At 26.8% G+C, this 57,671-nt stretch carries 58 protein-coding genes, 1 tRNA gene and 1 other RNA gene (1 of these 60 running past the window's edge); 30 read left to right on the forward strand and 30 right to left on the reverse strand.

The features are described 5' to 3' along the window. Positions 1 to 212 precede the first annotated feature (212 nt). The 4 genes from R5Z65_RS02320 (at position 213) to R5Z65_RS02335 (ending at position 3,550) form a co-directional block, all read left to right on the forward strand. Positions 213 to 983, forward strand: coding sequence for an AAA family ATPase (locus tag R5Z65_RS02320; RefSeq protein WP_317366840.1), 771 nt, complete (start codon positions 213 to 215; stop codon positions 981 to 983). A 1-nt stretch (position 984) separates the two neighbouring features. Further along, positions 985 to 1,869: a ParB/RepB/Spo0J family partition protein gene (locus R5Z65_RS02325; RefSeq protein WP_317366841.1), complete on the forward strand. Its 885-nt coding sequence runs from the start codon at positions 985 to 987 to the stop codon at positions 1,867 to 1,869. Between the two features lie 15 nt (positions 1,870 to 1,884). After that, positions 1,885 to 2,457: a DUF4446 family protein gene (locus R5Z65_RS02330; RefSeq protein ID WP_317366842.1), complete on the forward strand. Its 573-nt coding sequence runs from the start codon at positions 1,885 to 1,887 to the stop codon at positions 2,455 to 2,457. A 586-nt stretch (positions 2,458 to 3,043) separates the two neighbouring features. Further along, the gene (locus R5Z65_RS02335; RefSeq protein WP_317366843.1) at positions 3,044 to 3,550 is read left to right on the forward strand and encodes a biotin transporter BioY; all 507 of its coding nucleotides are present in this window, start codon (positions 3,044 to 3,046) and stop codon (positions 3,548 to 3,550) included. 51 nt (positions 3,551 to 3,601) lie between these two features. Here R5Z65_RS02335 and R5Z65_RS02340 read toward each other — a convergent pair whose 3' ends face one another. The 9 genes from R5Z65_RS02340 to dnaA all read right to left on the reverse strand — a co-directional run bounded on the left by R5Z65_RS02340 (position 3,602) and on the right by dnaA (position 15,612). Continuing rightward, positions 3,602 to 4,558 carry a ribose-phosphate diphosphokinase gene (locus R5Z65_RS02340; RefSeq protein ID WP_317366844.1) on the reverse strand — a complete coding sequence of 319 codons (957 nt, stop codon included), beginning with the start codon at positions 4,556 to 4,558 and terminating at the stop codon, positions 3,602 to 3,604. A 492-nt stretch (positions 4,559 to 5,050) separates the two neighbouring features. Further along, complete coding sequence (locus R5Z65_RS02345) at positions 5,051 to 5,521, reverse strand: flagellar protein FliS (protein WP_317366845.1); 471 nt, start codon at positions 5,519 to 5,521, stop codon at positions 5,051 to 5,053. 7 nt (positions 5,522 to 5,528) lie between these two features. Further along, positions 5,529 to 6,398, reverse strand: a complete 870-nt coding sequence (locus R5Z65_RS02350) for a flagellin (RefSeq protein ID WP_317366846.1) — start codon at positions 6,396 to 6,398, stop codon at positions 5,529 to 5,531. Between the two features lie 413 nt (positions 6,399 to 6,811). After that, positions 6,812 to 9,313 (reverse strand): DNA gyrase subunit A, encoded by a 2,502-nt coding sequence (gene gyrA, locus R5Z65_RS02355; RefSeq protein ID WP_317366847.1) that lies wholly within the window; start codon positions 9,311 to 9,313, stop codon positions 6,812 to 6,814. Between the two features lie 26 nt (positions 9,314 to 9,339). After that, entirely contained in the window at positions 9,340 to 11,247 is a 1,908-nt protein-coding gene (gene gyrB / locus R5Z65_RS02360) for a DNA topoisomerase (ATP-hydrolyzing) subunit B (RefSeq protein ID WP_317366848.1), read from the reverse strand. A gap of 215 nt (positions 11,248 to 11,462) precedes the next feature. Further along, positions 11,463 to 12,551, reverse strand: coding sequence for a DNA replication/repair protein RecF (gene recF, locus R5Z65_RS02365; protein ID WP_317366849.1), 1,089 nt, complete (start codon positions 12,549 to 12,551; stop codon positions 11,463 to 11,465). A 1-nt stretch (position 12,552) separates the two neighbouring features. Then, the gene (locus R5Z65_RS02370; RefSeq protein WP_317366850.1) at positions 12,553 to 12,768 is read right to left on the reverse strand and encodes an RNA-binding S4 domain-containing protein; all 216 of its coding nucleotides are present in this window, start codon (positions 12,766 to 12,768) and stop codon (positions 12,553 to 12,555) included. A 152-nt stretch (positions 12,769 to 12,920) separates the two neighbouring features. Beyond that, a complete protein-coding gene (dnaN, locus tag R5Z65_RS02375) occupies positions 12,921 to 14,033 on the reverse strand; it encodes a DNA polymerase III subunit beta (protein WP_317366851.1) in 1,113 nt (370 codons plus the stop codon). Between the two features lie 271 nt (positions 14,034 to 14,304). Next, the gene (dnaA, locus tag R5Z65_RS02380) at positions 14,305 to 15,612 is read right to left on the reverse strand and encodes a chromosomal replication initiator protein DnaA (protein WP_317366852.1); all 1,308 of its coding nucleotides are present in this window, start codon (positions 15,610 to 15,612) and stop codon (positions 14,305 to 14,307) included. A gap of 397 nt (positions 15,613 to 16,009) precedes the next feature. Between dnaA and R5Z65_RS02385 the strand changes: the two genes are divergently transcribed. The 9 genes from R5Z65_RS02385 (at position 16,010) to zupT (ending at position 22,414) form a co-directional block, all read left to right on the forward strand. Beyond that, complete coding sequence (locus tag R5Z65_RS02385) at positions 16,010 to 17,047, forward strand: C39 family peptidase (RefSeq protein WP_317366853.1); 1,038 nt, start codon at positions 16,010 to 16,012, stop codon at positions 17,045 to 17,047. Positions 17,048 to 17,068: 21 nt separating this feature from the next. Continuing rightward, the gene (gene glmU / locus R5Z65_RS02390) at positions 17,069 to 18,427 is read left to right on the forward strand and encodes a bifunctional UDP-N-acetylglucosamine diphosphorylase/glucosamine-1-phosphate N-acetyltransferase GlmU (RefSeq protein WP_317366854.1); all 1,359 of its coding nucleotides are present in this window, start codon (positions 17,069 to 17,071) and stop codon (positions 18,425 to 18,427) included. 194 nt (positions 18,428 to 18,621) lie between these two features. Then, a complete protein-coding gene (gene rpsF, locus R5Z65_RS02395) occupies positions 18,622 to 18,909 on the forward strand; it encodes a 30S ribosomal protein S6 (RefSeq protein ID WP_317366855.1) in 288 nt (95 codons plus the stop codon). 16 nt (positions 18,910 to 18,925) lie between these two features. Beyond that, on the forward strand, positions 18,926 to 19,399 hold the full coding sequence (locus R5Z65_RS02400) for a single-stranded DNA-binding protein (protein ID WP_317366856.1): 474 nt from the start codon (positions 18,926 to 18,928) through the stop codon (positions 19,397 to 19,399). A gap of 36 nt (positions 19,400 to 19,435) precedes the next feature. Beyond that, positions 19,436 to 19,666 (forward strand): 30S ribosomal protein S18, encoded by a 231-nt coding sequence (gene rpsR / locus R5Z65_RS02405; RefSeq protein ID WP_317366857.1) that lies wholly within the window; start codon positions 19,436 to 19,438, stop codon positions 19,664 to 19,666. Positions 19,667 to 19,958: 292 nt separating this feature from the next. Beyond that, positions 19,959 to 20,246, forward strand: a complete 288-nt coding sequence (locus R5Z65_RS02410; RefSeq protein WP_317366858.1) for a late competence development ComFB family protein — start codon at positions 19,959 to 19,961, stop codon at positions 20,244 to 20,246. Beyond that, positions 20,239 to 20,757 carry a shikimate kinase gene (locus tag R5Z65_RS02415; RefSeq protein WP_317366859.1) on the forward strand — a complete coding sequence of 173 codons (519 nt, stop codon included), beginning with the start codon at positions 20,239 to 20,241 and terminating at the stop codon, positions 20,755 to 20,757. Before R5Z65_RS02410 ends, R5Z65_RS02415 begins: the two co-directional genes overlap by 8 nt. Before the next feature lie 49 nt (positions 20,758 to 20,806). Then, entirely contained in the window at positions 20,807 to 21,367 is a 561-nt protein-coding gene (gene efp, locus R5Z65_RS02420) for an elongation factor P (RefSeq protein ID WP_317366860.1), read from the forward strand. A 261-nt stretch (positions 21,368 to 21,628) separates the two neighbouring features. Next, positions 21,629 to 22,414 carry a zinc transporter ZupT gene (gene zupT / locus R5Z65_RS02425; protein ID WP_317366861.1) on the forward strand — a complete coding sequence of 262 codons (786 nt, stop codon included), beginning with the start codon at positions 21,629 to 21,631 and terminating at the stop codon, positions 22,412 to 22,414. 108 nt (positions 22,415 to 22,522) lie between these two features. Here the strand turns inward: zupT and serS are convergent, their stop codons facing one another. Together serS and R5Z65_RS02435 are read right to left on the reverse strand one after the other, a co-directional pair. Continuing rightward, the gene (gene serS / locus R5Z65_RS02430) at positions 22,523 to 23,794 is read right to left on the reverse strand and encodes a serine--tRNA ligase (RefSeq protein WP_317366862.1); all 1,272 of its coding nucleotides are present in this window, start codon (positions 23,792 to 23,794) and stop codon (positions 22,523 to 22,525) included. 607 nt (positions 23,795 to 24,401) lie between these two features. Beyond that, positions 24,402 to 25,970: a hypothetical protein gene (locus R5Z65_RS02435; protein WP_317366864.1), complete on the reverse strand. Its 1,569-nt coding sequence runs from the start codon at positions 25,968 to 25,970 to the stop codon at positions 24,402 to 24,404. A 349-nt stretch (positions 25,971 to 26,319) separates the two neighbouring features. On the opposite strand from R5Z65_RS02435, the gene R5Z65_RS02440 reads away from it, so the two are divergent. The 4 genes from R5Z65_RS02440 (at position 26,320) to R5Z65_RS02455 (ending at position 29,719) form a co-directional block, all read left to right on the forward strand. Beyond that, the gene (locus R5Z65_RS02440) at positions 26,320 to 27,180 is read left to right on the forward strand and encodes a YitT family protein (protein WP_317366865.1); all 861 of its coding nucleotides are present in this window, start codon (positions 26,320 to 26,322) and stop codon (positions 27,178 to 27,180) included. A gap of 119 nt (positions 27,181 to 27,299) precedes the next feature. Next, complete coding sequence (locus R5Z65_RS02445; RefSeq protein WP_317366866.1) at positions 27,300 to 27,929, forward strand: RecX family transcriptional regulator; 630 nt, start codon at positions 27,300 to 27,302, stop codon at positions 27,927 to 27,929. A 1-nt stretch (position 27,930) separates the two neighbouring features. Further along, positions 27,931 to 29,451: a tetratricopeptide repeat protein gene (locus R5Z65_RS02450; RefSeq protein ID WP_317366867.1), complete on the forward strand. Its 1,521-nt coding sequence runs from the start codon at positions 27,931 to 27,933 to the stop codon at positions 29,449 to 29,451. 103 nt (positions 29,452 to 29,554) lie between these two features. Continuing rightward, positions 29,555 to 29,719, forward strand: a complete 165-nt coding sequence (locus R5Z65_RS02455) for a hypothetical protein (RefSeq protein ID WP_317366868.1) — start codon at positions 29,555 to 29,557, stop codon at positions 29,717 to 29,719. A gap of 286 nt (positions 29,720 to 30,005) precedes the next feature. Here R5Z65_RS02455 and R5Z65_RS02460 read toward each other — a convergent pair whose 3' ends face one another. Beyond that, complete coding sequence (locus R5Z65_RS02460) at positions 30,006 to 30,221, reverse strand: hypothetical protein (RefSeq protein WP_317366869.1); 216 nt, start codon at positions 30,219 to 30,221, stop codon at positions 30,006 to 30,008. A gap of 185 nt (positions 30,222 to 30,406) precedes the next feature. On the opposite strand from R5Z65_RS02460, the gene R5Z65_RS02465 reads away from it, so the two are divergent. Both R5Z65_RS02465 and R5Z65_RS02470 read left to right on the forward strand, forming a co-directional pair. Next, a complete protein-coding gene (locus R5Z65_RS02465; RefSeq protein WP_317366870.1) occupies positions 30,407 to 30,967 on the forward strand; it encodes an RNA polymerase sigma factor in 561 nt (186 codons plus the stop codon). A 137-nt stretch (positions 30,968 to 31,104) separates the two neighbouring features. Continuing rightward, positions 31,105 to 31,875 (forward strand): hypothetical protein, encoded by a 771-nt coding sequence (locus R5Z65_RS02470; protein ID WP_317366871.1) that lies wholly within the window; start codon positions 31,105 to 31,107, stop codon positions 31,873 to 31,875. Positions 31,876 to 31,953: 78 nt separating this feature from the next. On the opposite strand, the gene R5Z65_RS02475 is transcribed toward R5Z65_RS02470, so the two are convergent. The 4 genes from R5Z65_RS02475 to R5Z65_RS02490 all read right to left on the reverse strand — a co-directional run bounded on the left by R5Z65_RS02475 (position 31,954) and on the right by R5Z65_RS02490 (position 34,809). Beyond that, on the reverse strand, positions 31,954 to 32,676 hold the full coding sequence (locus R5Z65_RS02475; RefSeq protein ID WP_317366872.1) for an amino acid ABC transporter ATP-binding protein: 723 nt from the start codon (positions 32,674 to 32,676) through the stop codon (positions 31,954 to 31,956). Beyond that, a complete protein-coding gene (locus tag R5Z65_RS02480) occupies positions 32,663 to 33,382 on the reverse strand; it encodes an amino acid ABC transporter permease (RefSeq protein ID WP_317366873.1) in 720 nt (239 codons plus the stop codon). Before R5Z65_RS02480 ends, R5Z65_RS02475 begins: the two co-directional genes overlap by 14 nt. 83 nt (positions 33,383 to 33,465) lie before the next feature. Further along, the gene (locus R5Z65_RS02485; protein ID WP_317366874.1) at positions 33,466 to 34,308 is read right to left on the reverse strand and encodes a transporter substrate-binding domain-containing protein; all 843 of its coding nucleotides are present in this window, start codon (positions 34,306 to 34,308) and stop codon (positions 33,466 to 33,468) included. Positions 34,309 to 34,401: 93 nt separating this feature from the next. Then, on the reverse strand, positions 34,402 to 34,809 hold the full coding sequence (locus R5Z65_RS02490; protein ID WP_317366875.1) for an Rrf2 family transcriptional regulator: 408 nt from the start codon (positions 34,807 to 34,809) through the stop codon (positions 34,402 to 34,404). A gap of 162 nt (positions 34,810 to 34,971) precedes the next feature. Here R5Z65_RS02490 and R5Z65_RS02495 point away from each other — a divergent pair, with 162 nt between their 5' ends. Then, positions 34,972 to 35,409 (forward strand): globin domain-containing protein, encoded by a 438-nt coding sequence (locus tag R5Z65_RS02495; protein WP_317366877.1) that lies wholly within the window; start codon positions 34,972 to 34,974, stop codon positions 35,407 to 35,409. A 46-nt stretch (positions 35,410 to 35,455) separates the two neighbouring features. On the opposite strand, the gene R5Z65_RS02500 is transcribed toward R5Z65_RS02495, so the two are convergent. Continuing rightward, positions 35,456 to 37,102: a helix-hairpin-helix domain-containing protein gene (locus R5Z65_RS02500; protein ID WP_317366879.1), complete on the reverse strand. Its 1,647-nt coding sequence runs from the start codon at positions 37,100 to 37,102 to the stop codon at positions 35,456 to 35,458. A 189-nt stretch (positions 37,103 to 37,291) separates the two neighbouring features. Here R5Z65_RS02500 and R5Z65_RS02505 point away from each other — a divergent pair, with 189 nt between their 5' ends. The 5 genes from R5Z65_RS02505 to R5Z65_RS02525 all read left to right on the forward strand — a co-directional run bounded on the left by R5Z65_RS02505 (position 37,292) and on the right by R5Z65_RS02525 (position 42,818). After that, entirely contained in the window at positions 37,292 to 38,257 is a 966-nt protein-coding gene (locus R5Z65_RS02505) for a peptidyl-prolyl cis-trans isomerase (RefSeq protein ID WP_317366880.1), read from the forward strand. Between the two features lie 87 nt (positions 38,258 to 38,344). Beyond that, positions 38,345 to 39,028: an ABC transporter ATP-binding protein gene (locus tag R5Z65_RS02510; RefSeq protein WP_317366919.1), complete on the forward strand. Its 684-nt coding sequence runs from the start codon at positions 38,345 to 38,347 to the stop codon at positions 39,026 to 39,028. 17 nt (positions 39,029 to 39,045) lie between these two features. Further along, entirely contained in the window at positions 39,046 to 41,133 is a 2,088-nt protein-coding gene (locus R5Z65_RS02515) for an NEW3 domain-containing protein (protein WP_317366881.1), read from the forward strand. Further along, positions 41,126 to 42,514, forward strand: coding sequence for an ABC transporter permease (locus R5Z65_RS02520; RefSeq protein ID WP_317366882.1), 1,389 nt, complete (start codon positions 41,126 to 41,128; stop codon positions 42,512 to 42,514). Before R5Z65_RS02515 ends, R5Z65_RS02520 begins: the two co-directional genes overlap by 8 nt. Positions 42,515 to 42,605: 91 nt before the next feature. Further along, the gene (locus tag R5Z65_RS02525) at positions 42,606 to 42,818 is read left to right on the forward strand and encodes a hypothetical protein (RefSeq protein WP_317366883.1); all 213 of its coding nucleotides are present in this window, start codon (positions 42,606 to 42,608) and stop codon (positions 42,816 to 42,818) included. Positions 42,819 to 43,127: 309 nt separating this feature from the next. Here the strand turns inward: R5Z65_RS02525 and R5Z65_RS02530 are convergent, their stop codons facing one another. The 5 genes from R5Z65_RS02530 to R5Z65_RS02550 form a co-directional block, all read right to left on the reverse strand. Next, on the reverse strand, positions 43,128 to 43,628 hold the full coding sequence (locus tag R5Z65_RS02530; RefSeq protein WP_317366884.1) for a hypothetical protein: 501 nt from the start codon (positions 43,626 to 43,628) through the stop codon (positions 43,128 to 43,130). An 18-nt stretch (positions 43,629 to 43,646) separates the two neighbouring features. Beyond that, positions 43,647 to 43,911, reverse strand: an RNA gene (ffs, locus tag R5Z65_RS02535) — signal recognition particle sRNA large type. Positions 43,912 to 43,998: 87 nt separating this feature from the next. Beyond that, on the reverse strand, positions 43,999 to 44,643 hold the full coding sequence (locus R5Z65_RS02540) for an HAD family phosphatase (protein ID WP_317366885.1): 645 nt from the start codon (positions 44,641 to 44,643) through the stop codon (positions 43,999 to 44,001). 10 nt (positions 44,644 to 44,653) lie between these two features. After that, entirely contained in the window at positions 44,654 to 45,103 is a 450-nt protein-coding gene (gene tadA / locus R5Z65_RS02545) for a tRNA adenosine(34) deaminase TadA (RefSeq protein ID WP_317366886.1), read from the reverse strand. Between the two features lie 48 nt (positions 45,104 to 45,151). Beyond that, a complete protein-coding gene (locus tag R5Z65_RS02550; protein ID WP_317366888.1) occupies positions 45,152 to 46,249 on the reverse strand; it encodes an HD-GYP domain-containing protein in 1,098 nt (365 codons plus the stop codon). Positions 46,250 to 46,408: 159 nt separating this feature from the next. Between R5Z65_RS02550 and R5Z65_RS02555 the strand changes: the two genes are divergently transcribed. Continuing rightward, entirely contained in the window at positions 46,409 to 47,623 is a 1,215-nt protein-coding gene (locus R5Z65_RS02555; protein ID WP_317366889.1) for an AI-2E family transporter, read from the forward strand. Continuing rightward, positions 47,623 to 48,609, forward strand: coding sequence for a type II CAAX endopeptidase family protein (locus R5Z65_RS02560; RefSeq protein ID WP_317366890.1), 987 nt, complete (start codon positions 47,623 to 47,625; stop codon positions 48,607 to 48,609). The genes R5Z65_RS02555 and R5Z65_RS02560 overlap by 1 nt, the downstream gene beginning before the upstream one ends. An 88-nt stretch (positions 48,610 to 48,697) precedes the next feature. Here the strand turns inward: R5Z65_RS02560 and R5Z65_RS02565 are convergent, their stop codons facing one another. After that, a complete protein-coding gene (locus tag R5Z65_RS02565) occupies positions 48,698 to 49,612 on the reverse strand; it encodes a chemotaxis protein (protein ID WP_317366891.1) in 915 nt (304 codons plus the stop codon). 241 nt (positions 49,613 to 49,853) lie between these two features. Here R5Z65_RS02565 and asnB point away from each other — a divergent pair, with 241 nt between their 5' ends. The 3 genes from asnB (at position 49,854) to R5Z65_RS02580 (ending at position 52,246) form a co-directional block, all read left to right on the forward strand. Next, positions 49,854 to 51,680: an asparagine synthase (glutamine-hydrolyzing) gene (gene asnB, locus R5Z65_RS02570; protein ID WP_317366893.1), complete on the forward strand. Its 1,827-nt coding sequence runs from the start codon at positions 49,854 to 49,856 to the stop codon at positions 51,678 to 51,680. Positions 51,681 to 51,682: 2 nt separating this feature from the next. Beyond that, entirely contained in the window at positions 51,683 to 52,090 is a 408-nt protein-coding gene (locus R5Z65_RS02575) for an HIT family protein (RefSeq protein ID WP_317366894.1), read from the forward strand. A 74-nt stretch (positions 52,091 to 52,164) separates the two neighbouring features. After that, a tRNA-Leu gene (locus R5Z65_RS02580) sits at positions 52,165 to 52,246 on the forward strand. An 80-nt stretch (positions 52,247 to 52,326) separates the two neighbouring features. On the opposite strand, the gene R5Z65_RS02585 is transcribed toward R5Z65_RS02580, so the two are convergent. The 7 genes from R5Z65_RS02585 to R5Z65_RS02615 all read right to left on the reverse strand — a co-directional run. Continuing rightward, positions 52,327 to 53,163 (reverse strand): alpha/beta hydrolase, encoded by an 837-nt coding sequence (locus R5Z65_RS02585; protein ID WP_317366895.1) that lies wholly within the window; start codon positions 53,161 to 53,163, stop codon positions 52,327 to 52,329. Between the two features lie 67 nt (positions 53,164 to 53,230). Continuing rightward, positions 53,231 to 53,782 (reverse strand): sugar O-acetyltransferase, encoded by a 552-nt coding sequence (locus R5Z65_RS02590; protein ID WP_317366896.1) that lies wholly within the window; start codon positions 53,780 to 53,782, stop codon positions 53,231 to 53,233. 10 nt (positions 53,783 to 53,792) lie between these two features. Beyond that, a complete protein-coding gene (locus R5Z65_RS02595; RefSeq protein WP_334309013.1) occupies positions 53,793 to 54,656 on the reverse strand; it encodes a methionyl aminopeptidase in 864 nt (287 codons plus the stop codon). Position 54,657: 1 nt separating this feature from the next. Further along, entirely contained in the window at positions 54,658 to 55,362 is a 705-nt protein-coding gene (locus R5Z65_RS02600; protein WP_317366899.1) for a DUF2161 family putative PD-(D/E)XK-type phosphodiesterase, read from the reverse strand. A gap of 3 nt (positions 55,363 to 55,365) precedes the next feature. Then, positions 55,366 to 56,616, reverse strand: a complete 1,251-nt coding sequence (locus R5Z65_RS02605) for an aminopeptidase P family protein (RefSeq protein WP_317366900.1) — start codon at positions 56,614 to 56,616, stop codon at positions 55,366 to 55,368. A gap of 12 nt (positions 56,617 to 56,628) precedes the next feature. Next, on the reverse strand, positions 56,629 to 56,982 hold the full coding sequence (locus R5Z65_RS02610) for an arsenate reductase family protein (protein ID WP_317366901.1): 354 nt from the start codon (positions 56,980 to 56,982) through the stop codon (positions 56,629 to 56,631). Between the two features lie 64 nt (positions 56,983 to 57,046). Continuing rightward, positions 57,047 to 57,671 carry the final stretch of a potassium/proton antiporter gene (locus R5Z65_RS02615; RefSeq protein ID WP_317366902.1) on the reverse strand. The gene runs 971 nt beyond the window's last position, so only the last 625 of its 1,596 coding nucleotides appear in the window; the start codon falls outside the window, past its right edge — the gene reads right to left on this strand; the stop codon is at positions 57,047 to 57,049.

Below are 57,671 nucleotides of genomic sequence, written 5' to 3' on the forward strand. Positions count from 1 at the left end.
ATATCTGTTTTTGAATATCAGTATTCAAAAAATTGATATACTCAATTAAGATATGTATTTTAATTTATTTATGTTTCACGTGAAACAGTATGCAAAAAATGTTGTTTCACAAAAATTTTGTAAAAATATATCCTTAAAAAAATTATAAAAATGTTTCACGTGGAACATTTTTATGTTATAATTAATTATATTTTATTTTAGGTGGTGAAAAAATGGGCAAGATTATTGCTATTGCAAACCAAAAAGGTGGAGTTGGCAAAACAACAACATCTATTAATTTAGCTGCTTCTTTGGCAGAAAAAGGCAAAAGAGTCCTTGTTATAGATTCTGACCCTCAAGGTAATACATCAAGTGGTTTGGGTATAGACAAAAATGAGTTACAATATACCTTTTATGATTTATTATTAGAAAATGCTAAATTTGAGCAAGTTAAAATAGAATTAGATTTTTTTGAAAAATTACATATTTTACCTAGTAACATAGAGCTATCTGGTGCAGAAATAGAGCTTGTTGGCAAAGATGATAGAGAGTATTTATTAAAAAATATATTATCAAATATTAATAACGAATACGACTATGTTTTAATAGACTGTCCCCCATCTTTAAATATGCTTACTGTTAATGCTCTAACAGCAGCACACACAATACTAGTTCCTTTACAATGTGAATATTATGCACTAGAAGGATTATCTCAGCTTTTATACACAATAAATCTTGTACAGCAAAAATTAAACCCTTCCTTACAAATAGAAGGTGTTGTATTTACTATGTACGATGCTAGGACAAACTTATCTTTACAAGTTGTAGAAGAGGTAAAAAAACATCTTGGTAAAAATATTTATAGAAGTATTATACCACGCAATGTTAGATTAAGCGAAGCACCTAGCCACGGTAAACCTATTAATCTATACGACCCAAAATCTAAAGGTGCAGAAGCTTATATGCTTTTAGCTGAAGAAGTAATCTATAACCAGGAGGGATAATATGATAAAGAAAGGATTAGGAAAAGGACTTGGTGCTTTAATAAAAGATGATGTACTAACACCAAATAATACATCAATCCAAGAAACAGATTTAAACAAAATTATAGAAATAGATATAAATAAGGTACAACCAGATAAATCTCAACCAAGAAAACATTTTAACGATGATACATTGGAAGAGCTTGCATTATCTATTAAAAATGTGGGAATAATAAGCCCTATAATAGTAAAGAAAAAAGGAGATTTTTACGAAATAATAAGTGGAGAAAGACGCTTTAGAGCAGCTAAAAAGCTTAAATTAAAAAAAATTCCTATAATTATAAAAGAATATGATGATTTAGTTTCATTAGAAGTATCCCTTATAGAAAATATCCAAAGAGAAAACTTAAACCCTATAGAAGAAGCACTGACATATAAAATATTCCAAGAAAAATTTAATCTTAACCAAGAACAAATAGCAGAAAAAGTAGGTAAAAATAGAACAACTATTTCTAATGCTATAAGACTGCTAAAGCTAGACAGTCGTGTTCAAAATTTTGTCATAGAGCTTAAACTTTCACAAGGACACGCTAGAGCATTACTACCTATAGAAAATATGGATATACAGTTTGATTTAGCAGAAAAAATTATAGAAGAACAACTTAGTGTTAGGCAAACAGAGGATATAGTAAAAAAATTACTAGAAGAAAAAAAAGAAGAAAAAAATACTCCTAAAGAAGATGACATACTAAAAAAACAACTTTACCTTGATATATCTAAACAACTAAACCAAATATTAGGCACAAAAGTTAATATAAAAGATAACAAAAATAAAGGTAAAATAGAAATAGAATACTATTCTCAAGAAGAGTTAGATAGACTTTTCTGTATTTTAAAAAAATTATAATACTGGAGGTATAAAATGGATAGTTTTATTTTAACATTAGATAGTAATCTTTACTTAAGCATAGCTATGCAAATATTGTCTACTATTATACTTATATTTTTATTAATATCACCTATATGGTTAATTGTATTATCTGTAAAATTATCTAAAACAAAAAAACGTTTAAAGAAATTTTTACCAGATGATAAAAATATTGATATAGAAAATATGCTTGTAGAATACAACAACAATGTTACAGAATTTTTAGCTAGAGAAAAAGAAATATTAGAAAAAATAGAAAACACTAAAATTTCATTATCTAGCGACATAGAAAATACTAACAAACTTATATATCTTACTAATGAAAAATTAAAAAATGCTGTTCAAAAAGTTTCTATAATAAGATATAATCCCTTTGAAGAAGTTGGTGGGGACTTATGCTATGCTATAGCATTATTAGATGAAAATAATAATGGTATAGTTATAAATAGTATATACTCTCGTCAAGCTTGTTATAGCTATGCTAAAGAGATAGTAAATGGACAATCTCCTAATCATAAACTTTCTCAAGAAGAGATAGAAGCTTTAGAAAAAGCTATTAATAACTAATTACCCCAGCCTTATATTTTATATATATAAGGCTTTTTTAATACAATTAAGATATGACTTATATTTTTAAGGAAAAATTATATACGGGGTTTTGTATTAATTTTTACGTATAAAAATATATAGGAATATCTGTTTTTGAATAACAGTATTCAAAAAATTGATTAAATACAATTGAGATATGACTTATATTTTTTAAGGAAAAATTATATACGGGTTTTTGTATTAATTTTTACGTATAAAAATATATAGGAATATCTGTTTTTGAATAACAGTATTCAAAAAATTGATTAAATACAATTGAGATATGACTTATATTTTTTAAGGAAAAATTATATACGGGTTTTTGTATTAATTTTTACGTATAAAAATATATAGGAATATCTGTTTTTGAATAACAGTATTCAAAAAATTGATTAAATACAATTAAGATATGACTTATATTTTTTAAAATAAGGTTATATATTACAATAATAATTTAAATATTGTTTACTATAAAATATATTTGTAAACTTATATATTATTTTGTGTTGACAATTATACAAATGTATGTTATTATCAGTTTACAATTATATTAAGGAGGTTTACAATGAAAACAAAAAACATTACTTATATTGCTATATTTTCTGCTATTGTGTGTATAATGTCTGTTATATCTATCCCTACCCCTTGGGGTGTACCCTTTACATTACAAACTTTTGCCATATCTTTAGCAGGCTTTACACTTGGTAAAAAATATGGCACTTTATGTATTTTTATATATCTTTTATTAGGTGCTATTGGTCTACCTGTTTTTTCTGGATTAACTGGTGGTATATCTCGCTTTGTATCTGTTTCTGGTGGATTTTTATTTGGTTTTATATTTTTAGCTTTTCTATGTGGAACAAAAAATATATTTTATAGTATATTAGGACTTTTTATATGTCATTTTTTAGGTGTTATACAATTTAGTTTTTTAACAAAAACTAATTTTATAAATTCTATTTTTATAGTATCCCTCCCCTACATAATAAAAGACTTTTTATCTATATTTTTAGCATATTTTGTAAGTAAAAAAATTAAACTTGTTACTCCGTTTTACATAAAAAAGAGATAATTCTAAATTTAGGATTATCTCTTTTTTATGTAAAATATCTAAAAAATTATTTTAAAATATAACAGAAACAGGTTCTTCGTTATGTATACGGTTAATAGCATTAGATATTAGTTTAGAAACTGATAATTGTTTTATTTTAGATATATTTTTCTCATCATCAAGCTCTACTGTGTTTAAAACTAACAATTCTTCTATAGCACTACTCTCTATTCTTTCTATGGCTTTTCCAGATAATATAGGGTGTGTACAACAAGCACAAACGCTCTTTGCCCCTCTCTCCTTAAGGGCATTAGCAGCATTTGTTATAGTACCTGCTGTATCTATCATATCATCAATAAGTATAACGTGTTTATCTTTTATCTCACCTATAATATTCATTATTTCAGAAACATTTGGCTTAGGTCTTCTTTTGTCTATAATAGCTAAAGGTATATCTAATCTCTCTGCAAAACTTCTAGTCCTTGCAACACTACCTAAATCTGGAGAAACTACAACTAAATCTTCTTTATTGTTTTTAAATTTTTCTCTATAATAAGATACTAACATAGGCATTCCAAATAAATGGTCTACTGGTATATCAAAAAAACCTTGTATTTGAGCACAGTGTAAATCCATTGTTATAACTCTATCTGCACCAGCACTTGCTATTAAATTTGCCACAAGTTTAGAGCTAATTGGGTCACGAGCCTTAACTTTTCTATCTTGTCTAGCATATCCATAGTATGGTACAACAGCATTTATACGCCCAGCAGAAGCCCTTTTACAAGCATCTATCATTATTAAAAGCTCCATTAAATTATCGTTAACTGGATAAGATGTAGGTTGGATAATATAAACGTCACACCCTCTAACTGTTTCATCTATAGCAACACTAATCTCTCCATCACTAAATTTGCTAACGCTACATTTTGATAAAGGGATACCTAAATCATTAGCTATTTGTTCTGCAAGTTTTTTATTTCCGTTACAAGTAAAGAGCTTTATCTCACTTTTGTAACCACCGTTCATAATATTGTTCCTCCTAAGATAGTTAAATATTTTATATATTAATTTATAATTTATAACATTACAAATATATTTTACATTATATTTATATTTTTTACAATAAGCTTTTTACATTTTTATATTAATATTTGTTAATGTATAAAATACATCAGTAAAACAAAAAAAATTTTACCTTTGTTATATAAAATAATACTAAAAAATATACAATAAAAAGGCTAAATATAAATTTAGCCTCAGACTTTAGACAAAATATTATTAAATCAACTTTTTTCATTTTTATCTCATATGTATATATGAGATAAAAATTTTAATCACAATACGTGGCTTTGCCTCGGATTGTGTAAAAAGCTAGAGTTCAAGTGGCTTTAGCCCTTGTACGCAGAAATCAGCTTTTTTACCCTAGAATATATAAAAAAATAAACTTATTATTTTTTTAAGAGATTGTAGACTTTGTCTACAATCTCAAGGCTAAATATAAATTTAGCCTTTTTATTACTAAGCTTTAAATCCCTTGTTTTCTTTAATATCTACAAATTCCTGTAACCTACCATCTTTACCATATGTAAGACCTGCATATATAGTATCTGTATTTTCCATTATAGAACTTTTATCTTTTTCGTTTTCTTCTATTCCTTCAAACCCAGACATTATAGTTTTTAAAACATCTTCACCAGATTTTAAATCTTCTATTTTTTTACTAAATAAAAATTTTGCTAATTGTCTGTCTACATAATTATACATTGTTAGTAAGTAAGATGATATTTCATATTGCATATCTAAGCTTCCTCTAAGCTCCGATAAAAATTGCCTTGCTTTTAATATATTAAAATCAAATTCTTTTTCATTATCTATATTTTTTTTACTTTCCTCTATATAGTCAAATATTATTTCAAAATTTATAATAACTAACTTTAAAGGGCTAGCATTTGCTATTTTGGCAACATAGTCTTGCTTATTTATCCCCATAATACACCTATTGTAATAATGATAATAATTGATTAGGTCTTTGGTTTGACTGAGATAACATAGATATACCAGCTTGTACTAATACATTATTTTTTGTATACTCTGCCATTTCTCCTGCCATATCTGTATCTAAAACTCTAGATAAAGCTGAACGAGTACTTTCTTCTGATATAATTAATGAATTGCTAGTTTTTTCTAACCTATTTTGGTTAGCACCTAAATTTGCTCTATAGTTACTTATTCTCTTTAAAGCTTCATCACATCTTGTTATTGCTTCTTGTGCACCATCTATTGTTGTATAATTTAATCCATCTATTTCAGTTTGTAGTTGATTTCCATTGTCATCATACTCTTTTTCTTTTTTTGTACTTAATCCTAAAACAGGTGCATTTATAGGTTTAAAACTAACTTTTAAATTATCTCTATAATCATTTCCAGTATGGAATATAAATTCTTCATAATCACCATTTATTAAATGCTTTTTATTAAATTCTGTTCTTTCTGATATTGCATTTAATTCTTCAGAAAGTTGTACTATTTCTTTTTGTATAAGGTTTCTATCTTCTGGTGTTAATGTACCATTAGATGCTTGAACTGCTAACTCTCTCATTCTTTGAGTAATGTTTTGCATTTCTCCTATGCTTCCCTCTGCTGTTTGTATTAAAGATATAGCATCATTAACATTTCTATCTGCCATTTCTATACCTTTTATTTGTAATCTCATTTTATTAGAAACAGCCATACCTGTTGGGTCATCTCCAGTTTTATTTATTTTTATACCTGTAGATAAATTTGTAGATGCTTTTACCAATGAGTTATTTCTATGCCATAAAGCATTGTTAGCTAATAATGCTTGTGGGTTTGTATTTAATATCATATATTTCACCTTCCAAAATATTTAATCCATTTATTTAAATACTCTTTATTAAATAAGTCTTTCATATTATTTCGTCAAAAATAACAATATACTTAACACTTTAATTTTTATAATTTAAATAGCTAAAGACAAATCTTTAGCTATTTAAACTTATTTATATCAATTAAGATATGACTTATATTTTTAAAGGAAAAATTATATACGGATTCTTGTATTAATTTTTACGTATAAAAATATATAGGAATATCTGCTTTTGAATACACGGTATTCAAAAAATTGATTAAATACAATTAAGATATGACTTATATTTTTAAAGGAAAAATTATATACGGGGTTTTGTATTAATTTTTATCTATAAAAATATATAGGAATATCTGCTTTTGAATACACGGTATTCAAAAAATTGATTATTCTTAAATGATATCTTCAATATCTTCGTTTTCTATATAGTCTTCAGATATTTTTGCAACGCTCATAACTTTAACATCATCATCAATATTTATAAGCTTAACACCTTGTGTTACACGGCTTGTTGTGGATATATCTTTAGCCCTTATTCTAATAATAACACCCTCAGATGTAACCATAATAAGCTCTTCTTTTTCATCTATCATTTTAACATCTATAACATTACCTGTTCTTTCTGTAATTTTATATGTTTTAAGCCCTTTTCCACCACGTGTTTGTGCTCTATATTCATCACTTAAAGTACATTTACCAAACCCTTTTTCAGAAACAATAAGAACTTTTTTATCTTCTTCTATTACTTCGCTTGCTACCACTTCATCGTCTTTATTTAAAGTAATAGCTTTTACCCCTGTTGCATTTCTTCCAAGCTCTCTTATGTCTTCTTCACTAAATCTAATAGACATACCAAATTTTGTAGCTAAAAATATGTGTTTACCATCTGTTATTTTTTGTACAGATATAAGCTCATCATCTTCTCTAAGGTTTACTGCTATAAGTCCCATTTTTCTAATATTATTAAACATAGATATTTTTGTCTTTTTAATAATACCTTTTTTAGTAGTCATAGCAAGATATTCATCTGTAGCTATATCTTCATTATCTTTATTTTGTTTAACTGGTATAACAGCTGTTATCTTTTCTCCATTATCTAGCTGTAAAAGGTTAATAATAGGTGTTCCTTTAGCAGTACGCCCAGCCTCTGGTATTTCAAATGTTTTTATACGGTACACTTTACCTTTGTTTGTAAAGAAATATATAAAACTATGGTTGCTACTTAAAAATAGATTTTTAACAAAATCTTCATCTCTTGTTTGCATACCTATTATACCTTTACCACCTCTGTTTTGGCTTTTATATGTAGATAATGGTAATCTCTTAATATAATCAAGATGTGTCATTGTTATAACACTCATTTCATCTTCTATAAGGTCTTCTATATATAAATCACCTTCATCTTGAACAATAGCTGTTAGTCTTTCATCGCCAAATTTAGCTTTTGTTTGTAACAATTCTTCTTTTATTACTTGTAAAAGTCTATTTTCGCTACCTAATATAGCTTGTAATTGGTCTATAAGAGAATTAAGCTTAGCAAATTCTTCATCTAATTTTTCTCTTTCTAATCCAGATAAACTTCTAAGACGCATTTCGCATATAGCATCTACTTGCTCAAAAGTAAAGTCAAATCTATCCATAAGTATAGCTTTTGCATCTTTTATATCCTTGTTAGACCTAATGATGTTTATTATTTCATCTATAAAATCTAAAGCTTTTAAAAGTCCCTCTACTATATGTGCTCTTTTTAAGGCTTTATCTAAGTCAAACTGAGTTCTTCTTGTAACAACTTCCTCTTGATGTTTTAAATAATATTGTAAAATTTCTTTTAAATTTAAAGTTTTAGGTACACCATCTACAATAGATAAAAAGTTTATACTATAATTTTCCTGTAATTGAGAATATTTATAAAGTTGGTTTAGTATAACATTAGCATTAGCATCTTTTCTACATTCTATAACAACTCTTATACCATTTCTATCAGATTCATCGTTTATATCTGTTATACCATCTACCTTTTTGTCCTTAACAAGCTCTGCTATTTTTTCTATCATACGAGATTTATTTACTTGATAAGGTATTTCTGTTATTATTATTCTTTCTTTACCTGTTTTAGTAGTTTCTATATTGGCAGTAGAACGAACACGTATTCTACCTCTACCAGTAGTATATGCCATTCTTATACCTGCCTTACCAAGTATGGTAGCACCTGTTGGAAAATCTGGTCCTTTAATAATATTTAAAATTTCTTCTATATCGGTATCTCTATTTTCTTCTATTTTGTTGTCTATTATTTTTAACAAGCCATCTATTACTTCTGTAAGGTTATGAGGTGGTATATTAGTTGCCATACCAACTGCTATCCCAGAAGAACCATTTACAAGTAGGTTAGGAAATCTAGACGGAAGAACTGTTGGCTCTTTTTCTGTACTGTCATAGTTATCTGTAAAATCTACTGTATTTTTTTCTATGTCAGATAGCATTTCAACTGCTATTTTACTAAGCTTAGCCTCTGTATATCTATGAGCAGCAGCAGGATAACCATCTATAGACCCAAAGTTACCGTGCCCGTCTACAAGCATATAACGCATAGAAAAATCTTGTGCCATTCTAACTAAAGCATCATATATAGCAGCATCACCGTGAGGGTGGTATTTACCCATCGTTTCACCTACTATATTGGCACATTTTTTATATCCTTTGCTAGGGTCTAAGTTTAGCTTGTTCATAGCATATAGTATACGTCTATGAACAGGTTTTAATCCATCTCTAACGTCTGGTAATGCTCTAGAAACAATAACACTCATAGCATATTCTATATAAGAGCTTTTCATCTTATCTGCTATCTCTGTGTCTATTATTTTGTCATAGTGTTCAAATTGATTTTCAGACATAATGTTTTATCCTTTCTAATAGTATATTACACATCTAAGTTTGTAACAAATTTTGCATTTTCTTGTATAAACTCACGTCTTGGCTCTACCCTATCTCCCATAAGCTGGTCAAATATTTCATCTGCAAGCCTTGCATCTTCTAATGTTACTCTTAATAAGATACGTTTTTCTGGGTCCATAGTTGTTTCCCAAAGTTGCTCTGCGTCCATTTCTCCAAGCCCTTTATAACGTTGTATAGGCTTTATACCCTCTGTGCCTATTTGTTGTAATATTTCATCTCTTTCTGCATCACTATAAGCATAATATTCTTTTTTGCCTTTTTCTATTTTATAAAGAGGTGGTTTAGCAAGGTATACATAACCATTTTCTATAAGAGGTGTCATAAACCTAAAAATAAATGTAAGAAGAAGTGTAGTAATATGTGCACCGTCTACATCGGCATCTGTCATAAGTACTATTTTATGGTATCTAAGCTTTTCTATATCAAAGTCATCGTGTATACCTGTCCCAAAAGCTGTTATCATAGAGCGTATTTCTTCGTTACCTAATATTTTATCAAGCCTAGACTTTTCTACGTTTAATATTTTACCCCTAAGAGGCAATATAGCTTGAGTTTTTGGCGTTCTTGCATTAACAGCAGAACCACCAGCAGAGTTTCCCTCAACTATATATAGCTCACATTTAGACGGGTCTTTTTCGCTACAATCTGTCAATTTACCAGGAAGCCTACCAACCTCAAGAGCAGATTTTCTCCTTACAAGCTCACGAGCTTTTTTGGCAGCATCTCTAGCACGAGAGGCAACTAAAGCCTTTTCTATAATCATTTTACCAATTGTTGGATTTTCTTCTAAAAAATAAGTTAAATTTTCTGATAAAACGCTATCTACTGCATTTTTAGCCTCTTTACTACCTAGTTTACCTTTTGTTTGTCCTTCAAACTGAGGTTCTTCTATTTTTATACTAACAACAGATGTTAGCCCCTCTCTTATATCATCACCTGTTACTTTTTCGTTTTCTTTTAAAAGTCCAAATTTTTTGCCATAGTCATTTACCGTTTTTGTTATAGCACTTCTAAAGCCTGCAATATGCGTACCACCGTCTACTGTGTTTATATTGTTTACATAAGAGTAGTTGTTTTCTAAATATCCATCATTATGCTGAAAAGCAACCTCTACAAAAATGTTATCTTTTATACCTTCACAATAAAACACGTCTTCATATACAGGTACTTTATTTTTATTTATATGTTGTACAAACTCTTTAATACCACCTTCATAGTGGAAAGTTTTTTCTTTTATTTCTTCTTGTCTTAAATCTTTTAATACTATTTTTATACCTTTTGTTAAAAAGGCTGTTTCTTGTAGCCTTTGCTTTAATGTATCATAGCTATATTCTAGCTCATCAAATATTTCATAATCTGGTTTAAATTCTATTTCCGTACCTGTTATAGATTTGTCACATTCTCCTACAACAGTAAGTTTTGTAACAACATCTCCACGAGAATATTTTTGTTCGTATATTTTACCACCATTATATATTTTTACAACAAGCCACTGGCTAAGAGCATTAACAACAGAAGCACCAACACCGTGTAACCCACCAGATACTTTATATCCACCACCACCAAATTTACCTCCAGCGTGAAGTATTGTAAATACAACCTCAACAGCTGGTATACCTTTTTGTGGGTGTATACCTATAGGGATACCCCTACCATTGTCTTTTACCCTTATGCTATTTTCTTTATTTATAGATACCTCTATTTCAGAACAATGCCCTGCCAAAGCTTCGTCTACTGCATTATCTACTATTTCATATACAAGATGATGTAACCCTCTACTAGATGTAGAGCCTATATACATACCAGGACGCTTTCTAACAGCCTCTAGGCCTTCCAATATTTGTATTTGATTCTCGTTATATTCTGGTTTCATTTATATTCTCCTTTTATAAAATCAAAATACTTAATATATTTTAATTCGATTATTTATCATTCATATTTTATAATCAATTTTTAATGCTTTATTTTAAAACGTCAAAAGCCTGTAACATATATTATATCATATATTACAGGCTTTTAACAGTATATTTTGCCATATTTTTATTAAAATTTTAAAAATATACACATTATAAATATTAGTATAAAATATTAATTATTATTTGTATTTATTTTTCCATTTGATACATTAAAAATATTACATTTTTCATCTAAATTTTTTAAAACATCTTCTACACCTGTGCAAGTTATTATTACTTGTAGATTTTTTATATTTTTTATTAAAAATCTCTGTCTATCTTTATCTAATTCAGATAAAACATCATCTAGTAATAAAACTGGTAGTATCCCCTTTTCTTCTTCTATCAATTTTATTTCTGCTAGTTTTGTGCTTAAAGAGGCTGTTCTTTGTTGTCCTTGAGAGCCAAAATCTCTAGCATTTACCCCATTTATAAAAAATAACAAATCATCTTTATGTGGCCCATAGCAAGTAGTTCCATATAGTATATCTTTATCTATGTTTTTATCTATCTTTTCTTTAAATTCTTCTATTGTTACGCTAGGTTTATATTTTAACTCTAATATTTCAGTACTATTTGTAATATCTTTATGTATTTTATTTGATATATAATTTAATTTTTTAATAAATAAATCTCTTGTTTGTATTATTTTTACACCAAAATCTACAAGCTGACTATCCCATACAAATAGTGTATCTTTAAGGCTTATATTTTTAATTATTTTTTTTAATAATGTATTACGCTGTTTTAATACTTTATGGTACTGTGAAAGATTGTAATAGTATATATTGTTTATTTGACAAAGCTCCATATCTATAAATTTTCGTCTTTCTTGAGGTCCTTGCTTTATAAGGCTTAAATCTTCTGGAGAGAAGATAACAACATTTAAATAGCCAAAAAGCTCTCCCAATTTATTAATGGGTATATTATTTATAGCAATACCTTTTTTACTATCATTTTTTAAATGTATATCTATTTTATCAAATATAGTTTCTTTTTGTACCTCTAGCCTTATATGAGCTTCATCTTGGCCAAATTTTATAAGCTCTTTATCTTTATGTGTTCTATGGCTTCTACCAGTTGCACCTATATATACACTTTCTAAAAGGTTAGTTTTACCTTGAGCATTTTTTCCATAAAAAATATTTACACCGTCTTTTAGCTCAAGGTCCAATTTTTCTATATTTCTATAATTTTTTAAAGATATTTTTTTTACATACATTTTATTCACCTATAGCTTTAAATGTACCAAAATCTTGTATTTCTATAATATCTCCATTTCTTATTTTTTTACCTCTTTCAAGGCAAGTTGTACCATTTACTTTTACAATACCGTCTAATATAAGCATTTTTGCATCTGAGCCTTGTCCTACAACTCTAGCTAGCTTTATAAATTGTTGTAATTTTATAAACTCTGTATTAAATTTTATTTCTTCCATATAATCACCATATTTTAATTATTTTATAATTATGAGGTTGTAGACTTTGTCTACAACCTGTTCAAAAAAATAACAAGTTTATTTTTTTGAGATAAAAATGAAAAAAGTTTACTTAATAATATTTTGTCTACAGTCTGTTAATTATTTTATAATTATTCATTAATTTTTAAAGGTAAAATTAAATATTTATAGTCGTCATTATCAATTCCCTTTATAATACAAGGGCTAAGAGATGTTATAAACTGTATAGATACTTTATCATCATCTATAGCCTTTAAAGCCTCTATTAAATATCTAGGATTAAAAGCTATGCTAAGCCCCTCTCCCTCTAAATCTATAGCCACTTCTTCATAAGATGTACCAAACTCTGTATTAGAGGTAATAACAAGGTTATCATCATTTTTTATTTCTAGCTTAACAGGTGTTTTTTTATTGTCTTTAGATATTAAAGATGCTCTTTCTAAGCTATTTAAAAAACTTGTTCTGTCTATTTTTATTTTTGTATTATAATCTTCTGTAAATATTTGTTCATATTTTAAAAACTCTCCATCTAGCAATCTAGATATAATAATACAACTATCAAGCTCAAACAAAATGTAATTTTCGTTAAAATATAAATTTACTACACTATCTTCTTTATCAGATAATATTTTTATAATTTCATTTAAAGCTTTAGCAGGTACAATAAAATCTGCATTTTTAAAATCTTTTTTTAGCTCTGTACGTCTAAAAGATACTCTAAATCCATCTATTGCAACTATGTTTAAATATCCTTCTTTTATTTCTATTAGTTCTCCAGTTAAAGCTGGTTTAGACTCATCTGTAGATACAGAAAATTTTGTTTGTCTTATCATATTTTTAAGAACAGATGAATTTATTTCATATTTTTCTTCTTTTTCTACTGTATTAAGTGTAGGAAATTCTTCTCCATTTTGCCCTAGTATTTTAAATTCTGTTTTACCATTTTTTATAATAGTAACATTCTTTTCATCTACTTCTATGGATATATCCCCATCTGGCATATTTTTTATTATGTCAAAAAAAATTCTAGCTTCTAAAGCAACTAATCCTTTTTCTAATATATCCGCTTCTATATTAGATGTTTCTATACCAAGCTCTAAATCATTAGATATTAACCTAAAGCCATTTTTATCTGCTTTTAATAATATACATTCTAATATAGGTAAAGTTGTTCTTGATGGAACAGATTTTAAAACAATATTTATATTTTGAAGTAAAATATCTTTTTTACATTTAATGTTCATAAATAAATCTCCTTTTATAATGTTAAAAACTTTTGTGTTTAAATATATAGATATATAATATGTTTTTATAGTAGATATAGTAGTAGAGTGTGTTTATATGTTGATAACTAAAAAAATGCTTAAAATTTAAATAAAAAAATAAAATTAAAAATATGTTGATAATTTTTTTTATCTTTAAAGTTATCAACATAATAAACATATAAAAAAAATATATATAGTTATAAACAAAATAATAACATAGTTATAAAGTAGTTACCAACATAGTAAAATACTATTTTTTTAATATTTTATCTCTTAAAACAATAATTGAATTTTCAAAATTTTTATCTGATTTTAGTTTTTCTTCTATCTTTTCTATACCGTGTATAACAGTAGAATGGTCTCTACCTATACTTCTACCTATATTTAACAAAGATTCGTTTAGTATTTCTCTTGTAAGATACATATAAACTTGTCTAGCAATAGTTATAGGTTGGTTTCTTTTTTTGCTCCTTATTTCGTCTATTTTTACGTTAAAGTGGTTAGATACAGCCTCTAATATAGTATCAGTAGAAAGAGATATGTCTTTATCTTGTATAATATCTTTAAGGGCATTTTCTGCAAGTTCAACGCTAAGGTTAACCCCTGTAAGGTTAGAATAAGCTATAACACGCGTTAAAGCACCCTCTAATTCTCTTATATTGCTTTTAACAGATTTTGCTATAAACTGTGAAACATCTTTTGGTATTGATATGTTTAAAGACTCTGCTTTTTTTTCTAAAATGGCAGTTCTTGTTTCAAAATTAGGTGTTTTTATATCTGCTATAAGCCCCCCTGCAAATCTAGAGCGAAGCCTCTCTGTTAAAGTTTCTATCTCATTAGGTGGTCTATCACTAGATATAATTATTTGTTTTCCAGAGTCTTTAAGGTCGTTAAATGTATGGAAAAACTCCTCTTGTGTTTGAGTTTTATCTACTATAAATTGTATGTCATCTATTAATAAAACATCTATTTTTCTATATTTTTCTCTAAATTCTTTGTTTTTTTGTTCTCTTATAGATGCTATAAGCTCATTTGTAAATTTTTCACAAGAAGCATATAGCACTTTTGTATCTGGATTTTTTGATAGTATGTAGTTTGCAATAGCGTGCATAAGATGGGTTTTACCAAGCCCCACATCTCCATATAAAAACAGAGGGTTATATATGCCAGGGCTTTCTGCAACGGCAACAGATGCAGCGTGTGCAAGCCTGTTGCTCTCACCAATAACAAAGTTTTCAAATATATAATTATTGTTTAGGTTATTTTCTGTTTTTTGTTTTTTTGGTTGGTTTAAAATTTGTTTTAAATCTTCTTCTAAAACAAGTTTAATATTTAAGTTTTTTTGGTTAAAACATTGCTCGCAAACAGCAGTTAAAACAGACATATATTTAAGCTTTATATGCTCTATGTAAAATATATCAGAAGATTTTAAAATAATAGTGTTATTTTCATAAGATATAAACTGTAAATCGACAAACCAAGTTTTAAATGTAAAATCACCAAGTTCTTGTTGCATAGACTTTAGGCATTCTTCCCAACAGTCTTCATAAGTGTTCATTTTATACCTCCTATATAAATATCTTTATATTAAATTATGCAAAATATGTGGATAATTTATTATTAACATATGTTAATATAAATAAAAAAATGGTAAAATTAACATATGTGGATAAACATATATTAACATAAAAAATATAGTAAAATAAATAAAAAATAACATATATAAATAATTATTAACATAGTTATCAACAATATGTGGATAAGTGTTAATAATTACATAGTTATTAACACTATATATAATAACAAAAATATTTTATATAATCAACAATTTTAGTTATAAACATTTAAAAAATTAATATAGCAATAAAAATATAGACATATATATTAAAATAATGTAAAATGGGATAATATAATAATATTATTATTTATTAAAAGACACTTAGGAGGAAATTATTTTGCAAAAGAGTGAAAAAATGATAATAGTTTTTTTGCTTATATGTATATTTATAGTTAATATATTTATATTTTTTATACTTAAAATAGATAAAACAATAAATAAAGGGATAGATGATAAAATAATATATGTAACAAAAATGGGAAAAATTGCATATGAAGTTTATCAAAATGACAAAATAATAGAAATATTTGAAGATTATGATAAGGCTTTAGAATACGCCAGAAAGTACGAAAACTCATCTATAAAAAAATCTGGAGATTACAAATGGATATGGGATAGCAACCCACCTTATGAAGTGTATCAAGGGTATAAACTTTTAAAAAAATTTGTAAACTATAGCGAGGCTTTAGAATATGCTAAAAAATATGAAAACTCATCTGTATTTTTTAGAGAAAGTAACACTTTTATATGGGATAGCCAAACTGTTATAAAAAATAGTTATCATATAGAAAATGTACCATTTATAGGGCAATATCCAGAGCTTTTTAGAGGTTGTGAGGTTACAAGCCTTTCTATGCTTTTAAACTATAAGCGTATAAATGTAAATAAAATGGAGTTAGCAGAAAATATAAAAAAAGAGCCTTTTACATTTACATTAGAAGGAAATACATACAATGGAAATCCACATCAAGGTTTTGTAGGAGATATATACTCTAAAGAAAATGCTGGATATGGTGTTTATAATGAGCCTATATATAACCTTTTAAAACAATATGTAGGAGGCAAGGCATTAAACCTTACAGGAGCAAATTTTAATGATTTATACTATTATATAAATAAAAATTCTCCAATATGGGTTATAATAAATACAAGATTTAAAGCTTTGCAAGAACAAGAATTTAATTACCTTAATACAACAAGAGGTAATGTAAGATTTACATACAGAGAACATTCTGTTTTAATAACAGGATATGACAGTCAGTATATATATTATAATGACCCTATGTATCCAGGTATGACACAAAAAACTTTAAAAGCAGACTTTATAAAGGCTTGGGAGCAAATGGGAAAACAAGCAATAACTTATGCTCCATAAAACAAAAAAGAGGTGTAATAAATGAATAAATTAAAAGTTATAATATTAGCAGGTGGGCAAGGTACAAGAATGAAATCTAAAATACCAAAAGTATTACACAAGGTATTAGATAGAACTATGATAGATTATGTTATAGAGGCATCAAACGATGTTAATGCTGATGATATAATGGTTATAGTAGGCCACCAAAGTGCTATGGTAAAAGGTGTTTTAGGTTCTGACATAAAATATGGATACCAAAAACAACAATTAGGTACAGGGCACGCTGTTATGCAAGCACTAGACTTTATAGGCGATGACGAAAATATATTAATATTATATGGAGATACGCCACTTATAAAAAAAGAAACATTACAAAAGCTTATTAGAATACACAACAAAGAAAGAAACTATGCAACTGTTATATCATCTTTTGTAGATAATCCAACAGGATATGGTAGGATAGTTAGAGAAAATGGTATATTTAATAAAATAGTAGAACAAAAAGATACTAGCGATAGAGAGGCAAAAATAAATGAAATAAATACAGGTGTATATATATTTAATTCTAATGCTTTAAAATCTGCTTTAGACAATCTTTCTAACAATAACTCTCAAAACGAATATTATTTAACGGATACATTAGAAATTATAAAAAATACAGGAAATAAAGTTGGTATAATGATAGCTGATGATAACGAGGAGTTTTTAGGTGTAAACTCTAAATATGAACTGGCAACAGCTATTAATGTTATGAAAAAAAGGATAAATAAATACCATATGGATAATGGGATAACTATAGAAGACCCTAATAACACATACATAGGTAAAGATGTTATAATAGGAGAAGATACAGTTATATTACCAGGTTGTATAATAGAAGGAAAAACAACTATTGGTAGCGATTGTTTAATAGGTCCATATGCAAAGATAAATAACACAGAAATAAAAAATTGTGTAAATATAACTCAATCTACTATTTTAAATTCGTTTATAAATAGCTATACAACAGTAGGACCTTATGCTTATTTAAGGCCTAATAGTAATATAGGAGAACACGTAAAAATAGGAGATTTTGTAGAAATAAAAAATTCTACAATAGATGATAATACTAAAGTATCTCACTTAACATATATAGGGGATTCTGATGTAGGTAAAAATGTAAACTTTGGTTGTGGTACTGTTACTGTAAATTATGATGGAAAATATAAACATAGAACAGTTATAGAAGATGATGCTTTTATAGGTTGTAATACAAACCTTATAGCACCTGTTAAAATAGGGAAAAATGCCTCTACTGGTGCAGGCTCTACAATAACAAATGATGTACCACAAAATGCTTTAGCTATATCTAGGGTAAAAGACCAAATTAATAAACTAGACTATAATAACAATAAATAATACCTAAAATATGCACAAATATATATTTTGTATTTGTGCATATTTTTGATTAAAAAATTCATTTAATTTGCACTTACATTTTAAATTTATAATAAAATGCTTGCAATAGATTTTAATATGTGATATAATTTCAAATTGGATACAATCCTTGTTCTCTTTTTTAGAGAGCCAAAGACCAAAAGGAGGTGTAAAGAATGAATAAATACGAATTAGCAGTTATTGTTAAACCAACATTAGAAGAAGAAGCTCTTAAAGCTGAATTTGAAAGCGTTCAAGAAATTATCACTAAATTTGGTGGTACTATCGAGAAAGTTGATGATTGGGGCAAACGTAAACTTGCTTACGAAATTAAAAAATTCAATGAAGGTTTCTACAACTTTATCACTTTTACAGCTAATAGCGAAACTCCAATTGAAATTGAACGTCGTATGCGTATTAAAGAAAACGTTCTTCGTTACTTAGTTGTTCGCGAAGAAGCTTAATTTGTGAGGTGCTTTTATGAATAAGGTTATAATATCTGGTAGGCTCACTAGAGACCCAGAAATGCGATATTCTCAAAGTGCAGAACCAATAGCTGTTACACGTTTTAGTGTAGCTGTTAATCGCCGTTTTAAAAGAGATGGCGAACCAGATGCAGATTTTATAAACTGTGTTTCTTTTGGTAAAACTGCAGAGTTTATTGGTAAATATTTTTCTAAAGGCAAAATGATAGGAATTGTTGGTTCTCTTAGAACAAGCTCTTGGACAGATAATACTAATGGCCAAAAGCGTTTTTCTACAGATGTTCAAGTGGAAGAAGCCGAATTTTTAGAGAGTAAATCATCTTCTGAAAGCTATCAACAAGAAGATATGCCTAAAAATATGTCTAGTGTACAAAATACAATGGATAATAGCCCACAAAATAATATGCAACAAAGTGAAGATTTCTATAGTATAGAAACTAGTGTAGATGATGACAATCTACCGTTTTAATAATTTCGTATTAAGTTTATAAAGGAGGTAAAACCGATGATTAACAAAAAACGTGGTAAAAGAAAAAAACGTGTTTGTGCTTTTTGTGCTGAAAAAGTAGATTTTGTTGATTACAAAGATACTGCTAAGCTTAAAAAATATATTTCTGAAAGAGGAAAAATATTACCTAGAAGAATAACTGGCAACTGTGCAAAACACCAAAGAGTTTTAACATTAGCTATTAAAAGAGCTAGACACGTTGCTTTACTTGCATATACACAAGATTAATTTTTTTAAGGCTAGCTTATAACCATTTTAAGCTAGCCTTTATTAGATATAATTAATATTAATTGATATTTTATTAATAAAAATTATATTATTTAATATTCACATTAGTTTTTATTAATAAAATATATATCAATATTTACTTTTAGACATAAAATATCTAAAAAATTACTTTTAATAAATAATAGTTATGTGTACAATGTATATATTTGTATACAAAATACATATTAGTATTGAAAAAATAAACAAAATATGATATAATCTACTAAATATTATTTATAAAGGAGGTTTTCATATGAAAGATAAAATGCAACTTAAAAATTATATGGAAGACTTAGTAGCTAACCAATTAATAAATATTATGGAAGAAAACAACTGTACCTGTTTTTGTGAAAAATGCAAAGCAGATATAACAGCTATTGCTCTTAATCACCTACCTACAAAATATGTAGCAACAGAAAAAGGTGTTTGTTATGCAAAGCTTAGTCTATATGAAAATCAATGTACGATAGATATTATCACAGCTATAACTAATGCTATAAAAATTGTCAAAGGTAACCCAAGGCACAATATTGATGAATAAAAAAAATGTTATCTTAATAGGGTTTATGGGGTGTGGCAAAACTACTGTTGGCAGAGAGCTTGCTAAAAATATTAATTTTCGTTTTATAGATACGGATTATATGATACAAAAAGAAGAAAGTAAGTCAATAGAGAAAATTTTTGACACATTTGGTGAACAATATTTTAGAAAAATAGAAAAAAATGTATGTTATAGAGTTTCTAATTTTAAAAATTGTGTTATTTCTACTGGTGGAGGCATTATTAAGAGCGAAGAAAATATGATAAACCTAAAAAAAACAGGTACTATAATATATCTTAGAGCTACTCCACAAAAAATATATAAAAATCTAAAATATGATAACAAAAGACCTTTATTAAAAAATAAAGATAAAATTAAGATAATATGTGATTTACTAAATGAGAGAAGTTATCTATATGAAAAATATGCAGATATTATCGTAGATGTAGACGATAATTCTCCATTTGTTTTAGCAAAAATTATAAAAAATAATATAAAGAGTATATTATGATAAAAATATTAAATAATAAACATAAGTGAACTTTAAGGAGGCTAATTTAATGATTTCAGCTGGTGATTTTAGAAATGGTGTTACAATAGAGTATGAAGGAGATATATTTGTTATATTAGAATTTCAACATGTAAAACCTGGTAAAGGTGCTGCATTTGTTAGAACAAAAATTAAAAATCTTGTTACAGGTGCAGTAGTAGAAAAAACTTTTAGACCTTCAGAAAAAATGGGAAGAGCACACATTGATAGAAAAGATATGAGCTATTTATATAATGATGGAGAGCTTTACCATTTTATGGATAATGAAAGCTATGAGCAAATAGCTGTTAATGCATCAGATGTTGGCGATACTTTAAAATTTGTTAAAGAAAATGAGATAGTAAAGGTTCTTTCTTATAATGGAAATGTTTTTGGTATAGAACCTCCTTTATTTGTAGAGCTTGAAATTATAGAAACAGAACCAGGATTTAAAGGAGATACTGCAACAGGTGCTACAAAACCAGCAGTTGTAGAAACAGGAGTTTCTGTAAATGTTCCTTTATTCTTAGAACAAGGTGAAAAAATTAAGATAGATACTCGTACTGGCGAATACTTAGGTAGAGCTAATTAATAATAAAAAGCTATATGTAACATACATATAGCTTTTTATTATTAATTAAAATAGTATTTAATATTTTATAATAAAATTACAAAAAAATAATTAATAAAAAATTATATCATAACTATTTTATCAACATAAATATATTAGTATATTAATTAATATATGTTATGTGGATAAAATAATTTATAAAAGTTATAAACATTTGACAAAATTAGTATAAAGTGGTATACTTTTAAACAAGTTAGCATAGACTAACGAAAAGGAGGAATTATGGAAAATTATTTATTTGCCTTTTTATTAACTTTAATTGCAGGGTTAAGCACAGGTATAGGGAGTATTATATCTCTTTTAACTAAAACTACTAATAAAAAATTTTTATCTATTAGTTTAGGTTTTTCTGCAGGTGTGATGATATATGTATCTATGATAGAAATATTTTTTAAAGCTAAGGATAGCCTTGTTTTAGAATTGGGTGAGAAGGTAGGATATGTAATAACAACTATATCTTTCTTTTTAGGTATGTTATTTATAGCCATTATAGATAAACTAATACCATCTGATGAAAATCCTCACGAAATACAAAATACAACAGATAAAAATAATAAAAAATTAGCACGAATGGGATTATTTACAGCTTTAGCAATAGCAATTCATAACTTTCCTGAAGGGCTTGCAACTTTTATTTCTGCATTACAAGAGCCAAGCGTAGCCATACCTATTGTTGTTGCAATAGCAATCCATAATATACCAGAAGGTATAGCAGTATCTGTACCTATATATTATGCTACTGGGTCTAAGAAAAAGGCTTTTACCTATTCTTTTTTATCTGGCTTATCAGAGCCAATTGGTGCAATAATTGGTTGGTTATTGTTAATGCCTATAATGAATAATATAGTTTTTGGTGTTATTTTTGCTATGGTTGGTGGGATTATGGTATTTATATCTTTTGATGAGCTTTTACCTAGTGCTAGAGAATATGGAGAGCATCATTTATCAATATATGGGTTAATATTTGGTATGGTTGTTATGGCTATTAGCTTAGTATTATTTGCATAAAAAGAGTAACTATTGTTACTCTTTTTATTAAATATAGTTTATATATAACGTATATTTTTAAGGCAAAATTAATAATAATATACGTTATATATGAAATATTAATTATATTTATTTAATTTTGTTTATCCCGCCCATATAAGGTACTAAAACTTCTGGTATAATAATGCTACCATCTTCTTGTTGGAAATTTTCTAATATAGCAGATACAGCTCTACCAATAGCAAGTCCACTACCATTTAATGTGTGTACCAATGTAGCTTTGTCTTTAATATTATCTTTAAATTTTATATTAGCACGTCTAGCTTGGAAATCTTCAAAGTTAGAACAGCTAGAAATCTCTACGTATCTATTATAGCTTGGTAACCATACCTCTATATCATAAGTCATAGCAGAGCTAAACCCTAAATCTCCACCACAAAGCCTTACTACTCTATAAGGAAGATTTAAAAGTTTTAATATATTTTCTGCATCATTTGTAAGTTTTTCTAATTCTTCATAAGATTTTTCTGGTCTAGTAAATTTAACTAATTCTACTTTATTAAATTGATGTTGACGTATAAGCCCTCTTGTATCACGTCCTGCAGAGCCAGCCTCTGCTCTAAAACAAGCAGTAAATGCACAATGGCTAATAGTTAAATTGCTACCATCTAATATTTCATCTCTGTAAAGGTTAGTAACAGGTACTTCTGCCGTAGGTACAAGGTAGTATCCATTGTTAGATACTTTAAACATATCTTCTTCAAATTTTGGTAATTGTCCAGTACCATACATACTATCTTTATTAACCATTTGAGGAGGCATAATCTCTACATATCCGTGTTTGTCTATGTGAGTGTCTAGCATAAAGTTTATTAAAGCTCTTTCTAACCTAGCTCCAAGCCCTTTATATACAGTAAATCTAGCACCTGTTATTTTTGCTGCACGTCCAAAGTCTAAAATGTCGTGTTGTTCTCCTAAGTCCCAATGAGGTTTTGGTTCAAAGTCAAATTTTCTAGGTTCGCCCCATCTTCTTATTTCTTCATTTTCTGTATCATCTAACCCAGCAGGGACTTTTTCATTAGGTGTGTTAGGTATGCTGTATAAAAGAGTTTTTATTTCCTCATCTACCTCTCTTACGTTATTATCCAACCCTTTTATTTTTTCAGAAAGTTCTTTCATTTCTGTCATAAGCTCTGTTGTATCTTTACCCTCTTTTTTTAGTATAGGCACTTGTTTAGATGTAGTGTTTTGTTTATTTTTAAGCTCTTCTACTTGTTGTAAAAGTGTTCTTCTTTTTTCATCTAAAGTTAAAAAAGATTCTAAATCATATTTTTTACCTCTTTTTTCTAATGCTTTTTTTACACCTTCAAAGTCTTCTCTAATTCTTTTAATATCTAGCATAATATTATCTCCTTTATTATTATATTTGTATCTTTATACTTTTAATATAAATATTTGTATTTATTAAATTATATACAAATATTTAAAATAAATACAAAAAGACCCGTCCCTAAAAAAAGGGACGAGCCAAAAACCCGCGTTGCCACCCAAATTGCTATAAAAATAGCCACTTATTGAAGCTATAAAGGGCTAACCCTTATGGCTTAATCACCATAAGCTTTGAAAGTGGAACTCTATAATAAAATGTTAATTTACACCAACCATTAACTCTCTAAAAATTTATATATAGATTAGCTTTCATTCATATACAAAAGTATAAACGCCGATACTATTAATTTTTATACATTATATCAAATTTTTTTAAAGTATTCAAGTATTATTTATATAAAAATTATTATAAAAACAAATATATAATATATATTTATTTTATTATTATTTTTATAATATATGTATATAAAAATAATAAGTGTAAATAATTATTATATACCACTCATTTCCCCCTAATTTTTTGAGTGATATATATTTAATAGTAAAAAAAATAAAGGCTACTAATATAATATGTAATAGTCTTTATTTTTTTATAATTAAGGTATGATTTACATTTTTATTAAGGAGTTTCTACTAAATATCCTGTAATATTATTTCTGTCCATCCACATTTTTTTAGATGCCATTAAAAACTCAATTGTGTCATTGTTTTTTTGGAATAATTTTTTTAATAATTGTTTAGTTTGGAAAAGGTCGTTATATGTTAAATAAGGGTAATCTTCCATTTTATTTGTATTTTTAGTGTAATATAGTTCGTATCTTAAGTTATTATCTGGTAAAACCCATTGATTTCTAGTATCTTCTATACCAAGTAGCATTTTATTTGCTGTTTCTAAATACCTAGGTTCACCTGTTATACCGTATATTTCATATAAAAAGTTCATTTCTGCTAAATGGTGGTTTAAAGATACGTGAGTTTTTTCGTGAGCACCTTTATGGTATCCATAATCAGCAACTAATATGCCCCCATTTTGTGTAGTATAGCTATCAGTTTGAACAAACATTAAGAAAAATTCTGCATATTTAACAGCAGCAGCTAAAAACTCTTTATTATTGTAGTTTTGGTAGGCGTATAATAGGCTTGTAGCAAAATCTGTATTAAATCTTGTGTCATAAAACCCAGCACCTATTTTAAAATCTTTATATAGCCATTCAGACTGAGGACCTGTTTCCCAATATCCAAGGTTGTTTTGATTTTTCATACAAGTTTCTGTCATAACATATCCAAGATTTTTAGAAAGAGGATTCATTCCATATTTTGCAAAAGAAGCTCCAGTATAATTAGATGGGTGCTTGTACAAAATATTTTTTCCACCTGGCTTATAGTTAGAAGGTGTTTGGAAATAGTATCCATCATAGCTCCAACGTCTTGTATCGGAAAGGTCGTGAGAAAAAAGCTCATCAAAGCTTTTCATAGTAGACCAGTCTACCAAACGTTTTTCAGATTCCATATACCAATATTCGCCTATTAAATTTTTATCTTGTGGGAAAGACATTTGAAGGTCAAAATATCCATCTTTTTTTATTACATTTACCATTTGTTCTTTATCTTTAGCAACAGTTAAAGTATTATTACTAAAAATATTTTTATAAACAGCAGGTACACTTACTATATAGCTATTTGTATCTGTATCTATAAATAGAGTTGTATGTTGTAAATTTTTAAGATTAGATGTATTAACCCATTCTTTTTTTGTACGGTCTACATATCTAAAAGTTATAGTATTACCTTTTATAGGGATAGAAATATTGTATCTTTCTGGAGTAGTTTGTTTAAAGGAAAGTCTATTCATATAGTATGTATCATTGTTTTCAAAAACAGTTTTTGTAGTTTTTGTAGTAATATTAAAAAATTCGTTAGTTGTTTCTGTTGTAATAGGAGTAAACTTTGTTGGTGTATATATAGGAACATCTTTTATTATATTATATATTTTTAAATTTTCACCTGTTAAAGGATTACCGTTTTTATCTTTAGGAATATTATCTACTATTTCGTTAGTTATAGCATTGCTTTTATCTACATTAGGAGTAGTATTTGTAGTATTACTTACACTATTTGCATAAACATTATTTGTTATTACAGATAGAGCCATAGACAAGCCTAATATCTGCTTAATATTTTTTTTCAAAATTAACACCCCTCATTATTTTTTGTTAGTTTACAAGTTATTATACCATTAATTTTTATAAATTCAATTTATTTTAATATTTTTAATTTAATTGTAATATAAATACACATTTTATACAAATTAGTACAATACTAAAATTTTAAAAGATTACTATAATGATACAATTAAATATAATGGCTTTATAAAATATAACTAAAAATTTACTTAAATATTTATTAAAAATAATGATTTTTAATTAAATTATTAAAAACAATTGATTAAAAAACACTTTATATTTATAATAAATCTAGGTTTAAAACATTTTTTTTACAGATATTATTAATAACAACAGATTAGGAGTAGTAATTTTATGGAAAAATTTAATATAAAAAATGTATGTTTTTTAGTTTTACTAAATATAATAGGTACATTTATCTATGCAGTAGGGATAAATTGTTTTGCAGCACCACATAATATAGCACCAGGTGGAGCTAGTGGTATTGCCATATTAGTAAATTATTTATTTAAGTTTCCTATTGGTACATTTGTATTAATATTTAATATTCCACTTTTAATATGGATTCTTGTAAAAAAATATTTCCCTAAATCTTTTGTGTTTAAAACACTTGCTACAACAGCTTTACTTTCTTTTATAACAGACTATGTAGTAGTACATATACCAGTTTATAAGGGAGATGCTCTTTTAGCATCTATGTTTGGAGGGGCTCTTATGGGGATAGGTCTTGCATTGGTACATTTAGGTGCATCTAACACAGGGGGTATATCTTTATTAGGTGTTATTGTACAAAAAATTAAACCTAAATTTCCAGTAGGTGGGCTTATAGCAACGCTTAATATAGGAGTTGTTATGGCATCTGGCCTTATATACAGAAATATAGAAAGCCTTTTATATGCTGTTGTTACAGTTTATATATCAGGTATGTTTATGGATAAAATGCTTGAGCAAGCCTCTAAGAAAAACCTTATATTTATTATGTCAGAATGTACAGATATTGTAAGAAAAGCATTGGTAGATGCTCATAAATCTATTACAATATTAAAAGGTGAAGGTGGATATTCTAGCAAAATGCAAAGAGTTTTAATATGTGCAGCAACAAAAGATGATTGTGTACAAATAGAAAAGATGATAAAAGAGCTAGATGATAAAGCACTTATTATTATAACAGAAACTAAAAAAGTAGAAGGAAAAGGATTTAAACATATTATATAATTTTAGTATAGCCAAGCATACTATATACAAGGTGGGCTTGGCTATACTACTTTTATTATAAAATATCCAAAAAATTGATTTAAATATATACTTATGTTATAATAATAAAGGTGATTGTATTGATAGTAACAAAAATAGAAAAGCAAAAAAATAATAATAAAAGATACTCTGTATTTATAGATAATGAATTTGCATTTGGTATAGACGAAATAGATTTATTATACTATAAAATTAAAGAAAATGAGCCATTAGATAAAGACAAATATAATTATATATTAAATAAGCTACTTTTAAAAAGAGCAAAAGATAAAGCTTTAAAATATTTAGGGTATAAAATGCGTTCTAAAAAACAAGTTATAAAAAAGTTACAAGAATATGAGTTTCCATCTAATGTTATAAATAAAGTAATAAAAGTACTAGAAAAATATAATTACATAAATGATGAAGATTTTGCTAAAGCCTTTATAAAAGATAAAGTAAATCTAAAAGGTTACGGTACTTTTAAGATAAGCTATGATTTAAAAATGCTTGGAGTAGATGAAGAAATTTTTAAAAAATATTTATATGATGAATGTTTTATAAATGAAAGCCAAAAGGCTAAAGATTTACTATTAAAAAAGTTAAAAGGTAAAAACATAGAAGATTTAGACTATAAAGAAAAGCAAAAAGTATATGCTTATTTAGCTAGAAGAGGATTTTCTTATGATAGTATAAATAAAGCATTTAACTATTTATTGGAGGAATTTTAATATGGATAATAAAAGTAAAAGGTCATCTATTAGAAAAGACTTTTTAAAAAATTTTAAAGAAAAAGATTATTTTTCTTGCTATGAAAATGCTGAAAATATTATAAAATTATACAATAGAGAAGAAAAAGAAAGTTTTGAATATTGTACAGATTTATATAACCTTGCATACATACAGCAAAATTTAGGAAAGTATAGTATGGCTATAAAATATTATAAAAAAATATTAAAAATATTAGATAAAGAGCCATATGAAACTGACACAAAAGAAGGTATAGAAATAATAAAATTTATTGTAGATACAGAAAATAGCTTAGGTATTTGCTATTTTAAAAGTACATTAAAACAACGTTTTTCTATAAAATGTTTTGAAAGAGCACTGTTTATGGCTAAAAAATATTTAAAAGATAAAGAAGAAACTTTAGTTAATATATTACATAATATGGGTTCTTCCTATTATGATTTACAGCAATACGAAGATGCTATATACCATTTTTTAGAAGAGCTTTCATACAGAAAAAATAAAGATATAGATTTTGTAGACAATTTAAATTTTTTAGGTTATAGCTATCAGGAGCTAAAAAAATATGATGAAGCAATAGGGTATTTTAACCAAGCATTAGATATTATAAAAGGGCTATTTGGCATAAATTCTGATGAATATATGACTAATAAATATTATATATCTTCTATATACTCTAAAATGGGAAATTATGATTTGGCTATAAAAAGCTATGAAAAGGCTTGTACGCTTATAGAACAAAAGTTAGGAAATAAACACCCTTATCTTGCAGAGGCTTTGTCTAAGCTTGCAGAAAACTATTTAAAGATAGATAAACCACACGATGCGTTAAAAATACAGTTAAAGTCTTTAAATATTGTTAAAGAAACTGTTGGAGAAAAGCATATGTTTTATGCTAGTGCCTTAAAAAGAGTTGGAGATATATATTACATACTAGAAGATTTTCAAAAATGTTTAACTTATTATGAAACAGAAAATAAAATAAAAGAAAATGTTATAGGTATGTATAACGAAGAATATGTAACCTCACTACTAAACCTTATAAATATATTTGTAAAAACTAATAATACACAAAAAGAAGAACAAGCTAAAGATAAGCTATTAAAAATGGTAGATTTTGACTTACCAAAAAAATCTTATGAAAGAGCACTTCTTATTTTATGTAAAATATATATATGCAATAACTTGCCTAGTAATTTATATGATATATACGAGCATTATAAATATGTAAATGATATAGATAGTTTTGATGATATGGTAAAAAAATCTAAAGATATAGATGAAGATATAATAAATAAAGATAAAAAACTAAATGCTATTTTTAATAACTATGAAGAAGAAGCATACGAAGAAGATGATGATATTAAAGAAGATATTTTTGATGGCATAAAAAATCTTTTTGATGGACTAAAAAGTGAAATTGACAAAATAGAAAATAAAATAGAAAATAATAATGATAACAATGATGATATTAATGATACATCGGAAGATAATAATATCTAAAAATTGGGTTAATATTTTTTATTTTATTAACCATAATAAAAGTATAGGCAAAAACCTATGCTTTTATTTTTTGTATTATAGTAACAATAAAGGAGGAATAGTTATGAGAAAATATACAACGGCAGGATTAATAACAACAGGTATCGTAGGTGCAGTTGGGCTTGCTTATGCTATGACAGATAAAAGAATGAGAAATAAGATGGCAAATGACGGTAAAAAAATGTTAGATAAAGCAGGAGATATAGTTTCTAAAATGGATATATTTTAATAGTTAATATAAAAGATAACATAAATATATTTATTCTAATAATCAATTTTTTTAATACTTTGTATTCAAAAACAGATATTCCTATATATTTTTATTAGTAAAAATTAATACAAATACCTGTATATAATTTTTCTTTTAAAAATATAAATCATACTTTAATTGATACAAATAAAAATACCTATTGAAAAGATTTTCAATAGGTATTTTTTATTATAAAATTTAAAAAGTTTATAAGGGGCACAAAATACCAAGGTAATAAATGAATTTTGTGTTAAATATATAAAATTTAATATTTATAACCAAAGTTATTAAAATTATAATTGTTACAACAAAGGTTGTTAAACCAACAGCTATTATTGTATCTGTTATAGTATTTACCAAAACATCTGTTACAACTACAACCATAATCTATATTACAATTATAGTTACTGTAATAGTTGTAATTATTGTTGTAGCCATAAGGATTTTTGTAATTATAGCTGTTTAACCAGCCATATCCCAAAAAAACCACCTCCTTTTCTTTATCTTAATATATATTATTCAAAATAACAAAAAGTGTGACAGGCTGTTTAATTATTTTACAATATATATTTTTTATAAAAATTTTTATAAAAAAATGAACCCTATTAAAAATTATAACGAATATATATTGAAAGGATATAATAAGAAAAGGAGCTGGTATAAAATTTGGAGGCAAAAGAATTAGAAAAATGTATAGATATTTTTGGAGATGATATATATAGGTTTTGTTTAAAAATTTGTTTAAATAAAGATGATGCAGAAGATTTATATCAGCAAACATTTTTAAAGGCATTAGAAAGTAATTTTATTTTAGATTGGGATAATAATCCAAAAGCCTTATTTTTTTCTATATCATATAAAATATATAAAAGTAACACAAGGAAGTGGGCAAGGCGTAATAGCATAGCTTCTATAATAAATATTGATGAAAAAACTGAAAATATATTATTTTCATATGAAAATATAGAAAATGATTTATTAGAAAAAAGTTTAATAAATGAAATAACTAAAATTATTGATAGTTTGCCAGATAAAATAAAAATACCTCTTATACTATATTATCTTTTCAATTTTTCAACTAGTAATATATCAAAAGCAATAAAAAAGCCTATAGGAACAGTTAAAAGTAGGTTGTTTAAAGGGAGGAATACTATTAAAAAAAGATTGGAGGATATAGGATATGACTTTAAATATTATTTTTTACATTTTATTAGGTATTTTAGCTAGTATATTAATAAAAAATATATATTTATATATTATTTTAATATTTACATATTTTTATTATAACTTATTTATATTTATATTTGTTAGATTAAGGATAAATAAAACTAAAAAATTATTAGTTTAAGAAAGGAGTAATTTATATGGGTTATGAAAATCTAGTATTTATTTTTCTTATGTTAATGCCATTTTTTTTAATATTATCATATACATTTTCTATTATATGGATTTATAAAGACTGTAAGGAAAGAGGAGAAAATCCTTTAATTTGGATATTATTTTTATTTTTTTCATCACTATTTTTAGGAATTATTATTTATTTAATATTTAGAAAAGAAAATAAATGTGCTTGTAAAAGCTGTGATAAATTAATATCAAGTTCAGCTAAATATTGCGAATATTGTGGCGTATATATACAAAATAAAGAAGATGTTAAATTGGTTAATAAAAATAATCGTAAGTATATGATAGCTAGTATTATCTCATTTTCTATGATTTTTATATGTATAATATCTATAGGTATTATAGGAGGGTTAAGTAGGAGTACAAATGTAAAATCTAAAACAAAAGTGTGGAATATAGGTTTTGAAACATTTAGTACTCAAATAAAAATAGAAAATGACTGGGAACTATCTTTAAAAAATTCAACAAAAGGATTTATAAAAGAGGAAAGTATGAATATAACTAACCCACAAAATGAGGTTTTATATATAAATACTAGCTGTGATATAAAAGAAGAAGGTGGAAATCTTATGTTATGGCTTGTGCAAGGGGATACTGAAAAATCTATAGATGTTACAAATTTATCAGAAACGCTAGAATATCCTTTAAATGAATTTAAAAGTGGAAAGATTTTTGTTAGGCTACAAATAAATGGTGTTAAAAATGTTAAATCTAAAATAACAATAGAATAATAATTTAATAAATAAAAATAAAAGGCTAATAATTAGCCTTTTATTTTTATTTATTAAATTATTATATAGTAAAATATATTATAGTACTTTAGATAAAAACTCCTGTGTTCTAGGGTGTTGTGGATTGTTAAAAATATTTTCTGGAGTGTTTTCTTCACAAATATTTCCACCGTCCATAAATATAACCCTTGTTCCAACCTCTTTAGCAAATCCCATCTCGTGAGTAACAACAACCATTGTCATACCTTCTTTAGCAAGGTTTTTCATAACTTCTAAAACTTCGCCAACCATTTCTGGGTCTAGGGCAGATGTAGGTTCGTCAAAAAGCATAACATCTGGTTTCATAGCTAAGGCACGTACAATAGCTATCCTTTGTTTTTGTCCACCAGATAGGCTAGATGGATAGGCATTTGCCTTGTCTTCAAGTCCTACAAGTCCTAAAAGGTGCATAGCATCTTTTTCTGCTTTTTCTTTATCTATTTTTTTTACTTTAATAGGAGCTATTGTAATATTTTCTAGTATAGTTAAATGTGGGAATAGGTTAAAATGTTGGAATACCATACCCATTTTTTGTCTATGTATACTAATATCTACATTTTTAGCAGTTATATTTGTATTTTCAAATATTATATCACCAGAGGTAGCATTTTCGAGCTTATTAAGACATCTTAAAAATGTACTTTTACCAGAGCCAGAAGGCCCTATAACAACTACCACTTCCCCCTTATGTATAGTAGTAGTAACGCCTTTTAAAACGTGGTTATTACCAAAGCTTTTACTTAAGTTTTTAATTTCTATCATTTTTGTTTAATCTCCTTTCAAAGCCTCCAATAAGTCTTGATAAGCTAAATGTTAAGATAAAGTATATAATAGATGTTACAACAAGTGGTGGTATAGTTAAAAATGTAGAAGACTGTATAGTAGATGTTTTTGCCATAAGCTCTTGTATACCTATTACATAAAGTATAGAAGATTCTTTTATTAATACAACAAATTCGTTACCTATTGCAGGTAAAATATTTTTTATAGCTTGAGGCATTATAATGTATCTCATAATCATAGGAGATTTCATACCTAAAGATTGAGCTGCCTCTGCTTGACCTTTATCTACAGCTAGTATACCTGCTCTTATAATTTCTGCAACGTAAGCTGCAGAGTTTAATGCAAGAGCTAAAGCACCGGGTATTAGCTGAGCAATGTTTAAGCTATCGCTATTTCCTATGTAATAATCTGGTATATCAATAATAGAATCTAGCCCATAGTACCATATAAATACTTGAACAATAACAGGTGTTCCACGTACAATTTCTATATATGTAGAAGCAATAGCTTTAACAATTTTTAGCTTAGATAATTTCATTAATGCAAAAATTATACCAATAACAGTACCAAATAAAACTGTAAATAAAGATATAATAACAGTTGTTAAAGTACCAGAAATGTATAATGGAAAATACTCGCCTAAAAAAGAAAATCTCTCGGCAATACTAGAAAAAAATTCAGTCATTTTGTTTCCTCCCTAAAAATATATTCAAGCTATATAATAACAGTAAATTTATAAAAGTGCAATATGTATTAATAAATATATATTTATTTATTATTTAAATCCTCTACGATTTTTTCATTTTTTTCTATAATTGTATCCATAGAGCCATCGGACATAAGTCTTTCTAAAGTAGAGTTAGTTTGTTTTACTAATTGTGAGTTACCTTTTTTAAAGGCTATGCCTGTACCTTTTGTTTCTTGTGTTAAAGGAATATCTGTTATATATAAGTCTGGATTTTTGTTGACATAATTTTTAGCAACATCGCTAGCTAAAATAATGGCATCTACCTTGCCCATTTTTAAATCCATAACCATATTAGGTATTTTTGTAAGATATATTATTTTTGCATTAGATACTTGTGATTTAGCTATTTGTTCTTGTAACCCAGATTTTTGGACACCTAATTTTTTATCTGTAAGGCTTTCTATACTTGTGTATAAATCTTTATCTTTTGTTTTTATAACAAGTTTTTGACCATCGTTTACATCAGTAGATTTTCCATAAGTTATACTAAAATCTACTGCTTCTAATCTTTCTGGCGTAGGTACCATACCAGCTACAACCATATCAACGTGTTCTGCATTTAGAGCAGGTAAAAGCCCTTCAAAAGACATATCTTTAATTTTTAGCTCCACGCCCATATCCTTTGCAATTTCTTTAGCTATGTCTATATCATAACCTACTATTGTGTCTTTTCCGTCTATTACCATATGAAATTCTCTAGGAGCATAGTCGGCAGAGGTTCCAATAATAAGATGGCCTCTTTCTTTTATTTTAGATAAAGAATTATCTTCTTTTAGTTGCTCATTTGGATTAGTAGATTTGCTACAACCAAAAAGAGTAATAGCTAATAATAAATAGATAAAAATTTTTGGGGAAATTTGCATAAATATTCACTCCTTGTAAGTTTTTATTATAATTATACATTTAAAAAAACATTTGTCAATAGTTTTTGAATAAATATGCAAATAAAGTTATAGTTAATCATTAATTTTTTTTATTACATCTTCTAAAGTATATTTTGTAAATTCTTGTATAAATTTTTTTGTAGATGATTGAACAATGTCTTTTATAAGGCATTTTTCATTATTATAAGTGCAATATGTACTATTTTTTTTACATTCTACAACTTTTGAAAAATCTTCACAAAATATCAAAACATCTCCAAGATTTATATCTTTTGGTGGCTTTGCTAATTTTATACCACCAGACCTTCCCTTTAAAGATAATATGTATCCTTCTTTTGCTAAACTGTGAACTATTTTTTTTATATGATTTTGAGAGATATTTAATTTTTTTGAAAGCTCTTCTACATTAGATAAGTTATAATCATTTGCTAAATAAATAAGTATTCTAAAAGAATAATCTGTAAATTTTGATAAATTCATAAAATAAATCTCCTTAAAATATAAAATATTATAAATATTATAACATAAAAAGTATAAAAAAATAATGTTGACTTATTTTATTGGATATGATAACATAAAATGTGTAAATGAAATATACATTTTATATTAATATATATTTTATATATTTAAGGAGGATTTTTTATGTTAGATGCAAAAACTATAGAAATTATTAAAAGTACAGTTCCTGTTTTACAAGAAAAAGGTGTTGAAATAACAAAATATTTTTATAAAACTATGTTTGAAAATAACCCAGAGGTTAAACCTATGTTTGATATGGATAAACAAGCATCTGGTGCTCAGCCAGTAGCCCTTGCTAACGCTATATTAGCAGCTGCTAAAAATATTGATAATTTAGAAGCTATTATGCCAGCAGTAAAATCTATTGGTGAAAGACACGTAGAAGTTGGTGTATTAGCAGAGCATTATCCAATAGTTGGAAAAAACTTACTTATTGCTATAAAAGATATGTTAGGTGATGCAGCTACTGATGAAATTATGCAAGCTTGGGAAAAAACTTATGGTGTATTAGCAGAAGTTTTTATAAAAGTAGAAAAAGAAATGTATGATGCTAAAAATTAATAAGATAAAAATAAAACCTATCTAAATATTTAGATAGGTTTTGTTTTTATCTTACAACAATATAGCTTTTTATTTTATCATAAACATTGCTAGCATTGTTTAGTTTAAAAAATTCTTCTATTTCATCTAAAGAGCCAAAGTTATCTTGCTCTCTATATTTAATAATATTATCTATTATTTTATTATTAATACCATTATTTAAAGATAAAAGCTCTGTTTTAGAGGCAGTATTAATATTTGTATATAAACTAATTTTGTTGTTAATATCTGCCACATTTAAAGGTAACTGACCTGAGTGTCTTATAGGCCTATTTTGTATAATATGGTATGCTTGGTTTGTAGATATTTTTTGCTCATACATTTGCTCTTTTGTAGCAGTGTTAATATTTATGTATTCGTCTTTATTTTTATTAATATATACAGCATCTTTTACTCTATCGTATTCTGACGAGCTTAAAATAGATTTTAAATCTGATTTTTCATATAAATTTGTATTTTTAATTTTTTCTGCAGTTGTTCTTCCAAAAATAGCATTAAGCTCAATTATATTTTCTGTTTTTAAATCTGTAAAAACATTAAGGTTGTCTTGTAAATAATGTATATCTTTTTCTGTAATGTTGTTTGTACCAATTTTATAAAGTTCCATTAATGTTTTATATGTGTAGCCATTTTTTCTATATGCTATAATATCATCTGCAAAATAATAAGGTACATCTGCACTTGTAAGAGATGATTTGTCAGATAACGATATATTTGCTCTCCTATAAGACTTGCTTACATCTATATTGCTAGTATCCTCTACACATATAAATGATGATATTTTGTCATAGTCATAAGTTGATATAATGCTAGAAATGTCGCTTGTATTTCTAAATTTGTTTTTATCACGTTTATTTATTATCTTTTTAATATTTGAATCTGACATATTATTTAATGTTTTAAGTTCAAATTCGTTGGCAGTGTTAATGTTAGTGCATACTGTTAAAGCGTGTTTGTTTTTATCGTATATTTTTTTAGTAAAGCCTTTAACAAATTTTATTTCTTGAATATTTGAAAAAGGATTATTGTTCCTATATGATATTATCTCTTTAGAAAGGTCTTCCGATACATCTTTTAAAAGTTTTTGTAGTTGTTCTTTTGTAGCAGTATTAATGTTTATTTTATCGTTTGTATGGATAACATTTCCACCGCTAGAGCCTGTAATACTAGAATAATTATCACTTTCAAATTTCCACATACCAACAAAATCTTGTTTTGCTGTATTTTGTGCAGATAAAAGGCTATTATATGTACCACCTTTATTTTGTTTGTTATCTATAACAGCATATCCATTTAGTACCATCTCGTTATTTATATTAATACCGTTTAAATATACTATCATATAATTAAATTTACCACCTGTATAAGAGTTACCATCATTTATAAGGTTAACATTTTGCCCTAGTAAAGTGTTTGTAAGGTATTGGTAGCTAGCATCAAATCCCCTTGCATCAATACCTTTTAGCTTAACATAAGAAGTATCTTTATTTGGTAGTTCTACCTTTATAGTATCTCCATCTAAAACTTGTAATACCTTTGCATAAGTGTTGTTGTATGGTATTTTATCAATTTCTTTAGAATATATAGGTATGTTAAATGTTAAAATTATGCTAATAACTAATGTAAATAAAACTATGTTTTTAAAAACTTTCATAATATCACCTTTATAATAAAATTAATATGTATCAAAACTATATCAACCATATTATAACAAAAAAAATAAGTTTTTTCTATAAAATTTTAAAAAATACATTACATTTATATTAAATTATTTAAAAAAAATTGAATTATAAAAAATGATAGTATATAATTTATATAAAAATATTACGTATAGGTGAAAATTATGTTGAGATATAAAAAATATATAAATTATATACTAATAGCAATCTTAATTTTAGGTTCTTTTAGCATATACTATTTTAAACAGATTAATAAAAATAAAGAGTATGTTTTAAAGATAAATAATGAATACATATATAAAGAAGAATTTTTATTATATTTAAGTGAGCAGGAGCGTATATTTGAAGAAATAGGTGGCGTGGATATATGGTACACAGATTTTGATGGTGTGCCTGCTAAAGATATTGCAAAAAACAATGCTATAAACTCTATTATCTTTTTAAAAGCTATTGTAAATAAGGCACAAAGCTTAGATATACAGCTTACAAAAGAAGATGAAAATGTATTTAAAGAAAAAGCCTTGTCATTAAAAGAAAATATAAATATAGCCTACAATATAGAAATACCTTTATATATATGCGAAAAATTTGAAAAAGAAAAACTTATAGAAGCTAAAGTTTATGAATATATAACAGGTACTTTTGTTGTAGACGAAAAAGATTTTCAAAAATATTTTGAAAATTATATGAAAAAAAATAATTATGAAATAAATAAAATAAATTTAGATTATATATTTATAAAAAATAATAATGCATTTAATGCTAAAGAAAAAGCTAATAATATATCTAAAAGTATAAATACAGAGGTAGATTTTAATAAATTTAAAGAACAACCATTTATAGAGGTTTATAAAAACGTTTATTTAGAAAAAAATACATTTGAAAAAAACATACAGGATAAAGTGTATCAATTAAGTGAAAATAGCATAAGCAGTGTAATAGAAGGTAGAGATGGCTTTTATATATTTAAAATAAATAAATTATTAAAGCAAGATATAAAAGAAATAGAAAAGACTATTAGAGATGAATATATAAATATTAAAAAAACAGAAATATATAGCTTGCAAACTAAAAACTGGCTAAGTGATATAAAAGTACAAAGAAATAGTGAAATATTGTCGAATATATGATATAATTAGGTAATACTAGGAGGTGATGTTTTGGATAATAATGAAGAGTATGTAATAGAAGTAAAAAATTTGTCAAAAACTTATACTATGGGTAGCGAAAGCATAGTAGCACTAGATAATATTAGTATAGGATTTAAAAAAGGTAAAATATACTGCCTTTTAGGTACATCTGGTTCTGGTAAATCAACTTTATTAAATATGATAGCAGGGCTAGAAAGATGCTCTAAAGGTAGCATTATATTTAAAGGAAAGAATATTGAAAAAATGAGCGAAGAGGGTCTTGCTATATTTAGACAAAAATATCTTGGATTTGTATTTCAATCTTACAACCTATTACCAACCTTAACAGCACTAGAAAATGTAACTTTGCCTCTTGTTTTTATGGGAGTAAATAAGAAAGCTAGAGAAAAAAGAGCCAAAGAAATGTTAAAGGCAGTGGGGCTTGAAAAACGTTTAAAGCATAAGCCAGCAGAGATGAGTGGTGGGCAACAGCAAAGAGTTAGTATAGCTAGAGCTTTTGTAAACAACCCACAAATAATTTTTGCAGATGAGCCAACAGGTAATCTAGATACCAAAACTACATATGAAATGATGAACCTTATTACAAGCAAAGCAAGGGAGTATAACCAAACGCTTATAATAGTTACACACGATTTAGAAATAGCAGAATATGCTGATGAGATAGTATATTTAAAAGATGGACATATTGTAAAAACAGAAATAAATGAAAACCCTAAAAAAGAGGTTATTTATAGCTCAAATGAAGAATAGATAAGGAGATATACGAAATGAGATTTTTAAAAATATTTTTAATAGCAATTATTTTTATAAATAGCACAGTTTCTTTAGCTTTTGCCGAAAATGAAGTAACAGAATTGCAAAAACCAAGCAAACCTGTGCTAAAAATGGGTGGTAATAATACATACAGTATAGATGCTGGTAAAAATACAACTATTACTATACCTATAATAAATACATCAGCAGATATAGCTTTAGATGTTTTTATAAAAGCAAAAGAAGCTGGAGAAAATTCTCCTCTTAATGTAAAATTTTTAAATAATTCTAATGCTGTAAGCTCAATATTAAGAGGAGGTAGCCATAACTTATCTTTATCTGTAGATGTAGATAAAAATGCTACAACAGGGAAATACCCAATAACATTAGAGTATTCTTTTACAAGTATAGATAATGGTACATTTACAGGAAGTGATACATTTTATGTAAAAGTGGATAATGGTAGCACTGTACCTACGGTTGCTCTTAACAATTTAAAAGTGTCTAAAGATAGTGTAACTTTAGGAGATACATTTGATGTTACTGCTAGTGTACAAAATGTTTCTGGTATAGATGCAAATAATGTAAATGTAGAAATTATAGGATTAGAAGAAAATAATATGACTATTGTAGGTGGAAAAAGTAACTATTTTTTTTCTAAAATGGGGGCAAATTCATCACAAGATATATCTTTTAAACTATCTACAACAAGCCTTACAAAAGAGGGTGGTAACAAAATAACATTAAAGGTTACATATAACGACTTTTCTGGTAAAGAATATAGTAAAGATTATTTTGCATATGTAACATTATTTAAAGCAGGAAGTACAAACGGTAATTTAGATTTAAAAATATCTAGCCTTGTAGCACCAACAGGTACTTTTAATGTAGGTCAAAGTGGAACTTTTAAGCTAAAAGTAAAAAATAAATCTAATGTAGAAGCAAAAAATATAAAAGTAACATCTAAGCTACCAGAAAATATTGTACCTACATCAGCCAACATTGTTTTAATAGATAAAATTGAGCCTAACCAAGAAAAAGAGGTGTCATTTAGTGTATCACCAACAGCTAGTGCTATTACACAAACTTATTCTATCGGTTTTTCTGTAGAATATAACACAGGTAGTAAAAATACAGGCTCAGAAGGCACATCACCAACAGATAATATAGTTATAGAGCAATATGCAGGGTTTAATGTAAATAATCCAACACCTCAAAAAGAAGGTGAAGGAGCTAAAACATCTGTTCCTAAAATTATTGTTAGTAGGTATGAATCTAAACCCAATATAGTGGAGGCTGGTAAAAGCTTTCAGTTGTCTATGAACTTTAAAAACACGCACGAATCTAAAGTGGTAAAAAATATTAAAATATATTTAACCATAGAGGATAAAACAGAAGAAAAAGGAAATGTTTTTGCACCAGATAATTCTAGCACAACATATTTTATAGATTCTATTGCTCCAAAACAAGAAGTATCACATACGTTTAATCTTTTTGCAGTGCCAGATGCTAAGCCACGTTCTTATACAGTAAATGTAAATTTAGAATATGAAGATGAGCAAGCTAACGAATATAAATCGGTAGAGCTTGTAGGTGTTAATGTAAAACAACAAGCTAACCTTGAGCTTAGCGAAATATCAAAACAAGATATAGGTATGGTAGGTAACCCTATGAACTTAAGCTTCCAACTTTACAATACAGGTAAAGTAACTTTATCTAACCTTATGATAAAGCTAGAAGGTGAAGGGTTTGACACAGCATCATCTACAAACTTTATAGGAAACTTTGAACCTGGATCAACAGAATATTATGATGGCGTATTTACACCTATATCTGAAGGAGAAAAAACTTTAAAGCTCATCATTACATATAGCGACACAGATGGCAAGCAAATGGAAAGAATAGAAGAATTTAAAGTAAATATAGAAGAAATGGTTATCCCAGAAGAACCTGAAAATATGGACGCTTTTACAGAGCCAGAAAGTAAATCTCCTATTAAAATTATTGTTATATTAGGTGTAGTTATTGTTTTAGTTGGAGTTGGTATTTTTGTAGGTGTTAAAAAAGCCAAAGCCAAAAAGGAGTTGGATTTTAATGACTAATTTTGATATATTAAAAATGACATTAAAAAACCTAACGAAAAGAAAGCTTAGGACAGCACTTACTATACTAAGCGTTGTTATAGGTGCAAGCTCTATTATAATAATGGTATCTTTAGGTGTTGCATTAGATGAAAGCTTTGACAAACAAATAAAACAAATGGGAAATATAACTAATATAGAGGTTAATGCAAGTTATAACGGTAAAACGGACATAACATCAGATAATATAAATCAATTTAAAAAAATAGAAGGTGTTCAAGTAGTAACACCTATGGTAAGAAGTGATTTAAGGATATTAATAAATGGAGATAAGTATGTAGGCACTTTTAGCGTTATAGGTATAGACCCTGATGCTTCAGATTTGTTAGGGTATACAGCAATAGAAGGTAGGGGGTTAAATGCAGAAGATAGCGGAACATACAATTTGATAGCAAACCCTCTTATAGCATATGGTTTTGACAAAAAGGGGAAAGGACAACCTTATTCAAAATTTATATATAGTGAAGAAGAAGTTACACCAGATATGCAAAAAATAGATATTTTAAACCAAAAGGTAACTATTACAACAGATAGGCTATATGGTGTTAGTAGAAAATATATTGGCAATGGCTCTGATACAAATAAAAATTTAAAACATAAAACATATAAAGCAAATATTGTAGGTATTGCTAATAAGCCACAACTATATGATGATAATTACATTATAGTACCACTTGATACTTTAGAAAAAATAAAAAAAGATATAGAAAAAGTAAATTCTAACAATAGTGGTTCACCTAGTAATACACAAACAGGTTATCAATCAGTTATTGTAAAATGTGAAAGTATAGACAAAGTACAAGAAGTAATGGATAAATTAAAAGATATAGGAGAGTTTAACGTATACTCTCCCATAGAATTTATTACTGCTTCCCAAAAAACTTATAGCAGTATACAAATATTATTAGGTGCTATAGGTGGTATATCTCTATTTATTGCAGCTATTGGTATAACTAACACTATGGTTATGGCAATATATGAAAGAACGAGAGAAATAGGTATAATGAAAGTAATAGGAGCAAGAGTTTTGGATATAAAAAAATTATTCCTATTAGAATCTATACTTATAGGCTTTTTAGGTGGAGCAGTAGGTGTTATATTTAGCTATTTAATATCCTTTGGGTTAAACAAGGGTGCACCTTTTATAATGGAACTTATGGGTATTGGTGGTGGAATAGGTATAGCGCCTATTGGAGAAGAAACACTAAAAATATCTTCTATACCCCTTTGGCTTAGTGTAACATCATTAATATTTGCAAGTTTTATAGGTCTTATGGCAGGGTATTTCCCAGCTAGACGAGCTGTAAAAATAGAAGCATTAAAAGCTATAAAATCTGAATAAACATTAGTTTTAAATAATTAATATTTTAATGTATAAAATATGTCCTTTTATTTAAAAATATATAATATAAATATTTTTAAGGAGGATATATATGGATAAAAAAGAAAGTTTTATTATTAAAGATGAAGAAGAAATGGGCAAATGTATTGATATATTAAAAGGTGAAGAAGAACTAATAAAAAATGGGCTATTAAGTAAATCAAAAGATGAATTATTAAATATGCTTAAATCTCACCCTAAATATAAAGAATGTTTGTCTAAACAAGAAATTATAGAAATATTAACAGACAATTTAAATAACTAATAATCAAATTTTTTTTAATTGAAATAAAAAAGTGTATAGGTTAAATTTTTTAAGCCTATACACTTTATACTGTATATAAAATATTATTAGGTAAATTTTTTTTCATTTTTATCTCCTATGTTTATAGGAGATAAAAATTTTAATCACAATACGTGGCTTTGCCTCGAATTGTGTAAAAAGCTAGAGTTTAAGGGGCTTTAGCCCTTGTACGCAGAAATCAGCTTTTTTACCCTAGAGTATCTCAAAAAAATAAACTTGTTATTTTTTTGATTAGGTTGTGGACTTTTTCTACAACCTTAAGTGTATAGGTTAAATTTTTAAGCCTATACACTTTTCTTTTATTAATTGTAAAAAATCTTCTAATGTAGCATCTATAAACGAATTTTGCTCTATTATAATTGGTATTTTACCAGCCATTAATACATAACAAGTTTTAAGTTTGTATACTTTTGTTATTTGCTTATATTCAAAGGTAGTAGAAAAAGAACCCTCGTTAAAATATATTTTATCATCAAATGTGGTTATAGTTTTATATGTTTTATTATTATGTAATATTTTACCTTGTTTTTTTATTTGTTTATAAAGTAAAAAAGGTGTAATATAAGTGGTTAATAATAATACTATAAAAATTGCAAGGTATAAGCCTAATTGAAACGTATGGTTTTGTCTTATAGATAGTACAGATAATATAAAACTTGCAAAACTAAAAAAAGTGCCGTAAATAAGTATATTTTTACAGGCAATCTTAACTATATATTCTTTTAAAATGTTATCATTAATTAAAAATTCGTTTTTTAGAATAATAATCACTCCTAAATATATAAAATCCCGTGCATCTATCTTCGACAGACTTCCCCTAGCGTTACCTGTATAGTTAGCTCAAACCCAGCACCCTTACGGCACATAGAAAATCTTGCTTAGTGCTGCTTCCGTCAAGACCTGACACGGTTCGCAAGCATCTATTGCGTAAGACTAAGTCGTCAACACCACTTTTACAGGGCAGACCTAAAAAAAGAAAGCCTTAGATAAGACATCGTCCCTACTATAGCGGATTGTAGGTTACAAGGCACCGCTACCTCCCCAACTAGCACGAGAAACTTTAAAACATAATAATATGTTTATATTATATAGGTTGTTAGTTAATTTGTCAATGTTAAAATATTTTTAAAATAGTACAATTTTAAACAATTAATTCTCTAAAGTCGGTAATATATTCATCGCTTTCTTTTATAAGCTCTTCTATATTTTCTACGCTATTTTTATCGTATACTGCATATACTCTCATACCAGCTTTTTTAGCCCCTTTAACAGCTTCTATAATATCTTCAAAAACAATAATGTCTTTACTATCTAGTTTTAAATTTTTTGCACAAAGCTCATATATATCAGGGTAGTTTTTTCCTCTATCTACATATGTAGAATCTACTATAGTATCAAAAAAGTCATATATATTATTAGCTTTTAGGCAAACTTCATAAAGATTTTTTTCACAAGCTGTTGCAACACCCATTTTTATATTATGTTTTTTTAAAAATAACAGATATTCATAAACACCTTTTTTTAGAGTAACATTATTTTTGTATTCATCATAGGCTATATCTTTCCATTGTTCTATAATTTCTTGTATGCTATTGTCTATGCCACATATTTTTTTTGTATATTCTGCTGCCTCTAAAAGAGTCATACTTTTAATATTATATTCATAGTCAAAGGGTAAAGTTAAATTTTGTTTTTCAAAAAATACTTTATCTACTTTTTTCCATACGTGTAAAGAATCTAATATAGTACCATCTAAATCGAATATAACACCTTTATAATCTATCATTAATATTATCCTACTTTCTTAATTTTTTAAAAAATTTTTTCATTAACATACTACAATCTTCAGATAATATACCATCTATTATTTCAACTGTATGGTTAAAATTTTTATTATCTAAAAGGTTTAATATAGAGCCACAGCAACCAGCTTTATTATTTTTTGTAGCAAATACAACTCTATCTATCCTAGACTGTAAAATGGCACCAGCACACATAGGACAAGGCTCTACGGTTACAAATAATGTACAACCTTCTAACCTCCAATCTCCTATTATGTTGCAAGCTTTATCTATTGCTATTATTTCTGCGTGCTTTAAAGAATTTTTTTCGATATTTCTTTTATTATATCCTCTGGATATTATGCTATTATTATAAACAATAACACACCCTATAGGAACTTCATTTATATTATATGCTTTAATAGCTTCTTTGTAAGCTTCTTTCATAAAAAAATTATAGTCCACTTTTACACCTTCTTTTATGTAAATATAAAAAGCAAGGTATTTCCTTGCTTATAATATGTGTTTTATATATAAATCTTTTTCTTGAGATAAATCTATAAAGTCTTCACAGCATTTTACAATAGGTTTAGATAAATTTGCTTGATTTATAAACACTACCTCAGCTTTTCTACCGTCTGATAGCATAACTTGGCTACCTACATAAGTATATACAATGTTTTGTAAAAATGCCAAAAGAAGAGGTGTGTCTAACAGTTCATAGCTATTTTGTTCAAAATTTCTTATAACTTCAAAAGGACATATTTTTGGTCTATATACCCTATCTGCTGTCATAGCTTCGTATATATCACATATAGCAATTATTTTAGCAGTTGAAGATATTTTGTTATTTGTTAAGCCTAAAGGATAGCCAGAGCCATCTATTTTTTCGTGATGCATTAATACGCCTAATTTAATTTCTTCTGGTATATTTAAGTTTTTAACTATATTATACCCTAAGTATGCGTGTTTTTTGATATGGTCATATTCTACTTCTGTAAGTTTTTCTGGTTTTTTTATAATGTTTTCATCAACTTGAGTTTTGCCTATATCGTGTAATATACCAGCAACTGTAAGTATTTTTAAATCATCTCCAGAATAACCTAGCCATAAGCCAAAAAGGTTACATATAAGGCTAACATTTAAACAGTGAGCATATGTGTGTATATCCTGGGATTTTAGATGACCTAAATAAGAAAAAACATCATTTTTACAGTTTACACTATCTACTATATCTATAACCATAGAATAAAGGTTATCTATTTCAACCCCAACACCCTTTCCTATAGCTATAAATTGATTTTCTAGTTTTTCTATTTTATCTTCATAGACTTTTTTAAACTGTTTAAATTCTTTTCTATCTTCAATTTTTTCACATTCTTTATTTTCTAATAAAACATCTTCGTCAAAAGAATCATTAATATTATCATCTTTTTCAAATATAGTTATATATTTTATACCCATATCTTTTAATTTATTGTAATTAATATCACTAATCATAGTATTTTTAGCTAGTATTATATTACCAGAATTTGATACAACATTTTTAGCTAAAATCATATTAGGCTTTGCATCTGAAATATTTATTTTTTTAGTATTTAAGTTATACATAAGCAACCGCCTTTCTTAAAATTTAAAGTATATATTTTAAATTTTAAATTTAAAAATTTAAAAATTTATTCGTTTATTATAGTATAACATTAAAGTATAGTATTAAGCAATAGTATATATATAAATTATAGCATAAAAATTTTTAATTTTATATAGAAATTGTATAAAATATATTGTATTATATATAATATACAATTTTTAGGAGGTGTTTTTATAAAATCTCAAAACTTTATAAAAAATAACAAAAAATACTTTAAGCTTGGATTATGCTTAATCTTAGTAGCTATAATAACTATAATTTTTTATCGTTCTTCTTCAAAGTTAGACATTTCTGTTACAATAAAAGAGGCTAAAGATATTTTAGCGCCTTTTATATACGGTATAGGTATAGCATATATATTAAACTCTAGTTTAAAATTTTTAGAAAATAAGATATTATCTAAAATAAGATATTTAGATAATAGGAAAAAACTAAAAAGAGGAATTTCTATAACTACAGCTTATGTTATATTATTTAGCTTTTTAATATGGCTTATAAGTTATCTTATACCAGAAATACGAAAAAGCATAATAGATGTATCCGATTATTTTAAAACATTTGATACAAATGCATTTGATAAAATGTTAAAAGAAAATATCCCAATAGATGACACTGTAATATCAGAAGTATTTGTATACATTCAAAATTTTTTAATGGGATTTATAGAGCAATTTCCATATTATATAAAGAGGATATTATCAAGTACACTTAATATAGCATCTATTTTATTAAATGTAGTATTAGGCATAGTTATATCAATTTATATATTATTTGACAAAGAAGCTATAGGAGAAAGAAGCAGAAAAATAGTTTGTGCTATATTACCTAAAAGAGCATCAGAAAATTTAATACAATTTTGCAAAGAATCTAACAATACATTTGAAAAATTTTTTGTAGGAAAAATAATAGACTCTACAATAATAGGTATTATATTTTTTGTAGGTGCAACTATACTAAAAGCACCATTTGCAATGCTTTTAAGTATAATAATAGGTGTTACTAATATGATACCATTTTTTGGTCCATTTATTGGAGCAGTTCCTGTTATATTTATTACATTAATATTTGATATAGCAAATCCTTTAAAAGCTTTATGGATATTAATATTTATACTTTTATTACAACAATTTGACGGTAATATTTTAGGTCCTAAAATTTTAGGAGATTCTATTGGTATAAAGCCTATAGGTATTATATTTTCAATAATTGTAGGGGGGGCAATATTTGGACCACCAGGAATGTTTTTTGGTGTACCAATATTTGCCGTTATATTTTCCACATTTAATCGTTTTGTAGATAGAAGATATGATAAAAAATATGGTGGTGAAAAATAATGAATTATCCTAAAAATGCAAATGTATTTATGTTTATATTAATGATATTTTTTATATTTATGGGAAATGGAATATCCTTTTTAATTTCTAGGTTATACCCAGATTTACTATCGCAAGAAAATATATGGATATCTCAAAGTATTTTTTCTACTGTTTGTCTTGTAGGCCCTATTATCTTATATGTTATTGTAAAGAGGATAAAAATTAAAGATGTTATACCATTAAAGCCGTTGTCAATAAAAAATTTTTTTATATTAATATTTATAGCTTTTGCAATACAACCAATGTTACAATTAATAGGGTTTATTACTAATATTTTTCATAAAGATGAAATATCAGATGTTATATACTCATTTTCTAGTTTAGGGCTTCCTAAGGCCTTGTTTTCTGTAGCAATAGTTCCTGCTATAACAGAAGAATTAGCTTTTAGAGGTGTTATATTAACAGGCTATAAAAAAACAGGAGTATTAGTTGCCGTATTAATGTCTAGCATTTATTTTGGAATGATACATTTTACTATTACACAACTTTTTTACACAGTGGTAGCAGGTATAATATTTGCTATTGCTGTAAAAGTAACAAAGTCTATATATGCAGGGATATTAATGCACTTTGTACTTAATGGGACACAAATAACAATGGCTTATTTTTTGATAAAATATCAAAGTATACAAAGCAAACTAACTGGTAGTGAATATAATATTTTGGAGCAAGCACAAAATCAATTATCAAATCCCATAGGCATTTTTATACAACTATTGGCTGTTTTTATACAGTTTATGTCTTCTATACCTTTTCTTATATTAGCAGTATTTTTATTTGTAAGGGTTAATAGAAAAGAAATAGATACGTTGATACAAGAAAATAAACAATTAAAAAATAACCAAGATAAAACAAATATTTTTACTACATTTTTTTATGTAAATATATTAGTATATTTATCCTTTATGGTACTATCTACAATTTTAAAAAAAATATATATGTAGATAACTATTTAAGTAAAAAATAAAACAGATATGGAATTTAATCCTATCTGTTTTATTTTTTAGATATAAATGCTTTACTGTAATTTTATTACAGAATATGTTTATCTATAAGGTTTACAAGATTAGCAATTTCTGGCTTAGTTATTTGAGCAGTAGCACCTAATCTTTCTCCTTTTAATCTCATTTCATCGTTTATAAGGGAAGAGAAAATAATAACTGGTATATGTTTAAGCTCATCATCATCTCTAATAAATTTTAAAAGTCTATGCCCGTCCATTTTAGGCATTTCAATATCTGTAACAATACAAGCTACCTTATCTTCAATAGGGCCTGGTTGGTTTTTATATTCTTGTAAAGTTTCCCAAGCATCTTTACCATCTGAGCACATAGTTGTATTTGTATATTGAGATTTATGAAGACATTCTATTAAAAGTTTTTCTAATAGAGGAGAGTCTTCTGCTAAAAGTATAGGCTTAGTAGAGTTTTTACGTTCTCCAAGCTTATCAAGGTCTGATACTTGTATACTTTTATCTGGACTAATATCTGCAAGTATTTTTTCAAAGTCTAATATAGTTATAAGTCTATCTTTTACTCTGGCTATACCTGTTGCAAGGCCTTCTTCCCCACTATATATAGTAGTATCTGGTTTTTCTATGTTTTCCCAAGATATACGGTGTATTTCTTCTACTGTATGCACGTGAAAAGCAGTATATACATTATTAAATATAGTTATAATAAATATATCTCTAGTCGGGTCTTCTGTTGATGGTAACCCCATATATTTTGGCAAATCTATTACAGTCATTATTTCATCTCTAGGCTTAAAAACACCTTCTACATAAGGGCTAGAATTAGGCATTACTGTAGCAGCAGTATATTTCATAATTTCTAGTATTTTAGCAACATTTATACCAAAATGACTACCTGCTATAGTAAATTCCATAAGCTCAAGCTCGTTAGTACCACTTTCTAAAAGAATTTTTGGCTTTAATATGTTATTCAAATCAAAATCCTCCTCTTAAATATATTTTAATAATATAACATTAATTAAGCTTAATATATATTATAGTTTAATTAAATTAATAATGGATAAAATAAATATATACTAATTAATATTATAACATTTTAATAGAATAAATCAAATAAAAAAATGAAAAAAATTAAAAAAGTTTTTTAATATAGTTGAATAATGTAAAAAATTATGATAAAGTTTGTATATAATACACTTAGGAGGGGACATTTTAATGTGTGGATTTACTGGATTTACTGGAAATTTATCAAATAGAGAAGAAATAATAGAAAAAATGATGGATAGAATAATACATAGAGGACCAGATAGTAGTGGTATACATAGTGATGAAAATGTTACACTAGGCTTTAGAAGACTTAGCATTATAGGATTAGAAAATGGCTCTCAACCTATGTATAATGAAGACAAAAGTGTAGTTATAGTGTTTAATGGTGAAATATATAACTACGAAAAAATAAAAGAAGAGCTTATACAAAAAGGACATATATTTAAAAGCGAAGCAGACACAGAGGTTTTAGTGCATTTATACGAAGAAAAGGGTATGGATATGTTAAAACATATAAGAGGTATGTTTGCTTTTGTTATATATGATATGAACAAAAAAGAGCTTTTTGCTGTTAGAGATTTTTTTGGTATAAAGCCTTTTTATTATAGCAATGTAAATGGAAACCTTATTTTTGGGTCTGAGATAAAAAGCTTTTTAGAATATCCACACTTTAAAAAGGAGGTAAACCCTGTTGCTTTAGAAAACTATCTTTCTTTTCAATATTCTGTATTAGAAGAAACTTTCTTTAAAGGTGTGTATAAACTTATGCCAGGACATTATTTAAAATATAAAGATGGCAAGGTAGATATAACAAGATATTTCGAGCCCGAATTTAATCCACAACAAATTAAATTGCAAGAGGCTATTAAAGCCGTTGATAATACTTTACAAGATTCTATAAAAATGCACAAGGTAAGCGATGTAGAGGTTGGCTCATTTTTATCTAGTGGTGTAGATTCTAGCTATGTAGCTGCAACATTTAAAGGGGACAAAACTTTTACGGTAGGGTTTGATTATGATAATTACAATGAAATAGACTATGCTAAAGATTTATCAGAAAAAATTGGTATAGAAAACTTTAATAAAACTATAACAACACAAGAATACTGGGATACTATACCAAAAGTGCAATACCATATGGACGAGCCTTTAGCAGACCCATCTGCCATAGCTTTGTATTTTGTATCAAATTTAGCTAGTAAGCACGTTAAGGTTGCTTTATCTGGAGAAGGTGCAGACGAGTTTTTTGGAGGATATAATATTTATAAAGAGCCTTTTGATATTTCCTTTATAACTGTTTTGCCAAAGCCTATAAGAAAAGCACTTGCAAAAATTGTTAAATTAATACCGTTTTCATTTAAAGGTAAAAATTTATTTATAAGAGCATCTAAAGATGTAGAAGAAAGATTTATAGGTAATGCTAATATGTTTTCTAAAGAAGAAAGAGAAAGTATACTAAAATCTCCTACTGGAAAATATGATACAACAGATATTACAAAACCTTTATATGAAAAGGTTAAACATTTAGATGATGTTACAAAAATGCAGTATATAGACTTAAACCTTTGGCTTGTAGGAGATATACTTTTAAAGGCAGATAAAATGAGTATGGCAAACTCTCTTGAGGTTAGAGTACCATTTTTAGATAAAGAAGTGTTTAAAGTTGCTAGTAAAATTCCTTCTGATTATCGTGTTAATAAGCAAGCTACAAAATATATCTTTAGAATGGCATCTAAGGAATATTTACCAGAGATGGTTTCTACTAAGAAGAAACTTGGATTTCCTGTGCCTATTAGAGTATGGCTTAAAGAAGATAAGTTTTATAACAAGGTAAAAGACGCGTTTTCATCTAATGTAGCAAAAAAATATTTTAATACAGATAAAATAATAGCTTATCTTGATAATCACAAGCAAGGTAAAGGAGATTTTAGCCGTAAAATATGGACAATATATATGTTTTTAGTTTGGCATAACGAGTTTTTTGAGGAGGCATAAAAATGGATTGTATTTTTTGTAAAATTTTAAATGGTGATATACCATCTAAAAAAGTTTTTGAAAATGATAACTTTATAGCTATATTAGATGCTTTTCCTGCTAATGAGGGGCATACCCTTGTTATACCTAAAAAGCACTTTACAAATATTTTTGAAATAGATGAAGAAACATTAAAAGAAGGATATTCTATTGCAAGAAATGTAGCTAATAGCATAAGGAAATCTTTAAATATAGAAAATATAAATATATTACAAAACAATGGTGCTTTAGCTGGACAGACAGTTAATCATTTTCATATACATATTATACCTAGACTAGAAAATGATACTGTTACTATGAAATCTATACCTGTTACCATTGATTCAAAAAAAATGGAGCAAATAGCATTAAGTATAAAAGATAATATGTAAAAATAAATTTATGGTTATACCTATATTTTTAATTGACAAATTATTAAAATATAGGTATAATTATCATTATATGAGCCGTTGTGGCGGAATTGGCAGACGCACCAGACTCAAAATCTGGCGAGTTTTCTCGTGTGGGTTCAAATCCCACCAGCGGCATTTACTTATTTTAAAGTTTAGTATTTTAAAAGTATAAAATAAAAATCCACTCATTTAATGGGTGGATTTTTATTTATTTTTTATAACCATCTATAAGATTGTTTATCTATAAAGCCTCTATTTTTTAATAATGTTTTTAAACAATCTGACCATTGTTTAGTTTCTTCTATATTTTCTGCAAGTACAGAGCCGTGTGCACCTTTGTTAAATATATGAAGACTATATGGAACATTTTTGTTTTTTAAAGCTACGCCAAGCTCTAATGTATTTATAACATTAACTGACGCATCTTCTACTGTATGCCATAGGAACATCTCTGGCATATCTTCTCTAACATTTTTCTCTAAAGACAACATTTTTCTAAGCTCTTTGTCTTCTCCAACAAGGTTTTGTGCTGAGCCTTCGTGTGTATAGCTTTCACATAAAGATACAACAGGATAGCATAAAACTGCTAAATCTGGTTTTGCACATATTTTGTCTATTTCGTCATTGCTTTCTTGCTCAAACTTATCAAAAAATTCTGCAACACAGCCTGCTAAATGTCCACCAGCAGAAAATCCTATTACTCCAACTTTATTAGGGTCTATATTAAATTTTTCTGCATTATATTTTACATATCTTATTGCACGTTTAGCATCTATAATAGGTGCTGGGTGCTTATATGGTGCAACTCTATAATCTAAAACAAAGGCATTTATACCAAAAAAGTTAAACCACCTTGCCATTTTTTCTCCTTCATCGGAGCAAAAGCCATATCCACCGCCTGGGAGTATAATCATTGCACCTCTTTTTTTAATATCATCATCATCTTCTTCAACTAAATAAGGTATTATTGTACCTGCAAATTTATTTTCTTCATTTTTTATATTTTCATCAAAAAGAGGAATATCTTTATTCCAAATGTTTATTCTTTCCATATATTTTCTCCTTTAAATTTAATAGCTTGCTTATTTTTAATTTTTAAAAACTATAAGCATATTTTATTTATATTGTTTTTATAACTTTTGCAGGATTACCTGCCAACACTACATTATCTCCAAAACTTTTTGTAACTACTGACCCTGCTCCTACTACAACATTATCTCCAAGGGATACACCAGGTAATATAACAGAATTACCCCCTAACCAACAGTTATCTCCAATAACAATTTTTTTAGCATATTCTGTACCACTATTTCTTTCTACTGGGTCTATTGGGTGAGTAGCTGTATATATAGCAACATTAGGTGCTATCATACAATTTTTACCTATTATCACTTCTGCTACATCTAGTATAACACAATTAAAGTTAGCATAAAAATCTTCCCCAACGTGTATATTTTTGCCATAATCACATCTAAAAGAAGGCTCTATATATATGTTATCTCCTGTGCTACCAAAAAGATTTTTTAAAATTTCTTTTCTTTTGTTGCTATCTTCTGGGTTACATTCATTAAATTCTTTACACATTTTTCTTGCATAAGTTCTCATTTCACAAAGCTCTTTATCTGATGGGTCATAAGGCAGTTCTGCTATCATTTTTTCTCTTTCAGTCATAAGTTTTCTCCTAAATAGTTAATATTTTATATCCTGTTTCTGTAACAAGAATAGTATGCTCCCATTGAGCAGATAATTTATTATCTTTTGTATAAACTGTCCATTTATCAGAACCTACATAGCAGTCAAATGTACCCTCATTAATCATAGGCTCTATTGTAAATACCATATTAGGTACCATAATCATAGTTTTAGCATCTGTTCTATAATGATTAATGTTAGGCTCTTGATGAAAATTTAACCCTATACCGTGTCCTGTTAACGCTCTAACTACTCCATAACCGTGTTTATCTGCTATATCGTTTATAACATTTCCTATATCGGATATTGGCCTATAAGGTTTAACTGCCTCTATACCTGCCATTAAGCACTCTTTTGTAACTTCTACAAGCTTTTTAGCATTTTCAGAAACATTACCTATCATATACATACGGCTCATATCGGAATAATACCCATCTAAAATAGAAGTTATATCTAAATTTATTATATCTCCGTCTTTTAATATATCATTTTTAGACGGGATACCGTGGCATATAACATTATTTATAGATGTACAACAACTTTTAGGAAATCCATTATAATTAAGAGGGGCAGGTTTTGCTCCTGCATCTATTGTTAGCTTATGTACAAGGTCGTTAATTTCTAGTGTAGATACACCTTCTTTTATAATTTTTTCTGCCTCATCTATAATAGATTTTGTAAGCTTTGCCGATTTTTCCATACCCTCTATTTGCTTTTCATTTAATATTAAATTTTTATTTGGTAATGGGTAACCTTGTTTTTCAAAAGGCTGTAACATTTCTTCATCTTTTCTTAAATGACAAGACTTATATTTTTTACCACTACCACACCAACATTGTTCGTTACGTTCTATATTAAACAAACTTATCCACCTCCTTAGTGTAATATTGTATAGCATCCTTAAATTCATTACCTTGTAACATATCTTTACCTTTTTTGGATAGAGTATACACCCCTCGTTGTATTTTATCAAAATATCCATAATGGTTATTTTGTAAAATATAACTAGCATTTTGTATATTAAATTGTTTTTTTATATTTGAGGGACTACTTTTTTCAATTTTATTTAATACACAAGCTAGGAAAATAACTTGCTCTCTATATGCAGTTAGTATACTATCTTTTTTAGTGCTACCACCAACATTTGTATCTATGTTTCTTCTATTTATTTCATTTAAAACTATTGTTCTTTTTCTAGTTTTTCTTTTTAAGGGGGTATCTTTTGTATTTAAAACTATTTCTACGGTTTTTAAAGGGCTATCTAAAGCTACTGTAATAAGCCCTATATCCATAGCCTTTAATATTTTAAGCATATGTTTAGTTTCTTTTTTTCTAAAATTTTTAGGCCTATTAATAGCTACAAAAACTTTATCTGCAAAGGCTTTTCTATCCATAGCTTGATATAGTAATTTTAAATTAAATGACTTTTTCATTTCTATAACAATAAGTTTATTTTCATATAAACAAGCTATGTCGCAGTTTTTAACTTCTGCTTGCACTTTATAGCCCTCTTTTAAAAGATAATTTTTTATAGGGTTGTAAAGCTCTGTTTCTTTCATAAATTAGCGATTTTTAAAGAAATTTTCTATTTCTTCTACAGTTTTTATTATATCTTTAGATAAATTTTCATAACCTGTTTCTGTAACAAGTATATCATCTTCTATTCTTATACCGATTTTCTCTTCTGCTATATAAAGTCCTGGTTCTACTGTTATAACCATACCTTTTTTAAGCGTATCATCTCCACCTAAGCCACCAGATACATCGTGAGTATCTAAGCCTAAATAATGGCTTACACCGTGGTAATAATATTTAGATACTTCGCTTTTATCTTTTATAAGTCCTATTTTTGTAAGCTCTTCTTGGTAATGCTCTAATAATATTTCATTAAGTCTTTTAAAAGGTAGCCCTGGTTTTATTGCCTCTATAACTTTTCTTTGTCCTTCTAGAACTATATTGTAAAGTTGTTTTTGTCTATCAGTAAATTTACCATTTATTGGGAAAGTTCTTGATATATCTGCATTATAATATTTATAAGTTGCACCTAAGTCTATAAGGACAAGCTCACAGTCGTTTATTTTATCATTATTATCCTCATAATGTAGCACAGTTGCATTTTGTCCACTAGCTAATATAGTATTAAACGCTTTATCTTTAGAGCCATTTCTTTTAATTTCGTAGTCAAAACAAGCTTCTAGCTCATATTCCATAATATTAGGATTAGCATTTTTTAATATATTTTCTATACCTTTTTTAGTAATATTTATAGCATTTTTCATATATTCTATTTCTTGTTCTTCTTTAAAAAGTCTTAAATAGCCTATATTGTTATAAATATTTTTTATATTAATGTATGGATAATTTTCTTTTAAAAGTTCTGCCTCTTTAAAAGCACGGTTGCTCTTGTCTAAATATCTATTTTCTAAGTCTAAATAAACTGTTTCTATGTTGTTTCTAAATATAGATGTAGAAATAGCTTGGTAAAATTCATCTATATATTTAATATTTTCTATGCCAGATATATTTGTAGCTTCTTCTTCGTTTATAGTTTTACCATTCCATTTAGCCTTAAACTCGTCATATCTTTCTATAAATAAAGTTTCATCTATATTATCTCCATTTTTTATAGCCATATATATAAGATGGGGTTTATCTATACCTGTCATATAGTAAAAGTTTCTATTTGGCTCAAAAGGGAAAAATTGGTCGCAAGTTTTATGTTGTGCTTTTCCAGAAAATAAAAATATAATTGCTTTTTCTTCTTTTAAAGAGCCTATTATTTTTTTACGGTTATTTTTAAAAAAATGTTGCATAACATACCTCCGTTATTTTAAATTTTTGTAGTCATCTTCTTTAAATCCTACTAATACTTTATTATCATTTACTAAAATAGGTCTTTTTACAAGTTTTCCATCTGTTGATAAAAGCTCTAGCATTTCATCTTCTGTCATTTCTTTAATTTTATCTTTAAGCCCCATTTCTCTGTATAAAACACCACTTGTATTAAAAAATTTTTTAAGCTCAAGCCCGCTTTTTTCATACCATTTTTTAAGCTCATCTTTTGTAGGGTTATCCATTGTTATATCTCTATCTATAAATTTTATGCCATTTTCCTCTAAACATTTTTTAGCCTTTCTACAAGTGCTACATTTTGGATATTGTAAAAATAAATTTTCCATTTTATTACCTCCTTTTTTATAATATTAATTATAGCTTTAAAAATATATTTTAGCAATTATTTTATTAATATTGATTACTTATTATAAGTGTATCGTTTTCTAAAACTATTGTTTTACCAGTTGGTATAATAGCTTGTTTATCTCTTTTTATTAGTATAATTAATTTATCTTGATTAAATTTTATATCACATAAAGGCTTACCAAGCCAATCGTTATCTTTTTCTATTTTAACTTCTGTTAAATATCCAAAAGATTCATAATCTAATGATGGTCCGCTTAGTATAACCATATCTCCTTCCAAAATTAAAGTATCCCCATTAGGTACTATTTGTCTATCTTTTCTAATTATTAATACTGTTAATATATCTGGAAGTGATGGTAAATCTTTAATTTTTTTATTTACCCAAGGGTGATTTTCACATATAAATAATTTAACAAAATGTAATGGAATTTCTTCTGAATAATCACTAAATGTTTTCATTACATCATTTTCATCATCTATCATATTTAATTTTTTAGCTACAAATGGTATAAGAGAACCTTGTATAGATATTGAAAATAGTACAATAAAAAATACTATATGAAAAATATCATTTTGAGTATATGCTGGGCTAACAATAGGTATTATAGCAAAAACTATTGAGGCAGCCCCCCTAAGTCCTGCCCAAGATATTAAAAGTTGTTGATTT

Source organism: uncultured Tyzzerella sp. (assembly GCF_963558545.1).
GTDB lineage: Bacteria > Bacillota > Clostridia > Lachnospirales > CAG-274 > Tyzzerella.

What these genes read in the sequence shown, in the direction of transcription:
- rpsR (WP_317366857.1), top strand. Translation starts at nt 19,436, where the DNA reads ATGATTAACAAAAAACGTGGTAAAAGAAAAAAACGTGTTTGTGCTTTT.
- R5Z65_RS02450 (WP_317366867.1), top strand. Translation starts at nt 27,931, where the DNA reads ATGGATAATAAAAGTAAAAGGTCATCTATTAGAAAAGACTTTTTAAAA.
- zupT (WP_317366861.1), top strand. Translation starts at nt 21,629, where the DNA reads ATGGAAAATTATTTATTTGCCTTTTTATTAACTTTAATTGCAGGGTTA.
- R5Z65_RS02350 (WP_317366846.1), bottom strand. Translation starts at nt 6,398, where the DNA reads ATGATATTAAATACAAACCCACAAGCATTATTAGCTAACAATGCTTTA.
- gyrA (WP_317366847.1), bottom strand. Translation starts at nt 9,313, where the DNA reads ATGTCTGAAAATCAATTTGAACACTATGACAAAATAATAGACACAGAG.
- dnaA (WP_317366852.1), bottom strand. Translation starts at nt 15,612, where the DNA reads ATGAACACTTATGAAGACTGTTGGGAAGAATGCCTAAAGTCTATGCAA.
- R5Z65_RS02340 (WP_317366844.1), bottom strand. Translation starts at nt 4,558, where the DNA reads ATGAACGGTGGTTACAAAAGTGAGATAAAGCTCTTTACTTGTAACGGA.
- R5Z65_RS02490 (WP_317366875.1), bottom strand. Translation starts at nt 34,809, where the DNA reads ATGAATTTATCAAAATTTACAGATTATTCTTTTAGAATACTTATTTAT.
- R5Z65_RS02610 (WP_317366901.1), bottom strand. Translation starts at nt 56,982, where the DNA reads ATGGAAAATTTATTTTTACAATATCCAAAATGTAGCACTTGTAGAAAG.
- R5Z65_RS02325 (WP_317366841.1), top strand. Translation starts at nt 985, where the DNA reads ATGATAAAGAAAGGATTAGGAAAAGGACTTGGTGCTTTAATAAAAGAT.
- glmU (WP_317366854.1), top strand. Translation starts at nt 17,069, where the DNA reads ATGAATAAATTAAAAGTTATAATATTAGCAGGTGGGCAAGGTACAAGA.
- R5Z65_RS02560 (WP_317366890.1), top strand. Translation starts at nt 47,623, where the DNA reads ATGAATTATCCTAAAAATGCAAATGTATTTATGTTTATATTAATGATA.
- R5Z65_RS02415 (WP_317366859.1), top strand. Translation starts at nt 20,239, where the DNA reads ATGAATAAAAAAAATGTTATCTTAATAGGGTTTATGGGGTGTGGCAAA.
- R5Z65_RS02540 (WP_317366885.1), bottom strand. Translation starts at nt 44,643, where the DNA reads ATGATAGATTATAAAGGTGTTATATTCGATTTAGATGGTACTATATTA.
- R5Z65_RS02515 (WP_317366881.1), top strand. Translation starts at nt 39,046, where the DNA reads ATGAGATTTTTAAAAATATTTTTAATAGCAATTATTTTTATAAATAGC.
- R5Z65_RS02345 (WP_317366845.1), bottom strand. Translation starts at nt 5,521, where the DNA reads ATGGGGATAAATAAGCAAGACTATGTTGCCAAAATAGCAAATGCTAGC.
- R5Z65_RS02520 (WP_317366882.1), top strand. Translation starts at nt 41,126, where the DNA reads ATGACTAATTTTGATATATTAAAAATGACATTAAAAAACCTAACGAAA.
- R5Z65_RS02590 (WP_317366896.1), bottom strand. Translation starts at nt 53,782, where the DNA reads ATGACTGAAAGAGAAAAAATGATAGCAGAACTGCCTTATGACCCATCA.
- serS (WP_317366862.1), bottom strand. Translation starts at nt 23,794, where the DNA reads ATGCTAGATATTAAAAGAATTAGAGAAGACTTTGAAGGTGTAAAAAAA.
- R5Z65_RS02500 (WP_317366879.1), bottom strand. Translation starts at nt 37,102, where the DNA reads ATGAAAGTTTTTAAAAACATAGTTTTATTTACATTAGTTATTAGCATA.
- R5Z65_RS02605 (WP_317366900.1), bottom strand. Translation starts at nt 56,616, where the DNA reads ATGCAACATTTTTTTAAAAATAACCGTAAAAAAATAATAGGCTCTTTA.
- R5Z65_RS02410 (WP_317366858.1), top strand. Translation starts at nt 19,959, where the DNA reads ATGAAAGATAAAATGCAACTTAAAAATTATATGGAAGACTTAGTAGCT.
- R5Z65_RS02575 (WP_317366894.1), top strand. Translation starts at nt 51,683, where the DNA reads ATGGATTGTATTTTTTGTAAAATTTTAAATGGTGATATACCATCTAAA.
- R5Z65_RS02470 (WP_317366871.1), top strand. Translation starts at nt 31,105, where the DNA reads ATGGGTTATGAAAATCTAGTATTTATTTTTCTTATGTTAATGCCATTT.
- R5Z65_RS02475 (WP_317366872.1), bottom strand. Translation starts at nt 32,676, where the DNA reads ATGATAGAAATTAAAAACTTAAGTAAAAGCTTTGGTAATAACCACGTT.
- R5Z65_RS02505 (WP_317366880.1), top strand. Translation starts at nt 37,292, where the DNA reads ATGTTGAGATATAAAAAATATATAAATTATATACTAATAGCAATCTTA.
- R5Z65_RS02370 (WP_317366850.1), bottom strand. Translation starts at nt 12,768, where the DNA reads ATGGAAGAAATAAAATTTAATACAGAGTTTATAAAATTACAACAATTT.
- R5Z65_RS02510 (WP_317366919.1), top strand. Translation starts at nt 38,345, where the DNA reads ATGGGTAGCGAAAGCATAGTAGCACTAGATAATATTAGTATAGGATTT.
- rpsF (WP_317366855.1), top strand. Translation starts at nt 18,622, where the DNA reads ATGAATAAATACGAATTAGCAGTTATTGTTAAACCAACATTAGAAGAA.
- dnaN (WP_317366851.1), bottom strand. Translation starts at nt 14,033, where the DNA reads ATGAACATTAAATGTAAAAAAGATATTTTACTTCAAAATATAAATATT.
- asnB (WP_317366893.1), top strand. Translation starts at nt 49,854, where the DNA reads ATGTGTGGATTTACTGGATTTACTGGAAATTTATCAAATAGAGAAGAA.
- R5Z65_RS02455 (WP_317366868.1), top strand. Translation starts at nt 29,555, where the DNA reads ATGAGAAAATATACAACGGCAGGATTAATAACAACAGGTATCGTAGGT.
- R5Z65_RS02335 (WP_317366843.1), top strand. Translation starts at nt 3,044, where the DNA reads ATGAAAACAAAAAACATTACTTATATTGCTATATTTTCTGCTATTGTG.
- R5Z65_RS02400 (WP_317366856.1), top strand. Translation starts at nt 18,926, where the DNA reads ATGAATAAGGTTATAATATCTGGTAGGCTCACTAGAGACCCAGAAATG.
- R5Z65_RS02525 (WP_317366883.1), top strand. Translation starts at nt 42,606, where the DNA reads ATGGATAAAAAAGAAAGTTTTATTATTAAAGATGAAGAAGAAATGGGC.
- R5Z65_RS02440 (WP_317366865.1), top strand. Translation starts at nt 26,320, where the DNA reads ATGGAAAAATTTAATATAAAAAATGTATGTTTTTTAGTTTTACTAAAT.
- R5Z65_RS02330 (WP_317366842.1), top strand. Translation starts at nt 1,885, where the DNA reads ATGGATAGTTTTATTTTAACATTAGATAGTAATCTTTACTTAAGCATA.
- R5Z65_RS02600 (WP_317366899.1), bottom strand. Translation starts at nt 55,362, where the DNA reads ATGAAAGAAACAGAGCTTTACAACCCTATAAAAAATTATCTTTTAAAA.
- R5Z65_RS02480 (WP_317366873.1), bottom strand. Translation starts at nt 33,382, where the DNA reads ATGACTGAATTTTTTTCTAGTATTGCCGAGAGATTTTCTTTTTTAGGC.
- R5Z65_RS02495 (WP_317366877.1), top strand. Translation starts at nt 34,972, where the DNA reads ATGTTAGATGCAAAAACTATAGAAATTATTAAAAGTACAGTTCCTGTT.
- R5Z65_RS02585 (WP_317366895.1), bottom strand. Translation starts at nt 53,163, where the DNA reads ATGGAAAGAATAAACATTTGGAATAAAGATATTCCTCTTTTTGATGAA.
- R5Z65_RS02550 (WP_317366888.1), bottom strand. Translation starts at nt 46,249, where the DNA reads ATGTATAACTTAAATACTAAAAAAATAAATATTTCAGATGCAAAGCCT.
- R5Z65_RS02320 (WP_317366840.1), top strand. Translation starts at nt 213, where the DNA reads ATGGGCAAGATTATTGCTATTGCAAACCAAAAAGGTGGAGTTGGCAAA.
- R5Z65_RS02485 (WP_317366874.1), bottom strand. Translation starts at nt 34,308, where the DNA reads ATGCAAATTTCCCCAAAAATTTTTATCTATTTATTATTAGCTATTACT.
- efp (WP_317366860.1), top strand. Translation starts at nt 20,807, where the DNA reads ATGATTTCAGCTGGTGATTTTAGAAATGGTGTTACAATAGAGTATGAA.
- recF (WP_317366849.1), bottom strand. Translation starts at nt 12,551, where the DNA reads ATGTATGTAAAAAAAATATCTTTAAAAAATTATAGAAATATAGAAAAA.
- gyrB (WP_317366848.1), bottom strand. Translation starts at nt 11,247, where the DNA reads ATGAAACCAGAATATAACGAGAATCAAATACAAATATTGGAAGGCCTA.